Here is a 57,671-nt window from a genome sequence, read left to right as displayed (position 1 = left end):
CGGTGGGGGGCCGGGGCGGGCGGAATCGTCGGGGTCGGTCAGGGCGCCGGGCACGGGCTGCGGTTCGGGAGACAAGGGCGCTCCCCCAGAGGTGTGCGGCATGGTGGGTGCGGCGCGGGCATCACGGCGTTCATGTCCTGGGCCCGGCGCCTGCCTCCTTCGGTGGTGCGATGGCGGTGCGGTCGTACGGTGCGGGGCGCGTCACCGGTGGTCTCCGGCGAGCGGCGGGACGAATGGGGCAGCGGTGGGAGGGAGTTCGCGGGAGCGGGTTCCGGTGGTGCGGACCGCCGCGTCCAGGGCGTCGGTGAGCCGGTCGAGGACGGCCTCTGTCTGCTCATCGGTGATGGTGAGCGGAGGAAGAAGGCGGATCACCGCGCTGTGGCGCCCACCGAGTTCGACGATGAGCCCGCGCCGCAGGCACTCCTGCTGAACGGCCGCCGCGAGCGCGGGATCGGCGGGTGGAGCCCCCGTACGCGTGGCACCGGCGTACCAGGCTCCCCCGCCCAACTCCGCGCCCAAACCGTCGCCTTGAGCGCCCGCACTCTCGCCGTGAGGGCCTACCCGGCGGGCTCCCTCACCCGGGTTCACCCCGCTGGCACCAGACCCCGCATCCGGGGCCACCAGCTCCAAGCCGATCATGAGTCCGCGGCCGCGTACGTCTCCGATCCACGCGCGCCCGGTGGCGAATTGGCGCAGCCGGTCCAGCATCCGGGCGCCGACGGTTGCCGCGCGTTCGGCGAGGTTGTTCTCGCGGACGTAGGCGAGGGTCGCGGCGCCCGCGGCCATCGCCAGCTGGTTGCCGCGGAAGGTGCCCGCGTGGGCTCCGGGGGGCCAGACGTCGAGGTCCTCGCGGTAGACCACGGCGGCCAGCGGCAGGCCACCGCCGATTGCCTTCGACAGCACCATCACATCGGGCACCACCCCGCTGTGGTCGACCGCCCAGAGGGCCCCGGTGCGCCCGACGCCGGTCTGGACCTCGTCCGCGATGAGTGGGATGGAGCGGGCCGCGGTGATGTCGCGCATCCGGCGCAGCCAGCCGTCCGGGGCCGGGATCACCCCGCCCTCGCCCTGTACGGGTTCGAGGATCATCCCGGCCGGATCGGTCACCCCGCCCTTCGGGTCGTCGAGGAGCTTCTCCGTCCAGCGCGCGGAGAGTTCGGCGCCGTGCTCCCCGCCGACCCCGAATGGGCAGCGGTAGTCATATGGATAGGGCAGCCGGGTCACTCCGGACGACGGGGCGCCGCCGGAGGCGGCAAGGGCTCCGGCGGTCATGCCGTGGTAGGCCCCGGAGAAGGCGAGCAGGCCGTCGCGCCCGGTGGCGGTCCGTACCAGCTTGAGCGCGGCCTCGACCGCGTCCGTGCCCGCCGGCCCGCAGAACCGCACCCGCGCGCGGGCGGCGAGTCCGGACGGCAGAGTGGCGAACAGCTCGTCCGTGAAGGCGTCCTTGACCGGTGTGGCCAGGTCCAGGACCTGCAGCGGCGCCTCCGCGTCCAGGACGGCCCGGATCGCGTCCAGCACCACCGGGTGGTTGTGCCCCAGGGCCAGCGCCCCGGCCCCGGAGAGGCAGTCGAGATAGCGGCGGCCGTCGGCCCCTTCGACCGTCATCCCCCGGGCGCGCACCGGAACGATGGGCAGCGCCCGGGCGTAGGTGCGGGCGGCGGACTCACGCAGCGCCTGGCGTCGCAGAATGCCCTGGGCGGCGCCGTCGTCGTCGGAGACGGCGGCCAGGGCCATCGGCGGGAGCTGGGTCACGGCCACGCGTCTCGGTCCTCCTGCTGCTGAACACCCTCCGGCTGTCCCCCGTACGTACCAACGACGCGTGACGCTCTGGATCACGGGCTGGGCGAAGATCCTTGCGGCCGGGAACCAAGGACCCGCTCGCAGCCGTCGTAGGCGGCACCGGCATAGTGGGATACCACCCCATTGCCGGGGCGGTGCATGACAATTCCACACAGGCCGTAGAGCAGCTCAGAACCTCAGGGGGAGTCCCGCCCATGCCATCCAAACGCCGACCCGCACTGGCCGTGGCCGCCATAGCCTCGGTTCTGGCGCTCACCGCCACCGCGTGCGGCTCCTCGGACGACAACACCGACGCCAAGCCGACCGCGTCGTCGGAGCAGCAGGGCGTGGACGACATCAAGCTGCCCGACAACCTCAACGACAAGTTGAAGAACCTCGGCATCGATCTGGACCAGTGGAAGAACGGCGCCTGGAACAAGTGGGACAAGGACGACTGGCTGCGTGAGGCCGGTGACTTCATCAACCCGATCATCAAGGGCCTGTGGAAGCCGGACCGGATGCGCGACGCGCAGGAGCCCGACAAGCCGGTGGACGACAGCGACATCGCGGACGACCAGGGTGTGACCGACCCCGATCCGCAGCCCGTCCCGGCCAAGGAGGTCACCAGCCCGTACAGCTCCAACGTCCCCTACGCGGGCAAGGTCTTCTTCGACGGCCCCGAGGGCTCGATGGTCTGCTCCGCGACGGTGGTCGAGGACCCGGCGCATCCCGGCAAGTCCAACCTGGTGTGGACGGCGGGCCACTGCGTCCACGCGGGCAAGGGTGGCGGCTGGTACAAGAACCTGATGTTCGTGCCCTCCTACAACGACGCGGGCAAGTCGCAGGCCGAGCTGGAGAACGCCACCAAGGAGGAGCTGGCTCCCAAGGGTGTCTGGTGGGCCGACTGGGCGCAGACCTCCTCGCAGTGGATCGACAACGGCGCGGCCGTGGGCGGTAAGGGCGCTCCGTACGACTTCGCGGTGATGCATGTGAAGCCGGAGGTCAGCGGCGGCAAGTCGCTCGAGGAGACGGTGGGCGGCGCGCTGCCGGTCGACTTCAACGCCCCGGCGGTGAAGTCCATCGACGAGATCACGGCCACCGGCTACCCGGCCGCCCCGCCGTTCGACGGCCAGAAGATGAACCAGTGCGCGGACAAGCCGGGCCGGCTCTCCCTGGACGCCAAGCAGCCGACGATGTACCGCATCGGCTGCACCATGACCGCGGGCTCCTCCGGCGGTGGCTGGGTCGCCAACGGCGCGGACGGCAAGCCGGCGCTGGTGTCCAACACCTCGATCGGCCCGTCCAACGCGGCCTGGCTGGCGGGCCCGCATCTGGGCCCCGAGGCGAAGGGCGTCTACAACTCGGTCAGCAAGAAGTTCGCGAACCAGTGACCTGCTGAGCCGGTAGCCGTCAGGCAGCGATCCATCCCATGGCGAGGGCCCGCCCCGGAAATCCGGGGCGGGCCCTCGTCGTGCAGATGTCGTAGCCGACGCGGTGCGGCCGGTGTGACGAGCTGACTAGCGCTGTCCGGCGGCCGTGGCCGGGATGAAGCGCCGCAGCTCCGCCGCGAGCTCCTCGTGCACGCGCGCCTTGAGCAGCGTGCCCTCGGGGGTGTGCTCCTCGGAGAGCACCTCGCCCTCGGCGTGGGTGCGCGCGACGAGCTTGCCGTGGGTGTACGGCAGCAGCACCTCGATCTCGACCTGGGGCCGGGGCAGCTCCTCGTCGATCACCGCGATCAGCTCGTCGATGCCCAGCCCGCTGCGGGCCGACACCGCCATGGCGCGCCGCTCCATGCGCAGCAGCCGCTGCACAACGAGCGGATCGGCCATGTCCGCCTTGTTGATCACGACGATCTCGGGCACGTCGACCGCGCCCACATCGCGGATCACCTCGCGCACGGCGGCCAGCTGCTCCTCCGGCGTCGGATGCGAGCCGTCCACCACATGGAGGATCAGATCGGCGTCGCCGACCTCCTCCATCGTGGAGCGGAACGCCTCCACCAGGTGGTGCGGCAGATGCCGGACGAATCCGACGGTGTCCGCCAGCGTGTAGAGCCGCCCGCTGGGGGTCTCGGCCCGCCGCACGGTCGGGTCCAGGGTGGCGAACAGCGCGTTCTCCACCAGGACACCGGCGCCGGTGAGCCGGTTGAGCAGCGAGGACTTGCCCGCGTTGGTGTATCCGGCGATGGCGACCGAGGGGACCTTGTGGCGCCGGCGCTCCTGCCGCTTGATGTCGCGGCCGGTCTTCATCTCGGCGATCTCGCGGCGCATCTTCGCCATCTTCTCGCGGATGCGGCGCCGGTCAGTCTCGATCTTGGTCTCACCGGGACCACGGGTGGCCATACCGCCGCCCGAGGATCCGGAGCCACCGCCACCCATCTGGCGGGACAGCGACTGACCCCAGCCTCGCAGCCGCGGCAGCATGTACTGCATCTGGGCGAGCGAGACCTGCGCCTTGCCCTCTCGGGACTTGGCGTGCTGAGCGAAGATGTCGAGGATCAGTGCGGTCCGGTCGACCACCTTGACCTTGACGACGTCCTCGAGGTGGATCAGCTGTCCGGGGCTCAGCTCACCGTCGCAGACCACGGTGTCGGCACCGGACTCGACCACTACGTCACGCAGTTCCTCGGCCTTGCCGGAGCCGATGTAGGTGGCGGGATCCGGCTTGTTGCGCCGCTGGATCACGCCGTCGAGCACCAGGGCGCCGGCGGTCTCGGCGAGCGCGGCGAGCTCCGCCAGGGAGTTCTCCGCGTCCCGCACCGTGCCGGAGGTCCATACGCCGACCAGCACCACGCGCTCCAGGCGCAGCTGCCGGTACTCGACCTCGGTGACGTCCTCGAGCTCGGTGGACAGCCCCACCACACGCCGCAGAGCGGCACGCTCGGAGCGGTCGTACTGGTCGCCGTCACGCTCCTCGTCGATCTCGTGACTCCAGGCGACGTCCTCTTCCATCAGGGCGTCGGCCCGAAGGCTCTCGGCGAGGCGCTGCCGGTCCTGCGGAAGGGAAGAGGAGTGGGTCAAAGGAATCCTTACGTCGTGGAATACCGTCACTGTCGACAACGCGTGGCGGGCCCGCGGGATTCCCCCGCCGGTGCCGGCCACGGACGCCGACCTCTTGATGGTCGCACGCGGCGGGCGGACCGTCACCCGGGTTTCACGGCCCATGGCACCGCGTAACGTACCGCGTGCCGCCCCGCCCGCGCGCCGGGCAGCGCGGCGCCCTTCGTGGTCTCCTTCGCCGTCTGCTTCCAGTCGGGGTGTCCCGGCATCGGCGGCGTCTTCCTGCCGTACAGCCACGGATGGAGGAATCCGCTCAGATCGCGTCCCGCCACCGTGGAGGCCAGCCGGACGAAGTCGGCGGTCGAGGCCACGCCGTCGCGGTGGCGGAGCACCCATTGCCGCTCCAGCCGCTCGAAGGCGGCCCGGCCGATCCGCTGCCGCAGCGCGTACAGCACCAGCGCGCTGCCGTCGTAGACCACCGGGCGGAAGATGCCGATCGGCTGGCCCGGGTCGGCGGCCTCGGGGGCCGCGGGCGGCCCTCCCTCGGCCCGCCAGGCGTCGGACTGACCGTACGCCTTGCGCATCCGCCGCTCCAGGCTCGCCTTACCGCGCTCATCGGCGTAGAGCGCCTCGTACCAGGTGGCGTGGCCCTCGTTGAGCCACAGATCGGACCAGCGGCGCGGGCTGACGCTGTCGCCGAACCACTGGTGCGCCAGCTCATGCACCATGATCGACTCGATGTACCACCGGGGCAGCTGATCGCTGGTGAACAGATCGCGCTCGAAGAGGGAGAGCGTCTGGGTCTCCAGCTCGAAGCCGGTGGTGGCGTGGGCGATCAGGACGCCATAGGTCTCGAAGGGGTAGCGCCCGGCCCTCCTCTCCAGCCAGGCCAGCTGCCCGGGGGTGCGCGCGAGCCACTTCTCCAGCCGTGCGCGGTCCGCCGCGGGGACGACGTCGCGCACCGGCAGCCCATGGGGCCCGGTGCGGCGCGGCACGGCGGAGCGGCCGATGGAGATCTGCGCCAGTTCGGTGGCCATGGGGTGGGCGAGGCGGTACGTCCAGGTGGTGCGCGATCCCTTGCGGACGCGCTGTCCGGGCAGACCGCCCGCGACGACCGTAAGGCTCTTCGGAGCGGTGATCCGGAAGGTGAAGCGGGCCTTGTCGGCGGGGTGGTCGTTGCACGGGAAGACCCGGTGGGCGGCGTTGGCCTGGTTGGCCATGGCCAGCCCGTCGCTGGTGCGGACCCAGCCGCCGTTCGTGCCGCTCCGCGGATCGCTGGTGTGGCGGACGGTGACCCGGAAGGCGGCGCCCTTACGGAGGGGAGCGGACGGGGTGATCACCAGGTCCTCACCGGCCGTGGCGAACCGGGCCCGCGCTCCGTCGACCCGCACCGAGTCCACGTCGCCCTGGGTGAAGTCGAGGTTGACGGAGCGCAGCGGGGCGGTCGCGCGGGCGTCGATGGTGGTGACGGCGTCGAGCGGCCGGTCCTGGCGGTGGTAGGCGAACGCGATGTCGTACGCCGTGACGTCGTACCCGGGGTTCCCGAGCTGCGGGAAGAGCGGATCGCCGATGCCCAGGGGACTCGGGTGCACAGGGGACACCGGCCCCGCGGCGGAGGAGGGGCCGACCGCGAGGAAGACGGCGGCCATGGCGGCGGCCACCGACGCGGTCCTGCGGCGCCCGGTGCGCGGCGGCCAGGGGCGGCGCCCCGAAGAAAGCGTCATGCCCTACGGCTACCAGCGCCCCGGCGCCGGCGCAGTCGCTCCCGGCCTTGATCCACCCGAAGGAGTTCAGACGCCCGAAGAGTTCGGGCGGCCCGACGGTGGTCAGGGGCGCGCCGCTCAGGAGCGCGCCCGCCCGTCAGCGCACCGCGGCCATGCTGCGGCCCTCGCGCGTCACGTCGTAGACCCCGGGGACGTTCCGCATGGCCCGCATCAGCGTCGGCAGCCTGCCCGCGTCGGGCAGCTGGAGCGTGTAGGTGTGCCGGACCCGCTGCTCACGCGGTGGTTCGACGGCGGCCGCCACCACCTCCGCGCCCTCGGCCGCGATGGCCTCGGTGAGATCCGCGAGCAGATGCGGTCTGCTGAACGCCTCCGCGAAGAGGGTCACGCGATAGTCGCCGCCCCCGTCCCCGTCGTCCTCGTCCGCCCAGCGCACCCCGACGGCCTGGCGCCCGGCCGAGGTCATCCGCCCCACTCCGGGGCACCGCTCACGGTGCACGGTGACGGCGCCGCCGCGAACCGCGAAGCCGGTGATCGCGTCGGGCGGCACGGGGGTGCAACAGCGGGCGAGCCGTACGGTCACGCCGGGCAGATCGACGACGATGCCCGCCTCGGGGCGGCCCGCACCGGGCGACGCGGGGGCGACGGTCTGACCGCCCTGCGAAGTCTGCGAGCCCCGCGTGGCCTGCGCTTCCTGGCCGTCCTGTCCGTCCTGCGGGCCCTGGCCGTCCTGGCCGTCCGGTCCGCCCTGTCCGTCCTGGCCGGTGGGCTCGGAGGCGGACTCCGGCTCCTCGGCGGCCTCCCGGGGCTCGTGCTGCGACACCGGATGGGCGGCCAGCCAGCGGTTGATGGCGATGCGGGCGGCCGGGGTGCGGGCGTGGTCGAGCCACTCCGGCGAGGGGCCGTGGGAGGCGGTGTCCCGGGTGTCGCTCGCCATCAGCAGCTGCAGGGTGTCGCCGTCGCGCAGCACCGTGCTCAGGGTCGCGATCCGGCCGTTGACCCGGGCGCCGATACAGGAGTGCGCGTCGTCGCCGTACAGGGCGTACGCGGCGTCCACACAGCTCGCGCCGGCGGGCAGGCCGAGCGTCCCGCCGTCGGAACGGAAGACGGTGATCTCCCGGTCCTGGGCCAGCTCGTCACGGAGCGAGGTCCAGAAGATGTCGGGGTCGGGCGTGGCGCTCTGCCAGTCGAGCAGCCGGGACAGCCAGCCGGGGCGGGTGGGGTCGGCCCGCTCGCCCTCGGGGGCGTCGGCGCCCTCCGTCGGGGCGTACGGATTACCGAGGGCGATCACTCCGGCCTCGGCGACCCGGTGCATCTGGTGGGTGCGGATGAGGACTTCGGTGACCTCGCCGTCGCGCCCGGCCACGGCCGTGTGCAGCGACTGGTAGAGGTTGAACTTGGGGACCGCGATGAAGTCCTTGAACTCCGAGATCACCGGGGTGAAGCAGGTGTGCAGTTCGCCGAGGACCGCGTAACAGTCCGCGTCCTCGGAGACGAGGACGAGAAGGCGGCCGAGGTCGGCGCCGGTCAGCTCGCCGCGCTTGAGCCCGACCCGGTGGACGGAGACGAAGTGCCGCGGCCGGACCAGGACTTCGGCGGTGATGCCCGCCTCGTGCAGCACGCCCCGTACGTCCTCGGCGGCCTGGGCCAGCGGGTCGGGGCGGGCGGCGTGGGCCTGGAGGAGTTCGCGGGTCCGCGCGTACTCCTCGGGGTGGAGGATGGCGAAGACCAGGTCCTCCAGCTCGGTCTTGAGCGCCTGCACCCCGAGCCGCTCGGCGAGCGGGATCAGCACATCGCGGGTGACCTTGGCGATGCGCGCCTGTTTCTCGGGGCGCATCACGCCGAGGGTGCGCATGTTGTGCAGCCGGTCGGCGAGTTTGATCGACATCACCCGGACGTCGTTGCCGGTGGCGACGAGCATCTTACGGAAGGTCTCGGGCTCGGCCGCCGCGCCGTAGTCGACCTTCTCCAACTTGGTGACGCCGTCGACGAGAAAGCGGACCTCCTCGCCGAACTGCTCCCCCACCTGATCGAGGGTCACATCGGTGTCCTCGACCGTGTCGTGGAGCAGCGAGGCCGTCAACGTCGTGGTCTCGGCGCCCAGTTCGGCGAGGATCAGCGTGACGGCCAGCGGATGGGTGATGTACGGCTCACCGCTCTTGCGCATCTGGCCGCGGTGGGAAGACTCGGCCAGGACATACGCCTTGCGGAGCACATCCAGATCGGCTCCGGGGTGGTACGCGCGATGGACCTTGGCCACATGCTCGATCGCGTCAGGCAGCCGGCCGCGGGAGGCGGACCCCAGCAGGGCGGCCCGACTGAACCTGCGGAGATTGCGCAGGTCGATGCGGGGGAGGCCGCGCCTGCGACCGAACGGGGCCTGGTCGGTGGCCTCTGCGCTCATGGGCACCTCCGGCGGCGTCGAGCGTCAACCGGCGTGGGTACTCCCCCGGGGCCGGTGCTTGATGCTATCGAGCCCATCACGCACGGCCGACCGGCTCTCGCCCAGAGTGAAACGGATCACCCATTCGAGGGAAGTGTCAGCCGAGGTCCGTGCCCAGCCAAGAGGGATCGATCTCCCCCTCGGCCACGATCACGGCAGGGCCGGTCATCTCCACCGTACCGTCCGGCCGTTCGCTGATGACAAGCCGCCCTCCGGGAACGTCCACGGTGTACGTGACGGGGTGTCCTGTGACGGCCGGATCGGTCCCGTCACGGCGTGCGGCGGCGACCATCACGGCGCAGGCGCCGGTGCCGCAGGAGCGGGTCTCTCCGGAGCCGCGCTCATGCACGCGCATCGCGACATGACGCGGGCCGCGGTCGACGACGAACTCGACATTGGTGCCATTCGGGTACGCGGCGGCGGGGCGCACGGCGGGGGCCGTGAACAGATCACCGGCCTGGGCGAGGTCGTCGACGAAGGCGACCGCGTGCGGATTGCCCATGTTCACGTTGCGCGCGGGCCAGCTGTGGTCACCGACCGTGATCGTGATCTCCCCTTCGGGGCCGGGCCCGGGCAGTGCGGCCTCGCCCATCACCACGGTGATCGGGCCGTCGGGCCCGGCCGCGGCCTCGCCCGGCCGGGCGGCGTCACCGGCGTCCTTGGCGATGTGGGCCCGGCGCACCCCGGCCCGGGTGGCGATCGCGAGATCGCCCGCCTCGGCCAGCCCGGCGCGCTGAAGGTACCGGGCGAAGACGCGGACTCCGTTGCCGCACATCTCGGCGATGCTGCCGTCGCCGTTGCGGTAGTCCATGAACCATTCGGCCTGGTCGGCCATGGCCCGCGCCTCGGGGTGTGCCGAGGACCGCACGACGCGGATCAGACCGTCACCGCCGATACCGGCGCGGCGGTCGCAGATCCGGGCGACGGTGGCCGCGGACAGCTCCAGACGGCCGTCCAGGTCGGGGACGATGACGAAGTCGTTCTCGGTGCCGTGCCCCTTCAGGAAGGCCAGCCGTGGTGCGGTGCTCATTCCTCGATCCTACGGGGCGCCGCGCGCACCGTCCCCCGGCGCCCGGTCCGCCCGGGGGACCCGCTGGACGGAGGGCCTGGCGCAGGCGGGTGGGCGGAGGACCTAGCGGAGGCGGGCCACCCGCCAGAAGGTGAGGCCGACCAGCAGGGCCACGATCGCCACGTAGAGCACGACGAAGCGCCAGTCCGGGCGGCGTCCGGAGCCTCTGGGGGGCAGGCCCGGCCAGGTGTAGCCCACCCGGCGGGCGGCCATCAGGCCCCAGCCCGCCGCGCAGCTGCTCAGCAACAGGCCGAGCATGGCCACGACCGCCCCTCCGTCGCCGAACTCGAAGGCGAGCGGGAAGGCGAACATCAGCGAGCCGAGGATGGCCAGGCCGACGATCGGCGCGATCTGCCAGATCCGCAGTCGGCGCGGCGGGCGCAGCTCCCGGAAGGACTCCCCGGAGACCGAGCCCGCGCCGGCCTCGCCCTCGGAGCCGTCCTCGAGGACCGGCGCGCCGGGTTCGTGGAGCCCTCCGGCCTCATCGGGGCCGTCCGGGGTCAGCGGCCGCGCGTCTCCGTGCGGCGATTGCTGCGATGCGTCGCGAGGGCCGGCCTCCATCGCCACACGCCCTCCCAACTCCAGACACCACGGCACGATCGGAGCTTGATGATGGCATGCCCGCCGGGGCCCGAATGACGAGCTGAGCTTCCCGATGCCATGACGTGATCAGGCTGTGACCGCCCGTTCAACCAACGCGAGCGCGCTCGCCAGGAGTTCCCCTCTGTGGTCGGCCGCTCCGCTGAGCCAGTGGACCCTGGGATCGCGGCGGAACCAGGAGTCCTGACGGCGTGCGAACCGCTTGGTGGCGCGCACGGTTTCGGCCCTCGCCTCCTCCTCGGCGCACTCTCCCGCGAGCGCGGAGAGGACTTGCTGATAGCCCAGCGCGCGGGAGGCGGTACGGCCGGAGCGCAGCCCGGCGTCCTCCAGCCGGCGGACCTCCTCGACCAGTCCGGCGTCCCACATCCGGTCCACCCGCAGGGCGATCCGCTCATCCAGCTCGGGCCGCTCGACGTCGACGCCGATCTGGAGCGTGTCGTAGACCGCCTCGTGCCCGGGCAGATTGGCGGTGAACGGACGGCCGGTGATCTCGATGACCTCCAGCGCCCGGACCACCCTGCGGCCGTTGCTGGGCAGGATCGCGCGCGCCGCCTCGGGGTCGGCGTCGGCGAGCCGGGCGTGCAGCACCCCGGAGCCCCGCGCCTCCAGCTCGGCCTCGAGCCGGGCCCGGACGGCGGGGTCGGTGCCCGGGAACTCGAGGGCGTCGATGGCCCCGCGGATGTACAGGCCGGAACCGCCGACCAGGACGGGGGTACGCCCCTCGGCGAGCAGACGGTCCATCTCGGCGCGAGCCAGCCGCTGGTACTCGGCGACGCTCGCGGTCTGGGTGACATCCCAGATGTCCAGCAGCCGGTGCGGCACCCCCTGCCGCTCGTCCTCCGTCAGCTTGGCGGTGCCGATGTCCATGCCCCGGTACAGCTGCATGGAGTCGGCGTTGACGACCTCGCCGTCGAGGTGTCTGGCGAGTGCGACGCCCAGATCGGACTTTCCGGCCGCTGTGGGGCCGACGACGGCGATGACTCGCGGCGGATGTCCTGCAGTATTCACCGGGCCAGTCTCGCAAATGCCCCGGGGGCTCCTCGAACGAGCGACGTGACGGGGCACCGCCGGGTTCGTTGCCTGTTGCGAGGTTCCGAGGGCCGGTTCGGGGAATCGGCCGCCGCGCGCCGCACAGTCGCCGCGCACCGCACAAGGGGGCACTCCGGGCGGCACGGGATTTCGCCCACGCGAGTTTCGCCCACACGAGTAAGGTATGGAGTAGATATGGGCGTGTTTTCCAGGTTTCGTCGTGTGCCGAAGGAGGCGAGCCGTTCGTCCGAGGAGGCACCGTCCGTGCGGGACGCCCGGGCCACGGCCGACGCCATGACGGCGGAGACCGAGTCCGGGACCGCCGATGGGGCTGAGACCGCTCGGAGCGGGAAGGAGAATCCGGCGGGTGAAGGCGCCGGGATCCCCAAACAGCAGTCCGCGGCCGAGGCGGCCGACAGCGAGACCGGTGAGAGCGCCCGCGCATAGGCAACCGACGAGGGTAGGTGGCACATGGGCCTGATGGACAATCTCAAGGCCAAGGCCGGTCAGATGAAGGGCAAGGCCGGCAGCTTCGCGCAGCAGCACGAGGCCAGGATCGGGCGGGGCCTGGAGAAGGCGGCCAAGTCGGTCGATACCAGGACCAAGGGCAAGTACAGCGCCAAGATCGAGACTGGCACGGGCAAGGCGAAGGGCGCTCTCAACCGCCTCTCGCAGATGGACGAGCGCAAGCCCAAGCCCAAGGGCGACGCATAAGACCGGCCAAGCGGACAAGGCACAGAAGACGGGGGCGGGTGATGCCGGGCCCGGACCGGCCGGCCCCGCCGGTACGCGGCCGTGGAGCGCAGGCTCCACGGCCGCGAGCGGGCTAGGACGACCAGCTCGCCACGAAGTACCCCACGCCGTACGGCGCTTCGTCATACCGCAACTCCCCCTTCAGGCGCGCCCCCTCGCCCGCCCCCGCGAGCACCTGCAGCGGCGCGCGACCTGCCGCTTTGAGCTCGTACGCCAACTCCTCGTCGAGCGCGGCCAGCGCCCCGGTGTCGGCGGCCGCCAGCGCCCGCGCCACCTCGGCGTCGAACGCGGCCGCCCGCTCGTCGAGATAGCCCGGCGCCTTCAGCGTGCGGCATGCGGTGCCGTCGCCCATCACCAGCAGCGCGACCCGCTCCGCCCGCCCGGCGAGCTCCCTTCCGACTTGAATACACCGCTCGGCCGCGAGAGGTTCCCCCACACCCAGCCCCTCGACGGGCACCGCCGGGTCCCACCCCGCGTGCTCCAGCAGCCAGGCGCCGACCGCCAGCGACGTCGGCAGCGAGCGCGAGGACCCGCCGTCCGCGGCGCCCTCGCGGCCGGACTCCCCCGCCACCGGCGCGGCGAGCCGCACCTCCACCTCCACGCCGAAGCCGCGGAACGTCCCGGCCGTGCCCTGCGCATGCGGCCCGCGCCCGGCGCGATCGGCGGGCCCCACCACGATCAGGCGCTCCGGACGCGCCGCCGCGAGGGCGTGGATGACCTCGCTGCACTCCGCGCGCAACCCGTCCAGCTCGGAGGCGGCTCCGGCGGCGACCTCGGGCACCAGCAACGGCGGACACGGGCAGACGGCGGCGGCGATCAGCATGATCGTGAGCCTAGCCGTGCGCTCAGTCGCAGCCGCAGCCCGCGGTGGGCGCGGCCGGCTGCGGCGGCGGGGCGCCCACCGTCGGCAGGCCCAGCATCACACCCGCGGGCTTCTTCTCCCCGGGCGCGTTCCGCCGCTCCCAGGCGTCTCCGGCGCGGGTGCGCCGCACGCCCCGGGCCGGGCCCTCGGCCAGCAGATGGTGGGGGGCGGCGTAGGTGATGTCGACGGTGACGACGTCGCCGGGGCGCACCGGCTCCCCGGGCCGCGCGAAGTGCACCAGACGGTTGTCGGGGGCACGGCCGGACAGCCGCCGCGTGGCGTCGTCCTTACGGCCCTCGCCCTCGGCGACCAGCACCTCCAGCGTGCGGCCGACCTGCTTCTTGTTCTCCTCCCAGGAGATCTCCTCCTGGAGGGCGACCAGCCGCTCGTAGCGCTCCTGGACGACCGCCTTGGGCACCTGGCCGTCCATCTCGGCGGCGGGCGTCCCGGGCCGCTTGGAGTACTGGAAGGTGAACGCCTGGGCGAACCGCGCCTCCCGCACCACGTGCAGCGTCTGCTCGAAGTCCTCCTCGGTCTCACCGGGGAAGCCGACGATGATGTCGGTCGAGATGGCGGCGTCCGGCATCGCGGCGCGCACCTTCTCGATGATGCCCAGGTAGCGCTCCTGCCGGTACGAGCGGCGCATCGCCTTGAGCACGGTGTCCGAGCCGGACTGCAGCGGCATGTGCAGCTGCGGCATCACGTTCTCCGTCGCCGCCATGGCGGCGATGACGTCGTCGGTGAAGTCGCGCGGATGCGGCGAGGTGAACCGGACCCGCTCCAGGCCCTCGACCTTCCCGCAGGCGCGCAGCAGCTTGCTGAACGCCTCGCGGTCGCCGATGTCGGAGCCGTACGCGTTCACGTTCTGGCCGAGCAGGGTGATCTCGGTGACGCCCTCGGCGACCAGGGTCTCCACCTCGGCGAGGATGTCGCCGGGGCGGCGGTCCTTCTCCTTGCCGCGCAGCGCCGGGACGATACAGAAGGTGCAGGTGTTGTTGCAGCCCACGGAGATGGAGACCCACGCGGCGTACGCGGACTCGCGCCGCGTCGGCAGGGTGGAGGGGAAGGCTTCCAGGGACTCGGCGATCTCGACCTGGGCCTCCTCCTGGACGCGGGCGCGCTCCAGCAGCACCGGCAGGCTGCCGATGTTGTGGGTGCCGAAGACCACGTCGACCCAGGGGGCCTTGTTGACGATGGTGTCGCGGTCCTTCTGGGCCAGACAGCCGCCGACGGCGATCTGCATGCCCGGCCGCCGGGCCTTGATCGGCGCGAGCCGGCCGAGGTTGCCGTACAGCCGGTTGTCGGCGTTCTCCCGCACCGCGCAGGTGTTGAAGACGACGATGTCGGCCTCGCCCTCGCCGGTGCCCTCGGGCGCGCGGACATAGCCCGCCTCTTCCAGGAGGCCCGAGAGCCGCTCGGAGTCATGGACATTCATCTGGCACCCGTAGGTGCGGATCTCGTAGCTCTTGGGTGCTTGAACGTCCACTGCCGGGCTCCGGTCGCTGCTGATGGTCACCCAACAAGGGTAGGCGGTCACAGAAGCCCCGCTGCCGGGCGGTGGACCGGGCCGCCGGCCCGCCCCCCGAGGGTGGACCGAGGGCCGAGCACCGGCACACTGTGTTCCATGACACGGAACAGCGCACAGGGCAACATGCTCGACAAGGCCATGACCGTCCTCGACTGCTTCCGGCCCGATGGCGGCGCGTTCCGTCTCACAGAACTGTCCGCGCGTACCGGGCTGGCCAAGACCACCGTGTTCCGGCTCTGCGCCGATCTGGTCCGTCTCGGCCTGCTCGAACGCGACGCCGAGACCTACCGGCTCGGAGGCGCCCTCTTCGAACTGGGCTCACTCGTCCCGCGCCGGCGCGATCTGCGGGAGGCCGCGCTGCCGTTCCTACAGGACCTCTTCGAGGCCACGCACGAAACCGTGCACCTCGGGGTGCGCGAGGGCCACGAGGTGGTCTACGTCGAGCGCATCCACGGCCACGACGCCCTTCGGCTGCCGTCCCGCATCGGCGGCCGACTGCCCCTGACCTGCACCGGCGTCGGCAAGGCGCTTCTGGCGTTCTCGGGCTCCGAACTGGTCGAGGAGATCCTGGCCGCGCCTCTGCCCGCCCTCACCCCTCACTCGATCACCGATCCGGACCGGCTGCGCACGGCCGTCGAGCAGGCCCAGGTCGCGGGTCTGGCCTACGAGGAGGAAGAGGCGGCTGCGGGGGTCAGCTGCATCGCGGCTCCCGTCTTCGACGGACCGACCTCGGTGGCGGCGCTGTCGGTGGCCGTACCCCGCGGCCGCTTCCGGCCGGCGCAGCTGGCACCGGCGGTCCGGACGGCGGCCCTGGGCCTGTCGAGGGCCCTGCGCTCCGGCAGATGAGCGGGGGCCGCCCGCACAACGGGATGCCCGCACAACGGGATGCCCGCCGCACAGCGGGATGCCCGCACAACGGGATCCTCAGGCGGCCGCCCCTCCCCTCCCGTCGGCGGGCCTGGCAGGATCCTCGCCATGGCCCTCACCCTTCCGCGCCCGGACCGGCGCCGTGCCCTGCAGTCCGCCGCCGCGGGCCTCGTCGCCCTCGGGCTGCTGCTGTGGTGGCTGCTGGCGTCGGGCGGGGGCCCCTCGCCCAGCGGCCGGGTGACGTTCGCGACGGGGGTCTCCACCGGGGTCTACGACACCTACGGCCGGATGCTCGAGCAGGACCTCGCCCGGGACCTCCCCGATGTCGATGTGCGGCTGGAGCAGTCCAGGGGGTCCCCGGAAAACGTCGAGCGGCTGGCCCGGGGCAGGGCCACCTTCGCCATCGCCGCCACCGACGCCGTGGCCGCCTACCAGGGCGAGGGAGCGGGGCGGCTGCGGGCCTGCGCCCGGCTGTACGACGACTACATGCAGCTGGTCGTCCCGAGGGGCTCGTCCGTACGGTCGGCGCGCAATCTGAAGCACCTGCGGGTGGGGGTGGGCGGCGACGGCTCGGGCGTGCAGCTGATCACCCGGGCGCTGATCAAGGCCGCCGGGCTCGACTTCGACCGGGACATCCGGGCGGAGCGGGTCGGCATCGACGCCATGCCGAGGCTGCTGCGGCAGGGCAAGCTCGACGCGTTCTTCTGGTCGGGCGGGCTGCCGACCACCGCGGTGCGCACCCTGGCGCACGCCTACCCGATACGGCTCGTCCAGCTCGGCGACCTCACCGGCCCGCTGCACCGGCAGGGCGGGGTGACGCGCTACTACCGGGCGGCCACCGTGCCCGCCGACGCGTACGAGGAGATACGCAGGCCGGAGCCGGTCAAGACGATCGCCGTACCGAACCTCCTGGTCACCACGGACCGGGTGGCCCCCGATCTGGCGGAGGGCGTCACCCGCACGGTGATAGACAACCGGGACCGCATCGGGGCGAAGGTGCACGCCGCCCAGAAAGTGGACCTGCGGACCGCCGTCTTCACCGATCCCCTCGCCCTCCACAAGGGCGCGGCGCGCTATTACCGCTCGGTCAAGCCGTAGCCCGCCACCGCTGCCGCCTCGATAGCTATCCCTTCGAGCCCGCCTCGTTCGACGTCATCGCGTCGGTGGCCACCCTGCACCACATGGACGCCGCCACCGGACTGGCCCGCATGCGCGACCTGCTGCGGCCCGGCGGGGTCCTGGCCGTCGTCGGCCTCGCCCGGAACACCATGCCCAGGGATCTGCCGCGCGTCCTCGCCGCCATCGCTGTCGGCACCGTCCACCGCGCCAGGGAAGGGCACTGGGACCACCCGTCCCCCGTCGTATGGCCGCCGCCGGTGACCTACCCGGAGATGCGGGCGCTGGCCGCCGAGCTCCTGCCCGGCTCGCGGTACCGCCGTCACGTCCTGTGGCGCTACAGCATCGTCTGGCGCAAGCCGCGGGACTGAGCGGCGAACGGCCTCAGGGCCCGCCTCACGTCCTTACGGCTCGCGTCACGGTCCTCACACCCCGCCTCACGTCCTTACGGCTCGCGTCACGGCCCTCACAGCCCGCCTCACGTCCTTACGGCTCGCGTCACGGCCCTCACAGCCCGCGTCACGTCCTTACGGTCGTCACGGTCTCACCGGGCCCCGTCCGCGGCACCGTAATGGTCACGCGCAGACCACAGGGCTCGTTGGGCGCGTAGTCGATCGTGCCCCTGCCGGCCGCGAGCAGCGCGCGGGTGATGGACAGGCCCAGGCCCGAGCCCGAGACGTTCTGGTGGCGGCTGCTGCGCCAGAAGCGGTCGCCGATGCGGGCGAGTTCGTCCTCGGTGAGGCCAGGGCCGCCGTCGGCGACGACGATCGCCACGGTGTCGCCCTCCGTGCGCGCCGAGACCTCCACATGCGCCCCCTCGGGCGTGAACTTCAGGGCGTTGTCGACGACGGCGTCCAGTGCGCTGGACAGGGCCACCGGGTCGGCCCAGCCAGTGATGGCCGCGGGGCCGGTGTAGGCGAACCCGACCTCCTCCCGCTCGGCCACCGGAAGCCAGGCGTCCACCCGGTCCCTCGCCAGCTCCGCGATATCGGTGAGCCGCAGATCCGCGGCGGAGTGCTCGGCCAGGGCGAGGTCGAGCAGATCGTCCAGGACGCTGGCCAGGCGCTTGCCCTCCGCCCGCACCGAGGCGATCTCCTCATGGCCGTCCGGCAGCTCCAGCGCCAGCAGCTCGATGCGCAGCAACAGCGCGGAGAGCGGATTGCGCAGCTGGTGGGAGGCGTCGGCGACGAACGCCCGCTGCTGCTCCAGGACTTGCTCGACATTGTCGGCCATCTCGTTGAACGAGCGGGCCAGCCGCCGCAGCTCCGGGGGCCCGGAGGCGGCCGCGACGCGTGACTGCATCCGCCCGGTCGCGATGTCATGGGTCGCGGTGTCCAGGACGCGCACGGGCCGCAGCACCCATCCGGTGAGCCGGAAGGCGGCGCCGACGGCCAGCAGCATCGCGGCGCATTCGCCCCCGCCGATCACCAGCCAGCCGTGCAGGATCCGCGACCGCATCTGGCCGGTGGGCGAGTCGGTGACGACGACGGCCACCACGTCCCCGTCGCGGACGACAGGGGACGCCACAGTGAGCCTGCCGCGCTGCCAGGGCCACACCTGGGGCGGATCGTGGCTGCGGCGCCCGGCGAGGGCCTCGTCGAACGCCTGGGCGCTCTCGCCCGTGTCCGGCAGCCGCCAGCCGCCGGGCGCCTCGGCCATGGGCGGTGCGTCCCGGTCCCGGTAGAAGACCCCGGCCCGGATGCCGTACAGGTCGTGGTAGCGCTTGAGCTCGGCACGCAGGGTGCCCAGCCGCTCGTTCCCCTCGGCGCCGACCGCCCCGGTGGGCCCGGCGGTGACGAACTGGGCGAGCGCGGCGAAGCGCGCGGTGTCGTCGATCCGGTCGACGACGACACGCTGCTGCTCCCGGGCGGCCAGGCTCCCCGCGAGCGGGAAGCCGAGCGCGAGGAGCACGCCCGCCATGAGGACGATGAGGAGCGGGAGGAGCCGAGTGCGCACCGAGGGAGTCCCGGCCGCTCAGCCGACCGGCGCGACGAGGCGATAGCCCACCCCGCGCACCGTCTCGATCAGGGCGGGCATCCGCAGCTTGGAGCGCAGGGAGGCGATGTGGACCTCCAGGGTGCGTCCCGTCCCTTCCCAACTGGTGCGCCAGACCTCGCTGATGATCTGCTCCCGGCGGAAGACGACACCGGGGCGCTGGGCGAGCAGGGCGAGCAGATCGAACTCCTTACGGGTGAGCGAAACGGTCGTCCCGTTGACGGAGACCTGGCGGGTGGGCAGCTCGATGGTCACCGGGCCGAGCCGCAGCGGCGGATGGGAGCCGTCCGGGCTCTCCTCGGTGCCATGGCCCGAGTCGTGGGCGGCGGTGCGGCGGCTGACGGCGTGGATCCGGGCGAGCAACTCCATGGTGTCGTACGGCTTGACCACGTAGTCGTCGGCGCCGAGGTTGAGCCCGTGTATGCGGGAGCGCACATCGGCGCGCGCCGTCACCATGATCACGGGGGTGGCGGTGCGCTTGCGGATCTTGCCGCACACCTCGAAACCGTCCTGGTCGGGCAGGCCGAGGTCGAGGAGGACGACGCCGAAGGGGGCGCCCGAGTCCGGCAGCAGCGCCTGCAGCGCCTCCTCGCCGCTGCGGGCGTGGGTGACCTCGAAACCGTGCTTGGAGAGCATGGCGGACAGGGCCGCGGCGACATGGTTGTCGTCCTCGACGAGCAGCAGCCTCACCGGCCCCTCCGCCACCTTTCCGTATCTGGGGAGACGGGCTCCGTACGCGTCCCCGTCACCATGTCTTCGAATGCGGCCACGAACATGACCACAGGGCATCCACCCCGATCGACGGGCAGCCGTCAAGAGAATTCGGTCACACACTGGCTTCCGTTACGCAGCCGGTACGCCGCGCATCGCTCCGGTCACGCAGAGTGTCGCGTCGCAGCCATATCGTTATCCTCAATTTCAGCTCAGATGTAATGACGCTGGTCGCGGGCGCTCATTAGTGTCCTCCCAACCGAGGAGGACGGAGCGAGACGCCGATGAGCGAAGTATCGGTGACCAAGGACGCCGCACCGGTGGCGAACGCGTTGGTTGCGTTGTCAGGAGTCAACAAGCACTTCGGCGCGCTGCATGTGCTCCAGGACATCGACCTGACCATCAGCCGCGGCGAAGTGGTCGTCGTCATCGGGCCGTCCGGGTCCGGGAAGTCGACGCTGTGCCGCACGGTCAACCGGCTGGAGACGATCGACTCCGGCTCCATCACGATCGACGGCAAGCCGCTGCCCCAGGAGGGCAAGGAGCTCGCCCGGCTGCGTGCCGACGTCGGCATGGTCTTCCAGTCCTTCAACCTCTTCGCGCACAAGACGGTGCTCGAGAACGTGATGCTGGGCCAGACCAAGGTCCGTAAGACGGACAAGAAGGCCGCCGAGGAGAAGGCCCGTACGCTGCTCGACCGGGTCGGCGTCGGCGCCCAGGCGGACAAGTACCCCGCCCAGTTGTCCGGTGGCCAGCAGCAGCGCGTGGCGATCGCGCGCGCCCTGGCCATGGACCCGAAGGTGATGCTCTTCGACGAGCCGACCTCGGCGCTGGACCCGGAGATGATCAACGAGGTGCTGGAGGTCATGCAGCAGCTCGCGCGGGACGGCATGACGATGGTCGTCGTCACCCATGAGATGGGCTTCGCCCGCTCCGCGGCGAACCGGGTGGTCTTCATGGCCGACGGCCGGATCGTCGAAGAGGCCGAGCCGGAGCAGTTCTTCAACAACCCCCGCAGCGACCGGGCCAAGGACTTCCTGTCGAAGATCCTTCACCACTGACCCACTGACCCGCTGACCCACTGAGCCCGCCGGGCCCGCGCTTGGTCCGGCAGACCGCTCCACGTTCGCCACTGCGTATGTGAACCACGTACTGAACACAGAGGGATGGGCACCATGAGAATTCGTAAGACGGCCGCGGCGGCCACGGTGGTTCTCGCGCTGGCCGCGACGGCGACCGCCTGTGGCGGCGAGAAGGGCACCGCGGGGGACAAGCCGAAGGGCGGCGAGGTCTTCAGCGGCGACTACACGGTCGCGAAGGATGTCAAGATCGACTCGCCGACCCTGAAGGCGGCGCAGAAGCGCGGCAAGATCGTCATCGGCGCCAAGGCCGACCAGCCCTTCCTCGGGTTCCAGGACACCGAGGGCAAGCGCTCCGGCTTCGACATCGAGATCGCCAAGATGGTCGCCGCGGACCTCGGCTTCTCCGCGGACAAGATCAGCTTCAAGACGGTGGACTCCAACGTCCGCGAGACCTCGATCTCCAAGGGCCAGGTCGACTACTACGTCGGCACCTACACCATCAACGACGAGCGCAAGAAGCAGGTCGGCTTCGCGGGCCCGTACCTCACAGCCGGCGCCGACCTGCTGGTCCGCAAGGAGGACAAGGGCAAGATCACCGGCCCGGACAGCATCAAGGGCAAGAAGGTCTGCTCGATCGTCGGCTCCACTCCGCTCCAGGAGATCAAGAAGCCGAAGTACGGCGCCAAGACCACCGAGCTGAGCAAGTACTCGCTCTGCGTCAAGCAGCTGCTCGACGGCCAGGTCGACGCGGTCACCACCGACGACGCCATCCTCAAGGGCTACGCCGCCCAGCGCCCGAGCAAGCTGTACGTGGTCGGCAAGCCGTTCACCGAGGAGCCCTACGGCGTCGGCATGAACAAGAACGACAAGGCGCTCCGCGACGCGATCACCGACTCGCTCGAGAAGCACATCAAGAACGGCGACTACAAGAAGGCGTACGAGGGCACGCTCGGCAAGTCCGGCTCCTCCTACGTCGCGCCGAAGACGCCCCTGCCGCGCTACTGAGCAGGGCCCTTCGTCCGCTCGTTCGAGCAGGGCTCTCAGTCCGCCCGTTCGCCCGTTCACCTCGAAGCCGGTGCGCTCCGCACGCCGCTGACCTGACCGCTACCGCGGAGAATCGATGAACGTACTTCTCGATCATTTGCCCCAGTTCCGGGAGGGGTTCCTGGGAACCCTCTCCATCACGGCGGCCAGTGCGGCGCTGGCCCTCGTGCTGGGCGTCGTCATAGCCGGCTTCAGGGTGTCGCCCATACCGCCGCTGCGGGTGTTCGGGACGGCCTGGGTCACCCTGCTGCGCAACACCCCGCTGACCCTGCTGTTCCTGATCTCGTTCTTCGTGATCCCGCAGATCTTCTTCCCGGGGACGAGCCCCTTCGTCCTCGCCATGATGGCGCTGGGCTGCTACACGTCGTCCTTCGTCTGCGAGGCCGTGCGGTCCGGTATCAACACCGTGCCGCTCGGCCAGGCGGAGGCCGCCCGCAGCCTGGGGATGACCTTCTTCCAGACCCTCCGGCTGATCGTCCTCCCCCAGGCCACCCGGTCCGTGATTCCCCCGATGAGCAGCATCTTCATCGCGCTCACCAAGAACTCGGCCATCGCCGGGGCATTCAGCAACACCGAACTGTTCAATGTCTCGAAGCTGCTGAGTGACAAGGGCTTCGCGATCGGCTGGATCTTCCTGTGGATCGCGCTGTGCTACCTGGTCATCACGTTCGCCATCAGCGGTCTCTTCCGGCTGCTGGAGAACCGCCTGGAGGTGGCCCGATGAGCTCGAGCGTCCTGTACGACGCCCCCGGCCCCAAGGCTCGCGTCCGGAACCGCGTCTTCTCCGTCGTCGGCGGCCTGGCCGTCCTCGGGCTGATCGCCTTCGCGGTGGTGCGGCTGAACGCCAAGGGTCAGTTCGCGCCCGAGATGTGGGACATCTTCAACTACGCGGGGGTGCGGAACAGCATCCGCGACGGTGTGATCACCACCCTCAAGGTGTTCGCGGTCGCGGCGGTCCTCTCCCTCGCCCTCGGTGTGCTGCTGGCCACCGGCCGGCTCTCGGACCACAAGCCCGTCCGCTGGTTCGCGACCGGCTTCATCGAACTGTTCCGGGCCGTCCCGCTGCTGATCACCATCTACGTGCTGTGGGTGCTCTTCCTGACCTACCGCGCGGACCTGGGCCTCAGCGGTGACAACACCGGCTTCTGGGCCCTGGTCATCGGCCTGACCGTCTACAACGGCTCGGTCCAGGCCGAGGTCTTGCGGGCGGGCATCAACTCGGTGCCCAGGGGCCAGCGTGAGGCCGCGTACGCCCTGGGCATGCGCAAGACCCAGGTCATGATGACGGTCCTGGTGCCGCAGGCCGTAAGGGCGATGCTGCCGACCATCATCAGCCAGCTGGTGGTGACGCTGAAGGACACCTCCCTCGGCTACGTCATCACCTACCAGGAGCTGCTGTTCCAGCTCCAGCAGCTGGCCGGCAACACCGTCGTGAACGACGAGAACCCCTACGTCCCGGTGATCATCGTCGGTGGTGTCATCTACATCGCGATGTGTCTGGCCCTCTCCGCCCTCGCCACCTGGATCGAGCGGCGCGGCCGGCGCGCCAAGACCGGCATCCGGATCGCGGACGCCGGGGAGCCGCTCGCGGCCGCCGACGCGCTCGACGTCGTCGACCAGTCCACGGCCTCCGCTCCGGACGCGTCCGCGGGCAAGACGAACTGAGCGGGCAAGACGAACTGAGGGGACGTCCGGGCGACCGGGCGGACGCCGTCCGGGAGGGCCGGGCGGATGAGCGAGACCCTTACCAGGGCGGTGGCGCACGCGCCACCGCCCTTCGTCGCTTGACGCGGGCAGCGGCAGTGGGTTGCATGCTTTCTGTGATCGCTCACCGGGTTTCAACTGCCAATTTCCGTACGTCACGTACGACCCGCAGGGCCACAGGAACCGCACCGTGGACCCGGTGATCGTCGCCGGGGCGGGCCCGGTCGGCCTGACCCTGGCCCTCGCCCTCGCGCGCCTCGAGGTGCCCGTCATCCTGCTGGACGAGTCCACGGAAGCCGAGGAGAGCCGTCTGGCCCGCACCGTCGTGCTGCGCCCGGACGCCGCCGCCCTGCTGGAGCGGCTAGGCTGCCGGGTCACCGCCCGCGCCCGGCCGTGGACCGGATGGCGCACGATGCGGCGGCGGCAGCTGGTGCGGCAGGTGCCCCTCACGCCCGGTGGCCTCTTCGGCGGTTCGCCGTCGCCCGAGCGCGGCACCGGCGGCTGGGACGGCGGCCTTACGGAGGCCATGGACGCTCCCGAGGGTGATGCGCCCTCCTCCGAGGACGAGTCGGCACCGGTGTCGGCGCCCTCACCGCTGCATCTGCCCCAGCACGAGCTCACCCGGGCGCTGCGGGGCTCGCTGGCCGCCATGGGCGACGAGGACCTCGTCCGGATCGTCTCCGGAACCCGGATCGACGACCTGGAGCAGGACGACCACGGGGTCGGGGTGCGCACCCGGGGCGCCCAGGCCACCTGGTGGCGGGGCAGCTATCTGGTGGGCTGCGACGGGCCGCGGTCCACCGTCCGCAAGCTCCTGGGCGTGCGCTTCCCGGGCCGTACGGCGGTGGAGCGGCACGCCGTCGCGGCGCTGCGCGCCGAACTCCCCTGGCCCGGCGAGGCCCTGCTGCACCGCTCCCCGCCCTGGCGCAGCATCGACGCCGAGGTCACCGCCCGGCCGCTGCCGCACGGCCTGTGGCGGATCGACTGGCTGCTGCCGCCCGGCCGCGATCTGGTCACCCCCGACGCCCTGATGGTGCGGGTGCGCGACACCCTCGCGGGGTGGTGCGGCGAATCCGAGCCCCCCTATGAACTCCTGGACACCGGCGTGCACACCGTGCACCACCGGCTCGCGCTGCGCTGGCGTGTCGGGCGCGCCTTCCTGGCCGGGGACGCCGCCCATCTGCTGGGCGCGCTCGGCACCCAGGGGCTGGAGGAAGGGCTGCGGGACGTCGACAACCTCGCCTGGAAGCTCTCCCTCGCCTGGCACCACGGGGCCTCGGACGCCCTGCTCGACAGTTATCAGGCGGAGCGGCGCGGAGCCGTCGGGGCCCGGCTGCGCGCGGCGGACCAGTCGCTGCCGCTGGTACGCGCGGCCGGCGGCTGGCACGCGGTACGGCGCACCGTGCGGCCCGGCGGGGCGCGCGGGCACGACGCGCTGCTCACCGACGGTCACCTCGGGCGGGGTCCGCTGGGCGCGCCGCCGGTCTACGACCGTTCGCCGCTGGCCCCGGCCGCGCCGCTGGACGGCTCGATCACGGTGGGCACGGTGCTCGGGGCGCCGGTCGCCGATGTGCCGGTGACCGCTCCGGACGGCTCGGTCGTACGGCTGCGGGAGCGGCTCGGGCGGGAGCTGCTGGTGGTGCTGGTCGCCCCCGGCACCGGGGTGTGGGACCGCCGCCACTGGATGCGGGCCGGGCTGATGCCGCGGCTGGCGGCGGCCGTCGCGGCGCTGCCCCTGCGCACCGAGCTGCTGGTCACCGAGGCGTACCCGGGAGCCCCGGCGCACACCGTGCTGCTGGTGCGGCCGGACGGACATCTCGCCGCGGCACTGTCCGGGGTGCGGCCGGGCGCGCTGTACGCGTGCGCGGACGCGGCCCGGGGCGGAAACGCGGCCAGGGGCGCACCGGCGGAGGCGAGCGCACGGCGGTAGTGCGGGCACGGCGGGGCGCGCCCGCGCTCGCGCTGTGCGCCTGGTCCATCTCCGGGGCGCGCGGTGCGTGTCCGGGCGCGGGTAGTCGTCCGCGGGCGTGCGGGGCCAGGGTGCGCATCCAGGCGTGGTCAAGGCGCGCGTCCAACTCCGGGCCGATGCGGTTGACCTTCCTTTCCAGCACATGATTCACTTCGCAGCGTGACTGACACCTGCTTGCCTCGCTTCTGGCGGAGGGTCCATCTGGACCTGGTCCGCTACGCGGGCTGTGTCTGTCGTCCGTCCTGTTGATCCGCCCTCTTTCCCGCGCGGCTCGGCCGCGCCCCTTTCGCGATCATTCAGGACGGTCCTCTGTGCCCGACGTACGCACTTCCCCCTCCAGCCCCGTGCGCCCCTCCGCGGACCTCAGCACGGACCCCGCATCCGGTCCCGTCGCCCCGCCCAGCGCCGCGGAACTGCTCGACTTCGCCCACCGGACCGCCGCCGACGCCGAGCTCGTCGCCTCGCTTCCGCTCGATCCGGAGGGGCGCACCTGGCTGCGCCTCGACGGGCCGGGCGGCAGCGAAGCCTGGCTGATCGGCTGGCCTCCGGGCACCGGCACCGGCTGGCACGACCACGGCGGCTCCCATGGCGCCTTCGTCTCGGCGGCGGGTGAGCTCAACGAGCAGTCACTCGCCGCGCGGCTGCCCACCGAGGGCTGGAAGACCCTGGAGCTGGCCGACGGTGTGGACCGCGAGCGGCGGCTGCCCGCCGGGCGGGGCCGGGCCTTCGGACCGCATCATGTGCATGAGGTGATCAACCCGTCCGACACCGAGCATGCGGTGTCGGTGCACGCCTACTATCCGCCGCTGCCCCTCATGCGGCGCTACAGCCGCACCGGTCAGACGCTGCGGCTGGAGCAGGTCGAGCGGCCCGAGGAGTGGGGATAAACGCGATGGGCACGACCAACACGAGCAAGCGGAGCGTGGACGAGCTGCTGGCCGAGGCCCGCGAAGAACTCGACCGGCTGGAGCCCCTCGACGCCGCCGCGGCGCAGGTCGAGGGCGCGCTGCTGGTGGACATCCGGTACGCGGCGCTGCGCGAGCGCGACGGCACCATCCCGGGGGCGCTGATCGTCGAGCGGAACGAGCTGGAGTGGCGGCTCGACCCGCAGTGCGACCACCGGCTGCCCGAGGCCACCCACCACGATCTGCGGGTCGTGGTGGTGTGCAACGAGGGCTACGCGTCCAGCTTCGCCGCGGTCTCGCTGCGTCAACTGGGACTGGACCGGGCGACCGATCTGATCGGCGGCTTCCAGGCATGGCGCGCGGCGGGCCTCCCGGTCGACTAGCGCCCCGCATCTCGGGTGCCGGGACGGGCCCGGGAGCACTCGGAGGTCGGGCGCCAAAGCTCAGAGATCCGGAAGCTCAGAGATCCGGAAGGTGATGCTCCAACAGCTCCGTGTCCTCCCCCTCCTCCTCCAGCGCACGCCGCACCACCCGCAGCGCCAGCCCCTCGGCGTAGCCCTTGCGGGCCAGCATCCCGGCGAGACGGCGTATCCGCTTCTCCCGCTCCAGGCCACGGGTGGCCCTCAGCTTGCGCTCGACCAGCTCTTGCGCGGTCCGCTCCTCCTGATCGGCGTCGAGCTGTCCCACGGCGTCGTCGATCAGGGTGGAGTCGACGCCCTTGGTTCGCAGCTCCCGGGCGAGCGCCCGCCGGGCGAGCCCTCGGCTGTGGTGCCGGGACTCCACCCATGCCTCCGCGAACGCCGCGTCGTCGATCAGACCGACGTCCTCGAACCGGGACAGCACCTCCTGCGCCGCGTCATCGGGGATGCCCCGGGTGCGCAGCGCGTCCGCGAGCTGCTTACGCGTGCGCGGGGTCCCGGTGAGCAGGCGCAGGCAGATTGCCCGCGCCTGCTCCTCCGGGCCCGGCGGCGCCCCCTGCTCGGCCCTCGACGAGGAGGGGGCGCCGCTGTCCGGACGGTCCGGGCGCTCCGGACGGCCTGGGCCGTCCGGCCATTCGGTCCGCCGTGTCATGGATCAGCTCTTGGCCGCGGCGGTCTTGGCCGCCTTCGCCCCGGACTTGGCCGCCGGGGCGGCCACGGCCTTCGCCGGTGCGGCGGCGGCCACGCCCGCGGCACCCGCCGCGTCCGCGGTGGGCTCCGCGGCGGCCGGGTCCTGGGGCTTCACCCCGATGCCGAGCTTTTCCTTGATCTTCCTCTCGATCTCATTGGCGAGATCGGGGTTGTCCTTCAGGAAGTTGCGGGCGTTCTCCTTGCCCTGGCCGAGCTGGTCGCCCTCGTAGGTGTACCAGGCACCGGACTTGCGGACGAAGCCGTGCTCAACGCCCATGTCGATCAGACCGCCCTCGCGGCTGATGCCCTGGCCGTAGAGGATGTCGAACTCGGCCTGCTTGAAGGGCGGCGCGACCTTGTTCTTGACGACCTTGCAGCGGGTACGGTTACCGACCGCGTCGGTGCCGTCCTTGAGGGTCTCGATGCGACGGATGTCGATGCGGACCGAGGCGTAGAACTTCAGCGCCCGGCCACCGGTCGTCGTCTCCGGGGAGCCGAACATGACGCCGATCTTCTCGCGCAGCTGGTTGATGAAGATCGCGGTGGTCTTGGACTGGTTCAGCGCGCTGGTGATCTTGCGGAGCGCCTGGCTCATCAGCCGGGCCTGGAGACCGACGTGGGAGTCGCCCATCTCGCCCTCGATCTCCGCGCGCGGCACCAGGGCGGCGACGGAGTCGATGACGATGAGGTCGAGAGCGCCGGAGCGGACCAGCATGTCCACGATCTCGAGCGCCTGCTCGCCGTTGTCCGGCTGGGACAGGATCAGCGAGTCGGTGTCCACGCCGAGCTTCTGCGCGTAGTCCGGGTCGAGGGCGTGCTCCGCGTCCACGAAGGCGACCGTGCCACCCGCCCGCTGGGCGTTGGCCACCGCGTGCAGGGTCAGGGTCGTCTTACCCGAGGACTCCGGGCCGTAGACCTCCACCACGCGGCCGCGTGGCAGGCCGCCCACGCCGAGGGCGACGTCGAGAGCGGTCGACCCGGTGGGGATCACCTCAATGGGGTCGTTCGGCCGGTCGCCCATGCGCATCACGGCGCCCTTGCCGAATTGCCGTTCAATCTGTGCGAGCGCGGCGTCGAGGGCCTTCTCGCGGTCGGTTCCTGCCATGGGTCCCACCCGGTTTGCTTGAGTCGATCGCTTCACGTCCAAGACGCTAGCGCCTGCCACTGACAAGCGGCCCTGTCGTCCTCGGCCTGTGGATAACTGCCGGGGGCCTCCATAAGAATGGATGTTCGATTTTTGTGTCAACCACGCCGCGCCAGCGCGGCGCGGATCCGCGCGAGGGCCGAGAGTCCGCGCCGCCGCGTGCGCCCGTGCACCCGCAGATCGTCGGTCACGTCATAGCGCTTGATGTACGCGCCGAGGAACGCCTGGAGCGTCGCGGTCGCCGGAATCGCGATCAGCGCGCCCACCGCGCCCAGCAGCGCGGTGCCCGCTATCACCGATCCGAAGGAGACGGCCGGGTGGATGTCCACCGTCCTGGCGGTGATCCTCGGCTGGAGCAGATAGTTCTCGAACTGCTGGTAGATCACGACGAAGATCAGGACCCACAGCGCGTACCAGGGCTCGATGGTGAACGCGATCAGCATCGGCAGGGCCCCGGCCAGGTAGGTGCCGATGGTCGGGATGAACTGCGAGATCAGCCCCACCCAGACGGCGAGCGCCGGGGCGTAGGGCACGCCCAGGGCCTCCAGCAGGATGTAGTGGGCGACACCGGAGATCAGGGCCATCAGCCCGCGGGAGTAGATGTAGCCGCCGGTCTTGGCGACCGCGATCTCCCAGGCGCGCAACACCTCGACCTGCCGGGTCGGCGGCAGCACCGAGCACAGGGCACGGCGCAGCCGGGGGCCGTCGGCGGCGAAGTAGAAGGCGAACAGGGTCACCGTCAGCGTCTTGAACAACCCGCCGAGCACCTGTGTGGAGACGTCCAGCACATTGTCGGCACTGTTCTTGACGTAGCTCTGCAGCCAGTCGGAGTGCAGCAGGCTGTCCTGGATCTCCAGACGCGACAGATGCGTGTGGAACGTGTCGTTGATCCAGCGGACCACGTCGTCGAGGTACTTCGGGAAGTCCTGGACCATGGTCATGATCTGGTCGGCGAGCATCGAACCGAGCAGGGTGAAGAAGCCCGCGGTGCCGATGAGGATGGCGAGAAAGACCAGTCCGGTGGCCAGCCCCCGGCGCATTCCGCGGGCGGCCATCCGGTCCACGGCCGGTTCGATCGCGAGCGCCAGGAAGAACGCGATCAGGATGTTCAGCAACAGCCCGGTCAGCTGGTCGAAGGCCCAGGTCGCAAGGCGGAAACAGGCCACCAGCGCGAGTGCGAGCACCATGGCGCGCGGCAGCCAGCGCGGCATGCGCGCGGCGGGTTGCGGGGATTCCGAGGAGGCCCGAGCGGCGCTCGGGTTGTCGTCGGCGTCGGAGGAGAGGGTCTCTTCGGTCGGGGCCACGGAGCAAGTGTGGCGTACACCGGTCGAAGAAATCCGGCCACCCCGGGAAGCTGATGCGCCCGGAGCGCCCGGGGACCGCTCAGCGCCTGCTGTCGGGGATCTCCATCGCGGCGCAGACCCCGCGCCAGACGTCCTTGGCCTCCCAGCCTTCCCTCAGCGCCTCGTGCACCGTCCGGCCGCCGAGTTGCGACATCACATGATCGCGCGCGAAGGAGTCGGCGTACGCCTCGCCGAAGTGGTTCGCCATTCGCTGCCAGAAGTCCGTCAACCGCATGTGACCAGTATCGCGCTCCCGGGGTGCACCGGTGCGTGAGCCCCCTACCGACGGTGTCTTCCGGCCTACGGTCTGTCCATGGATCGATCCGCAAGCCTCCCCCCTTCGCCGTCGTCGCCCTCCTTGCCCACGCCCGGGACCGCCGAGCCGGCCCGGCCGGACGGGTCCTCCGCGCTCTCCCGCGCCGAGCGGTTCGTCTGGCTGTCCGCCCGCGTGCTGGAACAGCGCAGATTCGCGTATCACTTCCTGGGCGGCGGCGCCGAGGCGGTCGAGACCGCGCTGACCGCGTACCTGGGGACCGACGGGGGCTTCGGCCATGCGCTGGATCCGGATCTGCGCGGCCCGGTGAGCCAGCCGCCGCATGCCGTGCACGCCTTACGGGTGCTCGACGGGATCGGGCGGTGCGGCGGGCAGCGGGTGGAGCGCCTGTGCCGCTATCTGACGTCCGTGTCCACCCCGGACGGCGCGCTGCCCGTCTGCCACCCCTCGCCGCACGGCTATCCGGCGGCCCCCTGGGTCCCGTCGGCGGACGATCCGCGCGGTGATCTGCTGACCACCGGGCCGGTGGTGGGGCTGCTGCACCGCAACGAGGTGTGGCATGCGTGGCTCTTCCGGGCCACGGACTTCTGCTGGGCGGCGGTCGCCGCCCTGGCGGAGGGCGGTGCGGCGGCGCGTCCGTACGAGGTCGCCGCGGCCGTCGCCTTCCTCGACGGGGCACCGGACCGGGCCCGGGCCGAGGCGGCGGCCGAGCGGCTCGGCCGCCGGGTGCGGGAGGAGCGGCTGATCGTGCCGCCCCCGGCCGCCGGGCCCGCCGAGGACCGCCCCTCGGCGCCGGGGCCCTGTGAGCCCCTCCAGGTGCACGACATGCCCCTCCAGGTGCACGACATCGCCCGTACGCCCGGCTCGCCGGCGCGCCGGTGGTTCACCGACGCCGAGGTGGAGCGGTCCCTGGACGCTCTCGTGGCCGCGCAGCAGGAGGACGGCGGCTGGCCGCCGCCCCGGCGTGCCTGGACGCCGGGGGCCACGCTGGAGTGGCGGTCGGTGGCGACCATCGAGGCGCTGCTGACGCTGCGGGCTTACGGGCGGCGGATCTGAGCGCGGGCGTCCGGGGCGGTCACAGGGCCCGGACGCCGGCCGTGACGGCTACGGCCACGGCGACCACCACCAGGAAGGGGGCGCGGAGCACCAGCGCGAGCGCCGCCGCACCCAGCCCGGCCGCCCTCGCGTCCAGGAGGAGCTGCCGGCCGTCGCTGAAGGTCTGCTGGGCGGTGAGCGCGGCCAGCAGCGCCACGGGCAGCAGCGCGGCCAGACGCCTGACGAGCGGGCGCTCCAGGACTCCGGCGGGTACCGAGAGGCCCAGCAGCTTGACCAGGTAGCAGCCCGCCGCGGTGACGCCGATGGCGATCCAGGTCGTCATCGGCGCTCACCCTCCGTGCCGCGCGCCATGCGCCCGTGCACCGTAAGGACGACGGGCGCGGCGAGCGCCGCCACCAGGACCGGGACCCCGGCGGGCAGCACCGGCTGGCAAAGGAGCACCAGCAGGACGCCGACACCGGCCACGGCCCGTTCGACGGTGCCGCTGAGCATGGGTGCCAGCAGGGCGAGGAAGACGGCGGGCCCGGCGGCGTCCAGGCCCCAGGCGTCGGTGTCGCCGAGGGCGGACGCCCCCAGGGCGCCGATCAGCGTGGTGAGGTTCCACAGGACGTACAGCGTCAGCCCGGTGACGGTGAAGCCCAGGCGCGCGGTGCGCCGGTCGGGCTGGGCGAGGGCGACGGCCGAGGTCTCGTCGATGACCCATTGGGCCGCCAGGGGGCGCACCGCGCGCGGCAGCCCGAGGAGTCCGGACAGCCGCAGCCCGTAGAAGGCGTTGCGCACCCCGAGGAAGAACGCCCCGGCGGCGGCGGTGAACGGATTGCCGCCCGCCGCCAGCGCGCCCACGAGGGCGAACTGCGACGCCCCGGTGAAGACCAGCAGGCTGAGCGCGCAGGTCTGCAGCAGGCCGAGCCCGGCGCCCGCCGACGTCACCCCGAAGGCGAAGCCGGAGAGCCCCACCGCGACACCGACGCCCAGGGCGTCGCGGACGACGGCCGAGTCCGCCGGGGGCGCGGCGGGATCGGTTTGTATCTCTATCTGTTCTGACACAGCGCGCACGTTAGGAGAGCGCTTCGGCTCCGGTCTTGTACGTTCTTGCGCGCTCGCGCCGGTAGGCGCCCGGTGGCACCCCCACGATCCGGGTGAAGTGACGGTTCAGGTGGGACTGGTCGGTGAAGCCGATGGCGACGGCCACCTCGGCGGGCGCGCTCCCGGCGTCCAGCAGCCGCCGCGCCCGGCGGACCCGCGCGTCGGTGAGCCAGGTGTGCGGCGGCATCCCGTAGACCGCGCGGAAGGCGCGCAGGAGGGCGAAGGGACCGGTGCCCAGCTCGGCCGCCAGCCGCTCCAGGGACGGCGGGTCCGCCATCCGCTCCTGGAGGATCGCGCGGGCGCGCGCCGCCGTCCGCGCACCCGCGCCGCGCGCCGTGCGCTCGGGGAGCGGGCCGCCGTGGTCGCGCAGCAGCCGGGCGAGCGCGATACGCAGCAGGCTGTCGGCGGCGAGCGCGTTGCCCTCCTCCGCGGCCCGGTGCACCGCGGTGACCAGCCGCGCTCCCTGGGGATCGTCGACGGTGGGGATCCGGAACCCGGCCGTGCCCCGGAGCGTGGTCGTCTCGGCGGCGATATCGGCGACCAGGTCCACGGCCGGGTACAGCACGCTGTACGCCCACCCCTCGGGCGCCCCCGCCCGTCCGGTGTGCGGCACCTCCGGGTTGATGAGCGCGAGCCCGCCGGGCCCGGTGCGCTCGATGGCGCCGCGGTGGTGGAACTCCTCGACGCCCTCGGTGATCGCGGCGATCACGAAGGTCTCGTGGGTGTGCCAGACGAAGGTCTTGTGGATGTAGCGGGCGCGCAGCAGATCGACGCCCGGAAGCTGGGGGTACCGCCAGTGCCGCGCGCTCTCCCGGTTGGCCATGGCACCATTGTGCGCCCCCGCCCGGGCCCCCTCTGACCTGCGACTCCGTCCATTGTCAGTGGTGCGGTGCACGATGGAGGGCATGGCAGGCTCGGCGCTCGACGGATTCTCCCCGGCCACCCGCGGATGGTTCACGGGTGCCTTCACCGCGCCCACGCCCGCGCAGGAAGGCGCGTGGCGGGCGATCGGCGCGGGCTCGGACGTCCTGGTCGTCGCCCCCACCGGTTCGGGCAAGACCCTGGCCGCCTTCCTGGCGGCCCTGGACAAGCTGGCCGGTGAGCCGGTGCCCGCCGAGGCGAAGAAGCGCTGCCGGGTGCTCTATGTCTCCCCGCTGAAGGCCCTGGCGGTGGACGTCGAGCGCAATCTGCGCAGCCCGCTGACCGGTATCCGCCACGAGGCGGTGCGGCTGGGCATGCCCGAGCCGGAGATCCGGGTGGGCGCCCGCTCGGGCGACACCCCGGCCGCCGAGCGCCGCGCTCTGGCCACCCGCCCGCCGGACATCCTCATCACCACCCCCGAGTCGCTGTTCCTGATGCTCACCTCCGCCACCCGGGAGGCGCTGCGCGGGGTGGAGACCGTGATCCTGGACGAGGTCCACGCCGTCGCGGGCACGAAGCGGGGCGCCCATCTCGCGCTGTCGCTGGAGCGCCTCGACGAGCTGCTCGAGCGCCCCGCCCGGCGCATCGGCCTGTCCGCGACGGTGCGGCCGGTGGACGAGGTGGCGCGGTTCCTGTCGCCGCGGCGCAGGGTGGAGATCGTCCAGCCGCCCTCGGGCAAGGAGTTCGACCTGTCGGTGGTCGTGCCCGTGGAGGACCTGGGCGAGCTGGGCGGTGCCCCCGCCCAGGAGGGCGAGGCGGGCGAGCGGCCGTCGATCTGGCCCCATGTGGAGGAGCGGATCGCCGATCTGGTCCAGGCCCATCGCTCCACCATCGTCTTCGCCAACTCCCGCCGGCTGGCCGAGCGGCTGTGCAACCGGCTGAACGAGATCGCCTACGAGCGGGCCACCGGTGAGGCCCTGCCCGAGGACCACTCCCCCGCCGAGGTGATGGCCGAGGCCGGTGCGGCCCGGGGCGCGCCCGCGCTGCTGGCCCGCGCGCACCACGGCTCGGTGTCCAAGGAGCAGCGGGCGCTGGTCGAGGAGGACCTCAAGGCGGGCCGGCTGCCCGCCGTCGTCGCCACCTCCAGCCTCGAGCTCGGCATCGACATGGGCGCGGTCGACCTGGTCGTCCAGGTCGAGTCGCCGCCCTCGGTGGCCTCCGGGCTGCAGCGGGTGGGCCGGGCCGGCCACCAGGTGGGCGCGGTCTCCACCGGCGTCGTCTTCCCCAAGTACCGCGGCGATCTGGTGCAGGCCGCGGTGGTCACCGAGCGGATGCGCGAGGGGGCCATCGAGTCGCTGCGGGTGCCCGCCAACCCGCTGGACGTGCTCGCCCAGCAGCTGATCGCCATGACCGCCATGGACACCTGGGACGTGGACGAGCTGCTGGCCCTGGTCCGCCGCGCCGCGCCGTTCGCCTCGCTCCCGGAGTCGGCGTACACCTCGGTCCTCGACATGCTCGCGGGCCGCTACCCCTCCGACGCCTTCGCGGAGCTGCGGCCGCGCCTGGTGTGGGACCGCGTCGCCCATACGGTCACCGGCCGCCCGGGGGCGCAGCGGCTCGCGGTGACCTCCGGCGGCACCATCCCCGACCGCGGGCTCTTCGGTGTCTTCCTGGCGGGCGCCGAGCCCGAGAAGGACGGCGGCCAATCGGAAGCAGCGCGAAGCGCTTCCCCTCGGGGCGGTGGCGGGCGACGGGTGGGCGAGCTCGACGAGGAGATGGTCTACGAGTCGCGGGTGGGCGATGTGTTCACCCTGGGCACCACCTCATGGCGGATCGAGGACATCACCCGCGACCGGGTCCTGGTCTCCCCCGCCCCCGGCGTCCCCGGCCGGCTGCCCTTCTGGAAGGGCGACCAGCTCGGCCGCCCCCTGGAGCTGGGCCGCGCGCTGGGCGCGTTCCTGCGCGAGGTGGGCGCGCTGCGGCCGGAGGACGCCCGCCTGCGACTGCTGGCCGCCGGTCTGGACGCCTGGGCCGCCGAGAACGTCATCGGGTATCTGGACGAGCAGCGCCGCGCCTGCGGGCATGTCCCGGACGACCGCACGATCGTCGTGGAGCGGTTCCGCGACGAGCTGGGCGACTGGCGCGTGGTGGTCCACTCCCCCTTCGGCGCGCAGGTCCACGCCCCCTGGGCGCTCGCCCTGGGCTCCCGCCTCTCCGAGCGCTACGGCATCGACGCCCAGGTCATGCACGCCGACGACGGCATCGTGCTGCGGCTGCCCGACGCCGATCTCATGGGCCTCGACCTCCTCGACGCGGACCCGATGCGCCAGGGCGTGGAGTACGACACCGAGCAGTCCCCGGTGGGCGCGGCCGATGTCGCGTTCGACAAGGGCGAGATCAACCAGATCGTCACCGACCAGGTCGGGGGCTCGGCCCTGTTCGCCTCCCGGTTCCGCGAATGCGCCGCCCGCGCGTTGCTGCTGCCCCGCCGCGACCCCGGTAAGCGCACCCCGCTGTGGCAGCAGCGCCAGCGCGCCGCGCACCTCCTCCAGGTGGCGAGCGAGTTCGGTTCCTTCCCGATCGTCCTCGAAGCGGTCCGCGAATGCCTCCAGGACGTCTTCGACGTCCCCGGCCTCACCGAGCTGATGGGCGACATCGAGGCCCGCCGGGTCCGGCTGGTGGAGGTGACCACCCCCGAGCCGTCCCCGTTCGCCCGCTCGCTCCTCTTCGGCTATGTGGCGCAGTTCCTCTACGAGGGCGATTCCCCGCTCGCCGAGCGCCGCGCCGCCGCGCTCTCCCTGGACTCGCGGCTGCTGGCCGAGCTCCTGGGCCAGGCCGAGCTGCGCGAGCTGCTCGACGCCGATGTCCTGGCCGAGCTGGAGCAGGAGCTCCAGTGGCTCACCGAGGACCGCCGGATCAAGGACGCCGAGGGCGTGGCCGACGCCCTGCGGGTGCTCGGCCCGCTCACCACCGCCGAGCTGGCCGAGCGCGGTGCCGAGCCCGGATGGGCCGAGGACCTGGCCGGGGCCCGGCGCGCCATCGGGGTCCGGATCGCGGGCGAGGACCACTGGGCAGCGGTGGAGGACGCGGGGCGGCTGCGGGACGCGCTCGGCACGGCTCTGCCGGTGGGCGTCCCCGAGGCGTTCACCGAGCCGGTCAAGGACCCCCTCGGTGATCTCCTGGCCCGCTACGCCCGCACCCACGGCCCGTTCACCTCCGCCCAGGCCGCCGCCCGCTTCGGCCTCGGCGCGGCCGTCACCGAGGGCGCCCTGCACCGGCTCGCCGCGAGCGGCCGCGTCGTCCAGGGCGAATTCCGCCCACCCGTCACCCACCACCACCCTTCCGACGATGCGCTTCGCGCGACCTCTTCCTTGGGCACCGGCCAGGAGTGGTGCGACGCGGCGGTGCTGCGCCGGCTGCGGCGCCGTTCCCTGGCCGCGCTGCGCCATGAGCTGGAGCCCGTACCGCCCTCCGCCCTCGCCGCCTTCCTCCCGCAGTGGCAGCATCTGGGCACCCACAGCCTGCGCGGTATCGACGGGCTGGTGCGCGCGGTCGAGCAGCTCCAGGGCGCGCCGGTCCCCGCCTCCGCCCTGGAAAAGCTGGTCCTGCCGTCCCGGGTGAGCGACTACAACCCCACGATGCTCGACGAGCTCAGCGCCTCCGGGGAGGTCGTCTGGGCCGGTGCGGGCGCGCTGCCGGGCAAGGACGGCTGGGTCACCCTGCATCTGGCCGACACCGCCCCGCTGCTGCTGCACACCCCGCACCCCCTCGAGGCGGGCCCGCTCCACCAGGCCGTCCTCGCCTCCCTGGCCGGCGGGTACGGACTGTTCTTCCGCCAGATCGCCGAGCAGGCCCGCGCCGCCGGGCACGAGTTCCTGGATCCCGAGCTCGCCGAGGCCCTGTGGGACCTGGTCTGGGCGGGCCGGGTCACCGGTGACACCCTCGCCCCGCTGCGCTCCCTGCTGGGCTCGGGCCGTACGGCGGGCTCCACCGCCCACCGCGCCAAGCGCGCGGTCCCCCGGGGGCGCTATGGCGGCCTTACGGGTCGCACCGGCCGACCGACGGCGTCGCGCAACGGCCCGCCCACCGTCGCCGGGCGCTGGTCCCTGCTGCCGGAGCGCGAGCCCGAGCCCACCCACCGCGCCCACGCCCTGGCGCGCACCCTGCTCGACCGGCACGGCGTGGTCACCCGCGGGGCGGTCGCCGCCGAGGGGGTCGAGGGCGGCTTCTCCGCCGCCTACCGGGTGCTGTCCGTGTTCGAGGAGTCCGGCCAGGCCCGCCGCGGCTATGTGATCGAGGGACTCGGCGCCGCCCAGTTCGCGATGGACGGCGCGGTGGACCGGCTGCGCGCGGTCAGCACGGCCCGCGACCGCGCGGCCGCCCCCGCCTTCGACGGACAGCGGGGGCAGTCCCGGCGCGCCTTCGTGCTCGCCTCGGCCGACCCCGCCAACGCCTATGGCGCCGCTCTCCCCTGGCCCGATCCCCCCGCGGACGCGGGCCACCGGCCGGGCCGTAAGGCGGGAGCGATGGTGGTGCTCGTCGACGGGGAGCTGACGCTGTACATGGAGCGGGGTGGCAAATCCCTGCTCGCCTGGCCCTCGGGTGAGGCCGAGGCCGCCTCCCCGGAGGACGACACCCGGCTGTGGACGGCGGTCGAGGCGCTGGCCGAGTCCGCCCGCGCGGGGGCGCTCGGCTCGGTCACCGTCGAGCGCGTCAACGGCGCCCAGGCGCTCTCGTCCCCGATCGGCAAGCTCCTGGAATCGGCGGGCTTCCACCCGACCCCACGGGGCCTCCGCCTGCGCCCTTGATCAACAACCGCCGTCCGCGCGCCTGAGCGGCACCCTCCGCCCGCGCCTCTGTTCACCGGGCGCTCCCGCCTGCCCGCGCCCACCGGCATCATGGATGGCATGCCCGAAGGAGACACCGTCTGGCAGACCGCGCAGCGTCTGCACCAGGCCCTCGCGGGTTCCCCGCTCACCCGCAGCGATCTGCGCGTCCCCCGTCTGGCGACCGCCGACCTCACCGGCCGCCACGTGCTCGAGGTGGTCCCGCGCGGCAAGCATCTGCTGACCCGTGTCGAGGGCGGACTGACCCTCCACTCGCATCTGCGGATGGACGGCTCCTGGCAGGTGTACGGGCCGGACGAGCGCTGGCGCGGCGGCCCGCTCCACCAGATCCGGGCCATCCTCGCCAACACCGCCCACACCGCCGTCGGCTACCGCCTGCCCGTCCTGGAACTGCTCCGCACCGGCGACGAGGACCGGGTCGTCGGCCATCTCGGCCCCGATCTCCTCGGCCCCGACTGGGATCCGGACGAGGCGCTGCGCCGACTGCTCGCCGACCCCTCCCGGCCCCTGGGCGAGGCGCTGCTCGACCAGCGGAATCTGGCCGGGATCGGCAATGTCTACAAGTCCGAGCTGTGCTTCCTGCTGCGCGTGTCTCCCTGGCTGCCGATCGGTGAGGTGCCCTCCCCCGAGCGTCTGGTGGCCCACGCCAAGAAGCTCCTGGAGGCCAACAGGAACCAGCGTGCCCGGGCCACCACGGCCGAGTCGCGCCGCGACCGCAGGCTATGGGTGTACGGGCGCCCGGGGCGGCCCTGTCTGCGCTGCGGTACGCCGGTGCGCGCCGCCGACCAGGGGCGCGCGGGTCAGGAGCGCTCGACCTTCTGGTGCCCGAGCTGCCAGGCGGGGCCGCAGGGGCCCGTCCCGTCCTGACGCGGAGGGCCTCCCCGGCGGCGGGTGCCGCCCCTTCTGGGCGAGGGACCGCAGTGCACCGGCAGCAGGCTCAGCCCCCAGCCGCCGACCGCTAACGCCCCCTCCACCGGCCCGGCGTCCCCCGGCTGCACCGCCAGCCGCAGCACGGACCACCACCAGACGCCGCCCAGAGCGAGCGCGAGCACCCATCGGACCGGCCTGAGGCCCTGGGGGTCGGCCCCTCCGACGGCTGCCATGACTGCCTCCTTCGGCGACGCTGAGCGCTCCGCGGGAAGTGGCGCGAGGTGCGGTCGTTCATCCGCGGCTGCGTCGTGGCTGGTCGCGCCGACGCGGCGGAGCCGCACATCGACACAGCCCCGCGCCCCTTCGGGGCGCCGAACCGCACCGGACTTCAGTGAGGCCGCTTGGACGCCTGTTCGCACACGGCGGGAGGGCGCACAGGAGGCACGTCGGCGCGTGTCGGACACTCGTACTCCCCCCAGTTTGCCCAGCCGGTCGATACGGCGCACCCAGAGCGGGCCAAGGGGCCGGAGCGAGGCAGCCTCAGCCCATCCGGCCTGGCCCGACGTCCGCCTCTCGGCCGCACCGGCCGCGTTCTAGCCCCGCTGGCCGCCGTTCTCGGCCTGGAACATCCAGTGGTGCTTCTCCAGGTCACGAGTGAGCTCGATGAGAATGTCCTGGGTCACCGGGTCCGGCTCGTCGGTCGCCCTGATGCGCTCCCGCATCCGCCCGATCACCGCTCCGAGGGCGTCCACGAGCGTCCGGACGGCCCGCGCGTCATCGGTCCAGCCGTCCTTGACCGTGTCGACACCGCTGGTCGCGGCGACCGTCTGGGCCCGTCCGTCCGGCGGCACCCCGAGCGCAGAGGCCCGCTCCGCCACCGTGTCGGCATACTCCCTGGTCGACGCCACGACCTCGTCGAGCTGCAGATGAACCGTGCGGAACCGCGGGCCCACGACGGTCCAGTGGATCTGCTTGCCCACCAGGTGGAGGTCGACGAGGTCGACGAGGGCGCCTTGCAGCGCGTCGGCGACGATCTTGAGGTGCTCCTCCGGCAGCGGGCTCTTCACCACAGACATCCACTTCCTCCTGTTCGACCGTTTGGCCCCTCTTGATTGCCTCTCTTCCTCTGGGGTCACCCGAATCCGGCCGGACAAACATCGAGGCCCCGACCGGTATGGCTACCGGTCGGGGCCTCGGAGAGCTGGCTTCTCAGGGCGTTCTCAGGCCGCCACCACGTCCACGGCTTCCTTGGGCGTCTTGATGGTCACCCGCTCCTCCGGAACGCCCGTCACGGACGTCACAGAGACGGGGTTGAGCACGGGCCGCATGGGCGCCGGCACCTTCTCGGTGGTGGACGCGGCCGACTCGGCCAGTTCGGCGAGCGACAGCTCGTCGCTGACCTCGCGCATGACCTGCGACATCCGTACCTCCAGGGCGTCGCAGATGGCCGACAGCAGCTCGGATGAGGCTTCCTTCTGGCCGCGCTCGACCTCTGACAGATAGCCGAGCGACACCCGGGCGGAGGAGGAAACCTCGCGCAGAGTACGGCCCTGGCGCTGGCGCTGCCGGCGCAGCACGTCACCCAGCAGGCGACGGAGCAGAATCATCGCTGGCTCCCTCCTCGGACCTCGGATCCGGATCCTTCACGCCCCACCGTACCGCCTCGGGCTGCGCCCGTGCGGGGAGCGATGTCGTGTTCACTCAGGGCTGCAAACATCAAATCTCGTCGGGTTGTTCCGTATCCTTTGCCCCCGCCGTCGCGATCAATTCGCTGAACAGCAGCTTGACGGCGGCATGGACGGTCTGGCCGCGGATTCCGGCGCGGTCTCCTTCGAGCCGCAGCGCCGTCGCGGCCACCGCGTCCGAGGGCCCCGCGACAGCCACGTGAACGGTGCCCACGGGTTGGCCGTCCTGTGGTGTGGGACCCGCCACACCGGTGGTGGCCACGCCCCAGTCCGCGCCCAGCGCACGCCGTACACCCCGGGCCATCTGCCGGGCCACCTCGGCGTCGACCGCGCCGCGCTCGGCCAGCAGGTCCCCGTCCACGCCCAGCACCTCGTGCTTGAGGTCGGTGGCGTACGCCGTCACCGATCCCCGGAAGGAGCGCGAGGCGCCGTCCACCGAGGTCAGCTCGGCGGCCACCAGACCGCCGGTGAGCGATTCGGCGGCGGCCAGGGTCTGCCCGCGCCGCTCCAGCAGCGCCAGCACATCGGCCGCCGTCCCGCCGTCGCTCACCGCGTGGCCTCCTCCGTCGTCCGTCCCGCCCGGCGCAGCACGACCGCCTGCCGGACGTAGTCGAGGCCGGTGACCACGGTCAGGACGACGGCCACGGCCATCACCCAGAACCGCAGCGAGGCCAGCGGTCCGGTCAGCGCCAGGATGTACATCCCGACGGCGGTGCCCTGCGCGAGCGTCTTCATCTTTCCGCCCCGGCTGGCCGGGATGACCCCGATCCGGATCACCCAGAACCGCATCAGTGTGATTCCGATCTCACGGAAGAGGATCACTCCCGTGACCCACCAGGGGAGGTCGGACAGGGCCGACAGACAGATCAGCGCCGCGCCCATGATCGCCTTGTCCGCGATCGGGTCGGCGATCTTCCCGAAGTCGGTGACCAGGTTGTACCGGCGGGCCAGATGACCGTCGAAGAGATCGGTGATCATGGCGATGGCGAACGCCGCCCACGCGAAGGAGCGCCACGCCGGGTCGTACCCGCCATTGTGCAGCATCAACAACACAAACCCGGGCACGAGGAGCAGCCGCACCATGGTGAGGATGTTGGCGATGTTCCACAAACCGGCGGGGCTGACCGTGGCGGCGGCCGGTCGGCGGTGGCCTCCCGCGGCGGAGGCCGGGACACCCGTCATCTGTCCGCCTCTCCGGTGGACGCGCCGCCGCCCTGCCGCTCCAGCGGTTCAAGCGGCTCCGCGACGAGGTCCACTCCCTCCGTCGCGATCACCTTCGCTTCGACCATACGGCCCACCTCCGGCTCCCCGTCGGTGCGCAGCAGCGTCTGGCCATCGGTCTCCGGCGCCTGGTGGGCGCCACGGCCCAGGACCGCCCCGGTGTCGTCGATCTCCTCCACCAGGACCTCCACGACCTCGCCGAGCCGCTCCTCCGCCCGCTGGGCGGTCAGCTCCTCCGCGAGCCGCGAGACCCGCTCCAGGCGCTCCGCGACCACCTCCGGGTCGACCTTGTTCTCGTAACCGGCGGCCTCGGTGCCGTCCTCGTCCGAGTACCCGAAGACGCCGATCGCGTCCAGCCGCGCCGCGCTGAGGAAACGCTCGAGCTCGGCCAGGTCCTCCTCGGTCTCGCCGGGGAAGCCGACGATGAAGTTGGACCGGGCGCCGGCCTGCGGCGCCTTGCCTCTGATCGTCTCCAGCAGCTCCAGGAACCGGTCGGTGTCGCCGAACCGGCGCATGGCGCGCAGCACCCCGGGCGCCGAGTGCTGGAAGGACAGATCGAAGTACGGCGCGACCTTCTCGGTCGAGGTGAGCACGTCGATCAGCCCGGGACGCATCTCGGCGGGCTGCAGATAGCTGACCCGGATCCGCTCGATGCCGTCCACCGCGGCCAGCTCCGGCAGCAGCGTCTCCAGCAGCCGGATGTCCCCGAGGTCCTTGCCGTACGAGGTGTTGTTCTCCGAGACCAGCATGATCTCCTTCACCCCCTGCTCGGCCAGCCAGCGGGTCTCGCCCAGCACATCGGAGGGGCGGCGGGAGATGAAGGAGCCGCGGAAGGACGGGATGGCGCAGAACGAGCACCGTCGGTCGCAGCCGGAGGCCAGCTTCACCGAGGCGACCGGACTGCTGTCCAGTCTGCGCCGCAGCGGGGCCCGCGGCCCGGAGGCCGGGGCCACCCCCTCGGGCAGATCCTCGGGCGCGGTGTCCTGGGCGTGGCCGGGGAGCGCCACCGAGGTGGCGTCCTGCCGCTCGGCGGGGCTGATGGGCAGCAGCTTGCGGCGGTCGCGCGGGGTGTGGGAGGCGTGGATGCCGCCGGAGAGGATGGTCTGGAGGCGGTCGGAGATATCGCCGTAGTCGTCGAAGCCGAGCACCCCGTCGGCCTCGGGCAGCGCCTCGGCGAGCTCCTTGCCGTACCGCTCGGCCATGCAGCCGACGGCCACCACGGCCTGGGTGCGGCCGTGGTCCTTCAGATCGTTCGCCTCCAGCAGGGCGTCGACCGAGTCCTTCTTGGCGGCTTCGACGAAGCCACAGGTGTTGACGACGGCGACGTCCGCGTCGGCGGCTTCCTCGACGAGCTCCCAGCCGTCCGCCGCCAAGCGGCCTGCGAGCTCCTCCGAGTCCACCTCGTTACGGGCGCAGCCAAGAGTGACAAGGGCGACGGTGCGGCGTTCGGGCATGCGCTCAGACTACTTTGTCCCCACGACAGCCCCCGCTGCCAGGGCTGCCGATCTTCTCGCGGGTCAGCCCGCCTCGGGGTCTCCCTTGGTGTAGCTCAGCCGCTGGACGGCCCCGCTGGTGCCCACGTTCTTGACTTCCTTGCCGTTCACGAACAGCTTGATCGCCCCGGCGTTGCCCAGCACCAGGTCGATGCGCCTGCTGTCGCTGAAGGTCTTGGAGTCGCCCTCGCGCAGCACGCCCTCCTGGATCAGCCGGCCGTTGTGGTCCTGGGCGGAGATCCAGCTCTGGCCGCCCTCGGCGGTCAGCTTGACGGTGACCTTGTCCGCCGGGACGCCCGCGATGGCGCTGTCGGACGGGTCGGGCTTGTGCGGGGTGGCGGGCTTGGAGGGGGCGGCGGTGTTGGTGGGCGCGGAGGCGCTGGGCTTGGGCGAGGCGGGGTCCTCGGCGACGCTCGAACCGTCGCCGTCGCCGCCCCGGAACAGGGTGAAGCCCACGAATCCGACGACGGCGACGATCGCCGCGACCATCGCGGCCGTCCAGTTGGGGCGCCGGGGCTCGGGGCGGATCCGCTCGGCCTCGAACAGCGGCGCCGGCGCGGTCGGCGCGGGCCGGCCGCCGTGCTCGGCGTCGAACTGCGCGATCAGGGACTCCGGATCGAGGCCCACGGCGCGCGCGAGCACCCGGATGTGCCCCCGGGCGTAGACATCGCCGCCGCAGCGCGAGAAATCGTCCTGCTCGATGCCCCGCACGATGGGGGTGCGCACCCTGGTCGAGGAACTGACCTCGTCGACGGTCAGCCCCGCGGAGATACGGGCCTGCTGGAGGGCGCGACCGATGGAAGGCCGGTCGTCTTCGGGGGAGTTGCCGTCTTCGGGAAGGTTGCCGATGGACACGGGGGCGCCTTTCGAGCGTGAGCCACCTGCTGGGGGTTCAGTCTAGGGGTGGGGCGAAAGGGTCGGGCAAGCGGGAGGACGGAGTTTGTCCGCCATCGGGATTGCCGTTCGATCACGATTCTGGGGTCTCACTCCGCCACCTCCCTCAACTTGACGTTTCGGTAGGGGAAACGGTTGCCCGCCAAACCCTTATGAGTGAGCCTTACCGCGGATCACGTCGAGCACGCCATCCAATTCATCCGGCTTGACGAGCACATCGCGCGCCTTGGACCCCTCGCTCGGGCCGACGATGTTCCGGGACTCCATGAGATCCATCAGCCGCCCCGCCTTGGCGAAACCCACCCGCAGCTTGCGCTGAAGCATCGACGTCGAGCCGAACTGAGTGGAAACCACCAGCTCAGCGGCCTGACAGAGCAGATCGAGATCATCGCCGATCTCCTCGTCGACCTCCTTCTTCTTCGACGTCCCGACCGTCACGTCGTCGCGGAAGACCGGTGCCATCTGCTCCTTGCAGTGGGCGACGACCGCCTCGACCTCGGACTCGGTGACATAGGCGCCCTGCATCCGGGTGGGCTTGTTCGCGCCCATCGGCAGGAAGAGGCCGTCGCCCTTGCCGATCAGCTTCTCGGCGCCGGGCTGGTCCAGGATGACGCGGCTGTCGGCCAGCGAGGAGGTGGCGAAGGCGAGTCGTGAGGGCACATTGGCCTTGATCAGACCGGTGACGACGTCCACGGAGGGCCGCTGGGTGGCCAGCACCAGGTGGATTCCGGCCGCGCGCGCCAGCTGGGTGATCCGCACGATCGAGTCCTCGACGTCCCGCGGTGCGACCATCATCAAATCGGCCAGCTCGTCGACGATCACCAGCAGATACGGATAGGGCTTGAGCTCCCGCTCGCTCCCCTCCGGCTCTTTCACCTTCCCCTTGCGGACGGCCGCGTTGAAGTCGTCGATATGGCGGAAGCCGAAGGCCGCGAGGTCGTCATAGCGAAGATCCATCTCCCGCACCACCCACTGGAGCGCCTCGGCGGCGCGCTTGGGGTTGGTGATGATCGGTGTGACCAGATGCGGAATGCCCTCGTAGGCGGTCAGCTCCACCCGCTTGGGGTCGACCAGCACCATCCGCACATCGTCCGGCGTGGCCCGGACCATGATCGATGTGATCAGGCAGTTGATACAGGACGACTTGCCGGAACCGGTCGCGCCCGCCACCAGCACATGCGGCATGGTGGCCAGGTTGGCCGCCACATAGCCGCCCTCGACGTCCTTGCCCAGCCCCACGAGCATCGGATGGTCGTCGCCGACGGAGTCCGCCGCGCGCAGCACATCGCCCAGGTTGACCATCTCGCGGTCGCTGTTGGGGATTTCGATGCCGACGGCCGACTTGCCGGGGATCGGGCTGATGATACGAACATCGGGGCTGGCGACCGCGTAGGCGATGTTCTTGGTCAGCGCGGTGATCCGCTCGACCTTGACGGCCGGGCCCAGTTCCACCTCGTAGCGGGTGACGGTCGGGCCGCGGGTGAAGCCGGTGACGGCGGCGTCCACCTTGAACTCCGTGAACACCTTCGTCAGCGAGTCCACGACCGCGTCGTTGGCCGCGCTGCGGGTCTTGCCTGGGCCGCCGCGCTCCAGCAGGTCGAGCGCGGGCAGCGAATAGGTGATGTCGCCGGAGAGCTGCAGCTGCTCGGCGCGCGGCGGCAGCGGCTCGCCGGACTCGACCGCGGACCGGGTGAGATCGGGGACCCGCTGCGGATCCGCCTCGTCGGCTCCGTCCGGACGGCCCTTCCCGGCCGCCGCCCTGTCCTTGGCGCCGCCCTTCCCGGCGGCCTTTCCGGACTCCTTGTCGGCATCGCGCGCGCCCGGCACCCCGCCGCTCGCGGCCCCGTCCTCGCGCTCGCCCGAAAGCCCGTTGCTGAGCCCGGCGACGAGCGGCGAGGGCTGCACACCGTGCAGCACGGCCCCGTCCAGCGAGGCGGCGGCAGCGGCCGCCACGTCCACCGCGTCCAGGGGCCGGTCGAGCGGCGGTTGGGTGGACGACGAGCGGCGCGAGCGCCGGCGCTTGCGCAGCGCCTCCTCCTCGGCCCGCTCCGGGCCTCCGGCACCGTCCGGGTCCTCTTTGGCGAGCGAGGTTCCGCGAGACCGTCTGGCGGGCGCCTCGCGCCATTCGTCGGCGTACTCCGCCGCGTCGTACGCGTCGTACCCGGCCTCCGACGCGTACGCGTCCTCGTGGTCCCGCACCAGGCCCAGCCGGACGCCCAGCTGCCGCAGCCGCTGCGGAATCGCGGCGACCGGCGTCGCGGTGACCACCAGCAGCCCGAAGACGGTGAGCAGCACCAGCAGCGGTACCGCCAGCACGTCGCCCATCAGGTAGATCAGCGGCCGGGAGACGGCCCAGCCGATCAGACCGCCCGCGTCCTGCATCGCCGCGGTGCCCTCGCCGCGCCCCGGGGCGCCACAGGCGATGTGCACCTGCCCCAGGACGCCGATGACGAGCGCCGAGAGCCCGATGACGATCCGCCCGTTGGCCTCCGGCCGCTCCGGGTGGAGGATCAGCCGGACGGCGATGGTGCCCAGCAGTATCGGCACCACCAGGTCGAGCCGGCCGAAGGCACCGGTGATCAGCATCTCGACCAGCCTGCCGACCGGCCCGTCCAGATTGGACCAGGTGCCCGCCGCGACGATCAGGGCGAGGGCGAACAGCAGCAGGGCGCTGCCGTCCTTGCGGTGGGCCGGGTCGAGTCCCTTGGCGCCGCGTCCTATGCCGCGGAACATCGCCGCGAGGCCGCGCGCCATGCCCATCCACACGGCGCGCGCGATGCGGAACACGCCGCTGGTCGGATTCGGGGCGGGTGCGGGCGCCGCCTTGGCCGCCGCCTTCTTCGACGCCGCTTTCTTCGCGGGCGCGGCGGACTTCTTGGCGGGTGCCTTCTTCGCGGGCGCCTTCTTGGCGGCCGCCTTCTTCGCCGCGCCTCCGGGCTGTCCGGCGCGCTTCTTCGAGGTGCCCGCCGTGCTCTGGGAACCCTTGCCGGACGTACGAGAGGCCATGGAGGCGAGGTTACCCGCGTCCGCCGTACGGAGCACGCATGGCGGGGGCATCAGGCACCACTGACATCACACCGGTGCCGCTGCGCCGACGAGGCGGTGAGACGGCCGTGACGGCACGTCAAAGTGCGGGTGACCGGTCGGCGATGACCGACCGACGGTGACGGTGGGGCGGGCGGATCAGTTCTGCGAGGGGACCTGGCCGGCGCCGCTGCCCGCACCCGGCTCCAGCGCGTCCAGCGCCCGCCGCAGACCGGTCAGCTTGCGCTCCAGATGCGCCGCGGTGGCCACGGCGGCGGCGTCGGCCGACTCGTCCAGCTGCTTGGACAGCGCCTCGGCCTGCTCCTCGACGGCGGCGAGCCGCGCGGACAGCTCGGCGAGCAGCCCCGCCGACTCCTTGGCCTCCCCGGCGGCGGGCTGGCCGCCCTCCAACTGGAGCCGCAGCAGCGACGCCTGCTCCCGCAGCTGGCAGTTCTTCATGTACAGATCCACGAAGACCGAGACCTTGGCTCTGAGCACCCACGGGTCGAAGGGTTTGGAGATGTAGTCCACCGCGCCGGCCGCATAGCCCCGGAAGGTGTGGTGCGGGCCGTGGTTGATGGCCGTGAGGAAAATGATCGGGATGTCGCGGGTCCGCTCCCGGCGCTTGATGTGCGCCGCGGTCTCGAATCCGTCCATGCCCGGCATCTGGACGTCCAGCAGAATCACCGCGAAGTCGTCCGTCAGCAGCGCCTTGAGCGCTTCCTCCCCTGACGATGCCCGCACCAGGGTCTGATCGAGCGCGGAGAGAATGGCCTCCAGCGCCAGCAGATTCTCCGGCCGGTCATCGACCAGGAGGATCTTGGCCTTCTGCACCATGCCCCGTCCTCCTCGTCCCGGCTTGGGGTCTCCCCAGCTCGCAGAGCTGGGGGAAGCACCGGGCGCCGCCCCAGGGGACGGCTCCCTTACGCCGCCCGTCCTTGTGCCGGTCATGGTAGCCGCACCCCGCTGTTCGCCACACCCTGTCACCGCGATGTCACTGTGCACGTAGCAGAAACGCGGTGGGAGACCAGAAGGTTCCCCGAATACCGCGTTCCCACACGTGTTCGGCGACACTCAGTCAACACCACGGTTGTCCCGCGCGTTCCCCGGGTCACTCCACCGACATCCACTGCTCCATCACGGTAAGGAGATGATCGGTGTCGACCGGCTTGGTGACGTAGTCCGACGCGCCCGCTTCGATGCTCTTCTCCCGGTCGCCCTTCATCGCCTTCGCGGTGAGGGCGATGATCGGCAGCCCGGCGAACTGCGGCATCCTGCGGATCGCGGCCGTCGTGGCGTAGCCGTCCATCTCCGGCATCATGATGTCCATCAGGACCAGTACGACGTCGTCGTGCTGCTCCAGGACCTCGATGCCCTCCCGGCCGTTCTCCGCGTACAGCACCTGCAGCCCGTGCTGTTCCAGCACGCTGGTCAGCGCGAAGACATTACGGATGTCGTCGTCGACGATCAACACCTTTTCGCCGTGGAAGCCGCCCACCGGCTCCGGGGCCACCAGGTCCTGGCCGCCCAGCAGCCACGGCTCGGGGGCCTGCGCCTGCCGTCCCGGTCGGCGGCCCGCCGACCGGGCGCCCAACTCCGTCTCCGGCTGCGGCGGGGCCTGCTCCGCGTCGGCGCGCAACGCCTCCTGCTCGGCCCGCTGACGCCGCCGGAACAGCCCGGAGCCGCCACGGCCGCGCGCCGCCGGAGAGCCGTCGGAGGCGTCCTGTGCGGCCTCCTCCCGCTCCGCCGCTGCACCGTTCTCCGTGGTCTCCTCCACGGCGCTGGGGAACGCCTCGAGCGCCAGCGGGGCCGAACTGCTCGGGGCGAGCTGCGGGTAGCCCTGGGGCGGCAGCTCGCTGGGGTGCAGCGGCAGGTAGAGCGTGAACGTCGAGCCACGGCCCGGCTCGCTGGCCGCGTGGATCTCGCCGCCCAGCAGCCGGGCGATCTCCCGGCTGATGGACAGGCCCAGCCCGGTGCCGCCGTACTTACGGCTGGTGGTGCCGTCGGCCTGCTTGAACGCCTCGAAGATCACTCGCATCTTGCTCGCCGCGATGCCGATACCGGTGTCGGTCACCGAGAAGGCGATCATCTCGGCGTCCGCGTCGCGCAGCGCGCCGTGCTCCAGCAACTGCTCCCGGATGGCGTGCGGCACATCCGCGCCCGCCGGCCGGATGACCAGCTCCACGGCGCCGCTGTCGGTGAACTTCACCGCGTTGGACAGCAGATTGCGCAGCACCTGCAGCAGCCGCTGCTCGTCGGTGTGCAGCGTCGCCGGGAGCTCCGGCGACACCCTTACGGAGAAGTCCAGGCCCTTCTCCGCGGTCAGCGGCCGGAAGGTGGCCTCCACATAGTCGACGAGCTGGACCAGGGCGATACGGGTCGGGCTGACGTCCATCTTGCCCGCCTCGACCTTCGACAGGTCCAGGATGTCGTTGATCAGCTGCAGCAGGTCCGAGCCCGCGCCGTGGATGGTCTCGGCGAACTCCACCTGCTTCGGCGAGAGGTTGCCGTCGGCGTTGTCGGCGAGCAGCTTGGCCAGGATCAGCAGCGAGTTGAGCGGTGTGCGCAGCTCGTGCGACATGTTCGCCAGGAACTCGCTCTTGTAGCGCATCGAGACGGCGAGCTGCTCGGCGCGCTCCTCCAGCACCTGCCGGGCTTCCTCGATCTCGGTGTTCTTGACCTCGATGTCGCGGTTCTGGCGGGCCAGCCGCTCGGACTTCTCCTCCAGCTCCGCGTTGGACGACTGGAGGGCCTTCTGCCGGTTCTCCAGCTCGGCCGACCGCTCCCGAAGCTGCTCGGTCAGCTCCTGCGACTGCTTCAGCAGCACCTCGGTCTTGGTGTTGACGCTGATGGTGTTGACGCTGGTGCCGATCATCTCGGCGATCTGGTTGAGGAAGTCCTTCTGGATCTGGGCGAACGGCTGGAACGACGCCAGCTCGATCACGCCCAGCAGCTGCCCCTCGAAGAGCACCGGCAACACGATCACATGGGCCGGAGCCGCCTCGCCGAGCCCCGAGGCGATCTTGAGATAGCCCGGTGGCACGTTCTCCACCAGGATCGGGCGCTTCTCCTCGGCGACCGTGCCGATCAGCGTCTCACCGGGCTTGAAGCGGTTGGGCATCGAACCCTGGGTGTAGCCGTAGGAACCGACCAGCAGCAGCTCGTAGCCGTCGCCGGAGGTGCTGTCCGCGACCACCTCGGTGCCCTCGCCGGGCGGTACGGCCAGGAAGAACGCACCGTGCTGGGCGGAGACCACCGGGGTCAGCTCGCTCATGATCAGCCGGGCGACGTCCTCCAGGTCGCGACGGCCCTGCATCAGACCGGAGATCCGGGCCAGGTTGCCCTTGAGCCAGTCCTGCTCCTTGTTGGCGAGCGTGGTCTCGCGCAGGTTGGCGATCATGGTGTTGATGTGGTCCTGGAGGACCTGGATCTCGCCGGAGGCGTCCACGTCGATCTTGAGGTTGAGATCACCGCGGGTCACCGCGGTGGCCACCTCGGCGATGGCGCGCACCTGACGGGTCAGGTTCCCGGCCATCTCGTTCACCGACTCGGTCAGGTCCTTCCAGGTGCCGGCCACGTCCCGCACCCGCGCCTGGCCGCCCAACTGGCCCTCGGTGCCCACCTCGCGGGCCACCCGGGTCACCTGGTCGGCGAACGACGACAGCTGGTCCACCATCGTGTTGATGGTCGTCTTCAGCTCGAGGATCTCGCCGCGTGCCTCGATGTCGATCTTCTTGGTCAGATCACCCTGGGCGATGGCCGTGGTGACCATCGCGATGTTGCGGACCTGGCCGGTCAGGTTGGACGCCATGCCGTTCACCGAGTCGGTGAGGTCCTTCCACGTCCCCGAGACGCCGGGCACCCGGGCCTGTCCGCCCAGGATGCCGTCCGTGCCCACCTCGCGGGCCACTCGGGTGACCTCGTCGGCGAACGAGGACAGCGTCGTCACCATCGTGTTGACGGTGTCGGCCAGCGCCGCGACCTCGCCGCGCGCCTCGACCGTCACCTTCTTCGTCAGATCGCCGTTGGCGACCGCGGCCGAGACCTGCGAGATGTTCCGCACCTGGATGGTCAGGTTATTGGCCATCAGGTTGACGTTGTTGCTCAGGTCCTTCCAGATACCGGTCACGCCCGGAACCCGCGCCTGACCGCCCAACTGCCCCTCGGTACCCACCTCACGGGCCACCCGGGTGACCTGCTCGGCGAACGACGACAGCTGATCCACCATCGTGTTCACCGTGGTGACCAGCTCGAGGATCTCGCCCTTGGCATCGACGGTGATCTTCTTCGACAGATCGCCCTTGGCGACCGCCGTCGTCACCTCCGCGATCGAACGCACCTGGGACGTCAGGTTGTTGGCCATGCTGTTGACGGACTGGGTGAGGTCCTTCCACGTCCCGGAGACGCCCTGCACCTCGGCCTGGCCGCCCAACTGCCCCTCGGTGCCCACCTCGCGGGCGACCCTGGTGACCTCCTCCGCGAAGGACGACAGCTGGTCGACCATCGTGTTCAGAGTGTTCTTCAGCTCCAGGATCTCGCCGCGCGCATCGACGTCGATCTTCTGGGAGAGGTCACCGCGCGCGACCGCCGTGGCCACCTGCGCGATATTGCGCACCTGGGCGGTCAGGTTGCCCGCCATGCCGTTCACCGAGTCGGTCAGATCGCGCCAGACGCCCGCCACACCGGGCACCTGCGCCTGACCGCCCAGCCTGCCGTCCGTACCCACCTCGCGGGCGACCCGGGTCACCTGCTCGGCGAAGTCGGAGAGCTGGTCGACCATCGTGTTGATGGTGTTCTTCAGCTCCAGGATCTCGCCGCGCGCGTCCACCTCGATCTTCTGCGACAGATCGCCACGCGCGACCGCCGTCGTCACCTGGGCGATACCGCGCACCTGCGCCGTCAGGTTCCCGGCCATGGAGTTCACGGAGTCGGTCAGGTCCGCCCAGACGCCGCTGACCCCGTCCACCCGGGCCTGGCCGCCCAGCCGGCCCTCGGTGCCCACGTCCCGCGCCATCCTGGTGACCTGGTCGGCGAACGAGGACAGCTGGTCCACCATGGTGTTCACGGTGTTCTTCAGCTTGAGCATCTCCCCGGAGACGTCGACGGTGACCTTCTGCGACAGGTCGCCGTTCGCCACCGCCGTGGTCACCTGGGCGATGTTGCGCACCTGTCCGGTGAGGTTCCGGAAGGCGGTGTTCACCGAGTCGGTGAGGTCCTTCCACGTCCCCGCCGCGCCCGGCACCTGCGCCTGGCCACCCAGCTCACCCTCGACGCCGATCTCCCGGGCGACCCGCGTCACCTCGGCGCCGAACGACTGCAGCTGGTCCACCATCGTGTTGACGGTGTTCTTCAGCTCCAGCATCTCCCCGGCCACATCGACCGTGACCTTCTGGGACAGATCGCCGTTCGCCACCGCCGTCGTCACCTGGGCGATGTCCCGCACCTGCGCGGTGAGGTTCCGGAACGCGGTGTTCACCGAATCGGTGAGATCCTTCCACGTCCCCGCCGCACCCGGCACCTGCGCCTGACCGCCCAGCAGCCCCTCGGCGCCGACCTCACTGGCCACCCGCGTGACCTCGTCCGCGAAGGTGCGCAGCGTCTCGGTCATGGTGTTGATCGTGTCGGCCAGCTGCGCGACCTCGCCGCGCGCGCTCACCGTGACCTTCTGCGACAGATCACCGTTGGCGACCGCCGTGGTGACCTGGGCGATCCCGCGCACCTGCGCGGTCAGGTTCCCGGCCATGAGGTTGACGGAGTCGGTGAGGTCCTTCCAGACGCCCGCGACGCCCGGCACCTTCGCCTGGCCGCCGAGCTCGCCCTCGGTGCCCACCTCACGGGCGACCCTGGTCACCTCGGAGGCGAAGGAGGAGAGCTGGTCCACCATCGTGTTGACGGTTTCCTTCAGCTCGAGCATCTCCCCGGACACATGAACCGTGACCTTCCGGGACAGATCACCCTTGGCCACCGCCGTGGTGACGAGAGCGATGTCACGCACCTGAGCGGTGAGCCGGGAGGCCATCGTGTTGACGGACTCCGTGAGGTCCTTCCACGAACCCGACATTCCGCGCACCCGGGCCTGACCGCCCAGCTTGCCCTCGGTGCCGACCTCACTCGCGACCCGCGTCACCTCGTCGGTGAACGCCGAGAGCTGATCCACCAGGCCGTTGACCGTGCGGCCCACCTTCAGGAACTCACCCCGCAAGGGATGCGCCGACCCGTCGGAGCCCTGGGCCCGCAGGTCCATGCGCTGCTCCAGGTCGCCCTCGGCGACCGCCGACAGCACCCGGCCCACCTCGGACACCGGCCGTACGAGATCGTCCACCAGGGCGTTGGACGCGTCAATGGCCGCGGCCCACTGCCCCTCACAGGCGCCGGTCTCCAGCCGCTCGGTGAGCTTGCCCTCGCGGCCGACCACCCGCCGCACCCGGGTCAGCTCGCCCGTGAGCTGCAGATTGCGGTCCGCGACCTCGTTGAAGACCGCGGCGATCTCGGACATCACGCCCTCGCCCGAGACCGTGAGCCGCTTGCGGAAGTTCCCGTCCCGCATGGCCGTCATCGCGGTCAGCAGCCGGTTCAGGGCCGCCGTATCCACTTCGGTCGTCCCATTGCTCCGGGACCGTCCGCCTTTCGCGCGCGTATTCGTGGCCCGCGCCGCTGCGCCAGACTCCACCGTGTCCCTCCCGCAGGGTTGACCGTCCTCGTCGGGTTCTTCTTCCAGCTTCCCCAGTGTTTCACCATGCCCCAACCAGGCCATAACAGTTCGGCAGCATCCCACACCGCCGAGGGCACCTCTGGGTGGAGAAGGCACCTCTGGGTGGAATCGGAGCCGACCGGCATTCGCGAAGGCATCGGTGGTAAGTAACCTGGCAACCGGCCAGGGCATCGGAGGGGCGCTGCGACATGGGTGAGCAGATCGCCGAGACACTTATGAGGAGACCTGTGATCACCGCGCGGGCAGCCGCCACCTTCGAGCCGGTGGGACGCTCGGTCGCCGCCGCCCGCACCTTTGTCCGGGACACCCTCCAGGGGTGGGGCCTCACCGACATCGTGGACGACGCCGTCGTTCTGACCAGCGAACTTGTCACCAACGCGGTGGTGCACGCCGGTACCACCGCCGATGTGGTCTGCATCCGCGCCGACACCGGCGTGCGCGTCGAGGTCGCCGACCGCTACCCCGAGCGCGAGGTCCCGCTGCAGAGCAACGGCGGCCACCACTTCGGGCACCCCGACCGCGAGGGTGGCCGCGGTCTGCTGCTGTGCGCCGCGCTCGCCGGCCGCTGGGGCGTCGAGTACACCGCGACCCACAAGCAGGTATGGTTCCAGCTCGACTTCCCCGACCGCCCGGCCGGCACCCGGGCCGCCGGACCCGCCCTGCCCTCCAGCGCCCTTCCCATCGCCGACGCCCGGGTCCGGGTCGGCGTCGTCCAGGTCGACAGCGGCGGACTGATCAGCGCCTGGAACGACGACGCTCAGGAACTGTTCGGTTACCAACCGGAGCAGATCATCGGCAAGCCGCTGACCGACCTCGCGGCCTGGCCGCACACCCCAGGCACCAGCACCGGCGTCGCCGAGGCGCTCCTGCTCTCCCGCTGGGAGGGCTCCTACGGCATCCGCGGCGCCGACGGCCGGGTCTCCCCCGTCTACGCCTCCCATCTGCGCGTCCGCGACGCCGAGGGCGAGCCGTCCACCGTCTGTCTGCTGGTGCGCGACCGCGAGCGCGCCGTGCTCCAGAGCCCGATGCGCGGTGCGAACGTGGACACCGCCGAAACCGCCGAGCGGGGCCCGGCCACCGACGCCTTCGAAGTCTTCATCGGCTCCCCGGCCCCCGACGACCTCGACGGACTGCTCCAGCGCACCGTCGAGCGGGCCCGCGACATGCTCGACGGCGACGCCGCCTATCTGCTGCTCGCCACCGACGACGAGACCGAGCTGGAGGTCCGCGCCTCCACCGGGCTGCCCTCCGCCCGCCAGCGCTTCGCCCGCGTCCCCGTCGAAGCGGGCACCGGGCGCTACGGCTCGGCCCGGATGCCCGCCGTCCACGAGGACCTGTCCGCGGTGCCCGGCGCCGTACCCCTGCTGGTGAACACGGGGATGCGTTCCGTGGTCACCGTCCCGCTGAAGGTCGAGGGCCGGCTCACCGGCTCGCTCGGTGTCGCCGCCGAGTCCCCCGCCCGCTACAGCAACGAAGAGGCCCTGCGGCTGCAGTTCGCCGCCGACCGCATCGCCCTCGCCGTCGAGCGCGCCCGCCTCACCGAGCTGGAGCGGCTGCGCCGCGGCTCCCTGTCCTTCCTCGTCGAGGCGTCCGACCTCCTCGCGGGCACCCTGGACCGCGATCAGACGCTGGCGCTCATGGCCCAGATGACGGTGCCCACGCTGGCCAGTTGGTGCGCCGTCTATACGGTCGCCGACCAGGCGTCCGAGCCCGAGCTGTCGTACGTTCTGCATGAGGACGAGGACCGCATCGACGGGCTCAAGGCCCTGCTGATGAAGATCGACCCACCGGAGCAGGTCCCAACCGGCGGCGCCCGCGGCTGGTCCGGCCCCTATGACGCCGCCCACGCCGCCGCCCTGCGCACCTCGCTGCGCAGCCTCAGCCTCGGCGACTCCGCCCGCCCCTCCTCCGGCCCCGGCGCCTCGCTCGCGACCGCCTCGGCGGTCGGCGGAGAGACGGTCGTGCTGCCCCTGGTGGCCCGTAACCGCGTCATCGGCATGCTCATCCTCGGCAAGCCCACCGACGAACACTTCCGCCAGGAGAACCTGGAGCTGGCCGAGGACCTCTCCCGCCGGGCCGCGCTCGCGCTGGACAACGCGCGGCTCTACTCGGAGCGCACCGCCATCAGCCAGTCCCTGCAGCGCAGTCTGCTGCCGCCCGAGCAGCCCGAGGTCCCCGGAGTCGAGGTCGAGGTCATCTACCGCGCGGCGGGCGAGGGCAACGAGGTCGGCGGCGACTTCTACGACCTCTTCCCGATCCGCGACGGGGCGTACGGCTTCGCCATCGGCGACGTCTGCGGCACCGGACCGGAGGCGGCCGCGGTCACCGGACTCGCCCGGCACGCCCTGCGGCTGCTCGCCCGCGAGGGCTTCGGCGGTCCGGCGGTCCTGGAACGGCTCAACGCGGCGATCCTCGACGAGGGCGCCCGCAGCCGCTTCCTGACCCTCCTCTACGGCGAGTTGTGGCCGCAGCACGACGGCAGCGCGGTGCTCAAGGTCGTCTGCGCCGGACACCCGCTGCCGCTCCGGCTGCGCCAGGACGGCAGCATCGAGGCGGCTGCCGAGCCCCAGCCGCTGCTCGGCGTCATGGAGGACCTCGAGCTGTACGAGCAGACGATCACGCTCGACCCGGGCGATGTGCTGCTGTGCGTCACCGACGGGGTGACGGAGCGGCGCGAGGGCACCAGGATGCTCGGCGACGACGGCCTTATCGACGTCCTCACGACCTGCACCGGCCTTACGGCGGGCGCGGTGGCCTCCCGGGTGCTGCGGGCGGTCGAGCGGTTCGCGGCGGAGCCGCCGTCCGACGACATGGCGATCCTGGCGATGCGCGTCCCGGAGCCCGAGCCCGCCGACGCCTGAGGCGCCCGGGCATCGCCGGGCTCCGGCGATGCCCGAACATGACGAAGGCCCCCGCCACCTGGCGGGGGCCTTCGCAGGAGAGCCCCAATACGGAATCGAACCGTAGACCTTCTCCTTACCATGGAGACGCTCTGCCGACTGAGCTATTGGGGCGCGTCGACGAGATCGATCATACCCGAACCCGGGTGCGCTCCCGACCACGCGCCCCGTGGCTCAGGCGGCTGACTGCAGTAGCCCGCCCAGCGCGTTGCAGGCCGAGACCACGCGCTGCAACTCCCGCCGCGACATGGTCGGATCGACGGGCAGCGCAAGGCACTCATCGGCCGCGCGCTCGGTCTCCGCGAGCCATAGATCGCGCCGGAAGCGCGCGGTGCGGTGCGCGGGCGTCTGTACGGGTACATGGCATACGACACCGCGAGAACGCAGCGTACGGGCGAAGGCGTCCCGGTCCGGCCGGCCGTTGCCGGGAACCCGGACGACGTATTGCTGGTAGGTGTGTTGCACACCGGGCGCGACAGGCGGCGTGAGGACGCCGCGCAGCTTTCCGTCCAGATAAGCCGCGTTGGCCTGCCGCCGCAGTATCTCCCCGGCGGGCTCGCCGGCAGCCCCGTGTCCGATCACCAGCACGCCGTGCCGCTGGCCGAGCTCGGTGAGGGCCGCCATGTCGGCGGGATGTCCGAAGGTGTGAATGGCCACGATGGCCGCGGTCCTGGGCGTCAGCGCCTGGGCCACCGCGGCCGGGTCTATGCAGTAGGTATGGGCGTCGATGTCCACGAACACCGGCCTGGCGCCGGCCAGCAGCACCGCTTCCGCGGCTTCGGGAGTGCCGTAGGACGGCACGATGACCTCGTCGCCCGGTCGCACACGCGCCCGGGTCAACTCATGCAGCAGCTCATCCGTAGGAGTCCCCATGAGCGGCATCGTGCCCAGACAACATGAACACCGAGTGGCTCGCAACACAACAAGAGAAGAGCCCTGCCGGTAACCGAAGTCCCGGCAGGGCTCTCTGCAAAAT

General features: G+C 71.7%; 47 protein-coding genes and 1 tRNA gene. 18 read left to right on the top strand and 30 right to left on the bottom strand.

The genetic code is table 11. The annotated features are described in order from the left end of the window. Nucleotides 1–201 precede the first annotated feature (201 nt). Complete coding sequence (locus JK364_RS20835; RefSeq protein ID WP_201852909.1) at nt 202–1,734, bottom strand: diaminobutyrate--2-oxoglutarate transaminase family protein; 1,533 nt, start codon at nt 1,732–1,734, stop codon at nt 202–204. A gap of 260 nt (nt 1,735–1,994) precedes the next feature. Between JK364_RS20835 and JK364_RS20830 the strand changes: the two genes are divergently transcribed. Beyond that, entirely contained in the window at nt 1,995–3,170 is a 1,176-nt protein-coding gene (locus tag JK364_RS20830) for a trypsin-like serine peptidase (RefSeq protein WP_201852649.1), read from the top strand. 126 nt (nt 3,171–3,296) lie between these two features. Here the strand turns inward: JK364_RS20830 and hflX are convergent, their stop codons facing one another. The 6 genes from hflX to miaA form a co-directional block, all read right to left on the bottom strand. Beyond that, the gene (hflX, locus tag JK364_RS20825; RefSeq protein ID WP_201852648.1) at nt 3,297–4,799 is read right to left on the bottom strand and encodes a GTPase HflX; all 1,503 of its coding nucleotides are present in this window, start codon (nt 4,797–4,799) and stop codon (nt 3,297–3,299) included. A 122-nt stretch (nt 4,800–4,921) separates the two neighbouring features. After that, on the bottom strand, nt 4,922–6,502 hold the full coding sequence (locus JK364_RS20820; protein WP_230992281.1) for a M1 family metallopeptidase: 1,581 nt from the start codon (nt 6,500–6,502) through the stop codon (nt 4,922–4,924). A gap of 136 nt (nt 6,503–6,638) precedes the next feature. After that, nucleotides 6,639–8,903 (bottom strand): RelA/SpoT family protein, encoded by a 2,265-nt coding sequence (locus tag JK364_RS20815; protein WP_201852647.1) that lies wholly within the window; start codon nt 8,901–8,903, stop codon nt 6,639–6,641. A gap of 136 nt (nt 8,904–9,039) precedes the next feature. Continuing rightward, nucleotides 9,040–9,972, bottom strand: coding sequence for a diaminopimelate epimerase (gene dapF / locus JK364_RS20810; RefSeq protein ID WP_201852646.1), 933 nt, complete (start codon nt 9,970–9,972; stop codon nt 9,040–9,042). A gap of 102 nt (nt 9,973–10,074) precedes the next feature. Next, on the bottom strand, nt 10,075–10,572 hold the full coding sequence (locus JK364_RS20805) for a hypothetical protein (protein WP_201852907.1): 498 nt from the start codon (nt 10,570–10,572) through the stop codon (nt 10,075–10,077). Between the two features lie 108 nt (nt 10,573–10,680). Next, nucleotides 10,681–11,619 (bottom strand): tRNA (adenosine(37)-N6)-dimethylallyltransferase MiaA, encoded by a 939-nt coding sequence (miaA, locus tag JK364_RS20800; protein ID WP_201852645.1) that lies wholly within the window; start codon nt 11,617–11,619, stop codon nt 10,681–10,683. A 243-nt stretch (nt 11,620–11,862) separates the two neighbouring features. On the opposite strand from miaA, the gene JK364_RS20795 reads away from it, so the two are divergent. After that, entirely contained in the window at nt 11,863–12,087 is a 225-nt protein-coding gene (locus tag JK364_RS20795) for a gliding motility protein (RefSeq protein ID WP_307841338.1), read from the top strand. Nucleotides 12,088–12,111: 24 nt separating this feature from the next. Beyond that, the gene (locus JK364_RS20790) at nt 12,112–12,354 is read left to right on the top strand and encodes an antitoxin (RefSeq protein ID WP_201852643.1); all 243 of its coding nucleotides are present in this window, start codon (nt 12,112–12,114) and stop codon (nt 12,352–12,354) included. A 112-nt stretch (nt 12,355–12,466) separates the two neighbouring features. On the opposite strand, the gene JK364_RS20785 is transcribed toward JK364_RS20790, so the two are convergent. After that, nucleotides 12,467–13,216, bottom strand: coding sequence for a class III extradiol dioxygenase subunit B-like domain-containing protein (locus JK364_RS20785; protein ID WP_201852642.1), 750 nt, complete (start codon nt 13,214–13,216; stop codon nt 12,467–12,469). Between the two features lie 22 nt (nt 13,217–13,238). Beyond that, nucleotides 13,239–14,771 (bottom strand): tRNA (N6-isopentenyl adenosine(37)-C2)-methylthiotransferase MiaB, encoded by a 1,533-nt coding sequence (gene miaB / locus JK364_RS20780; protein WP_201852641.1) that lies wholly within the window; start codon nt 14,769–14,771, stop codon nt 13,239–13,241. A gap of 135 nt (nt 14,772–14,906) precedes the next feature. On the opposite strand from miaB, the gene JK364_RS20775 reads away from it, so the two are divergent. From JK364_RS20775 to JK364_RS20765, 3 genes are all read left to right on the top strand, one after another. After that, entirely contained in the window at nt 14,907–15,629 is a 723-nt protein-coding gene (locus tag JK364_RS20775) for an IclR family transcriptional regulator (RefSeq protein ID WP_201852906.1), read from the top strand. 129 nt (nt 15,630–15,758) lie between these two features. Beyond that, complete coding sequence (locus JK364_RS20770) at nt 15,759–16,748, top strand: TAXI family TRAP transporter solute-binding subunit (RefSeq protein ID WP_201852640.1); 990 nt, start codon at nt 15,759–15,761, stop codon at nt 16,746–16,748. Nucleotides 16,749–16,813: 65 nt separating this feature from the next. Further along, a complete protein-coding gene (locus JK364_RS20765; protein ID WP_372461970.1) occupies nt 16,814–17,137 on the top strand; it encodes a class I SAM-dependent methyltransferase in 324 nt (107 codons plus the stop codon). 148 nt (nt 17,138–17,285) lie between these two features. Here JK364_RS20765 and JK364_RS20760 read toward each other — a convergent pair whose 3' ends face one another. After that, entirely contained in the window at nt 17,286–18,722 is a 1,437-nt protein-coding gene (locus JK364_RS20760) for an ATP-binding protein (RefSeq protein ID WP_201852639.1), read from the bottom strand. An 18-nt stretch (nt 18,723–18,740) separates the two neighbouring features. Continuing rightward, complete coding sequence (locus JK364_RS20755; protein WP_201852638.1) at nt 18,741–19,451, bottom strand: response regulator transcription factor; 711 nt, start codon at nt 19,449–19,451, stop codon at nt 18,741–18,743. A gap of 305 nt (nt 19,452–19,756) precedes the next feature. Here JK364_RS20755 and JK364_RS20750 point away from each other — a divergent pair, with 305 nt between their 5' ends. From JK364_RS20750 to JK364_RS20720, 8 genes are all read left to right on the top strand, one after another. Next, nucleotides 19,757–20,533, top strand: a complete 777-nt coding sequence (locus tag JK364_RS20750) for an amino acid ABC transporter ATP-binding protein (protein WP_201852637.1) — start codon at nt 19,757–19,759, stop codon at nt 20,531–20,533. A gap of 114 nt (nt 20,534–20,647) precedes the next feature. After that, the gene (locus tag JK364_RS20745; RefSeq protein WP_201852636.1) at nt 20,648–21,559 is read left to right on the top strand and encodes a glutamate ABC transporter substrate-binding protein; all 912 of its coding nucleotides are present in this window, start codon (nt 20,648–20,650) and stop codon (nt 21,557–21,559) included. A gap of 115 nt (nt 21,560–21,674) precedes the next feature. Further along, nucleotides 21,675–22,322, top strand: coding sequence for an amino acid ABC transporter permease (locus JK364_RS20740; RefSeq protein ID WP_201852635.1), 648 nt, complete (start codon nt 21,675–21,677; stop codon nt 22,320–22,322). Beyond that, a complete protein-coding gene (locus tag JK364_RS20735; protein ID WP_201852634.1) occupies nt 22,319–23,263 on the top strand; it encodes an amino acid ABC transporter permease in 945 nt (314 codons plus the stop codon). The genes JK364_RS20740 and JK364_RS20735 overlap by 4 nt, the downstream gene beginning before the upstream one ends. Nucleotides 23,264–23,492: 229 nt before the next feature. Further along, the gene (locus JK364_RS20730; protein ID WP_201852633.1) at nt 23,493–25,232 is read left to right on the top strand and encodes an FAD-dependent monooxygenase; all 1,740 of its coding nucleotides are present in this window, start codon (nt 23,493–23,495) and stop codon (nt 25,230–25,232) included. Nucleotides 25,233–25,430: 198 nt separating this feature from the next. Further along, nucleotides 25,431–25,520 (top strand): putative leader peptide, encoded by a 90-nt coding sequence (locus tag JK364_RS58060; protein ID WP_309471148.1) that lies wholly within the window; start codon nt 25,431–25,433, stop codon nt 25,518–25,520. Between the two features lie 62 nt (nt 25,521–25,582). Beyond that, nucleotides 25,583–26,158 (top strand): cupin domain-containing protein, encoded by a 576-nt coding sequence (locus tag JK364_RS20725; protein ID WP_372461969.1) that lies wholly within the window; start codon nt 25,583–25,585, stop codon nt 26,156–26,158. Nucleotides 26,159–26,163: 5 nt separating this feature from the next. Continuing rightward, complete coding sequence (locus JK364_RS20720; protein ID WP_201852632.1) at nt 26,164–26,559, top strand: rhodanese-like domain-containing protein; 396 nt, start codon at nt 26,164–26,166, stop codon at nt 26,557–26,559. A gap of 76 nt (nt 26,560–26,635) precedes the next feature. On the opposite strand, the gene recX is transcribed toward JK364_RS20720, so the two are convergent. The 4 genes from recX to JK364_RS20700 form a co-directional block, all read right to left on the bottom strand. Further along, nucleotides 26,636–27,247, bottom strand: a complete 612-nt coding sequence (gene recX, locus JK364_RS20715; RefSeq protein ID WP_201852630.1) for a recombination regulator RecX — start codon at nt 27,245–27,247, stop codon at nt 26,636–26,638. Between the two features lie 3 nt (nt 27,248–27,250). After that, the gene (recA, locus tag JK364_RS20710) at nt 27,251–28,390 is read right to left on the bottom strand and encodes a recombinase RecA (protein ID WP_201852629.1); all 1,140 of its coding nucleotides are present in this window, start codon (nt 28,388–28,390) and stop codon (nt 27,251–27,253) included. Between the two features lie 137 nt (nt 28,391–28,527). Next, on the bottom strand, nt 28,528–29,733 hold the full coding sequence (locus tag JK364_RS20705; RefSeq protein ID WP_201852628.1) for an AI-2E family transporter: 1,206 nt from the start codon (nt 29,731–29,733) through the stop codon (nt 28,528–28,530). Between the two features lie 79 nt (nt 29,734–29,812). Next, nucleotides 29,813–30,007 (bottom strand): DUF3046 domain-containing protein, encoded by a 195-nt coding sequence (locus JK364_RS20700; RefSeq protein ID WP_201852626.1) that lies wholly within the window; start codon nt 30,005–30,007, stop codon nt 29,813–29,815. A gap of 78 nt (nt 30,008–30,085) precedes the next feature. Here JK364_RS20700 and JK364_RS20695 point away from each other — a divergent pair, with 78 nt between their 5' ends. Then, nucleotides 30,086–31,102: a hypothetical protein gene (locus JK364_RS20695; protein ID WP_201852624.1), complete on the top strand. Its 1,017-nt coding sequence runs from the start codon at nt 30,086–30,088 to the stop codon at nt 31,100–31,102. Nucleotides 31,103–31,121: 19 nt separating this feature from the next. Here JK364_RS20695 and JK364_RS20690 read toward each other — a convergent pair whose 3' ends face one another. The 3 genes from JK364_RS20690 to JK364_RS20680 are packed head-to-tail and all read right to left on the bottom strand — an operon-like array spanning nt 31,122 to nt 33,011. After that, nucleotides 31,122–31,424 (bottom strand): AzlD domain-containing protein, encoded by a 303-nt coding sequence (locus JK364_RS20690; RefSeq protein ID WP_201852623.1) that lies wholly within the window; start codon nt 31,422–31,424, stop codon nt 31,122–31,124. Further along, nucleotides 31,421–32,158 (bottom strand): AzlC family ABC transporter permease, encoded by a 738-nt coding sequence (locus tag JK364_RS20685; protein ID WP_201852622.1) that lies wholly within the window; start codon nt 32,156–32,158, stop codon nt 31,421–31,423. Before JK364_RS20685 ends, JK364_RS20690 begins: the two co-directional genes overlap by 4 nt. 1 nt (nt 32,159) lies before the next feature. After that, the gene (locus JK364_RS20680) at nt 32,160–33,011 is read right to left on the bottom strand and encodes an AraC family transcriptional regulator (protein WP_201852621.1); all 852 of its coding nucleotides are present in this window, start codon (nt 33,009–33,011) and stop codon (nt 32,160–32,162) included. An 82-nt stretch (nt 33,012–33,093) separates the two neighbouring features. Here JK364_RS20680 and JK364_RS20675 point away from each other — a divergent pair, with 82 nt between their 5' ends. Continuing rightward, the gene (locus JK364_RS20675) at nt 33,094–37,857 is read left to right on the top strand and encodes an ATP-dependent helicase (RefSeq protein WP_201852620.1); all 4,764 of its coding nucleotides are present in this window, start codon (nt 33,094–33,096) and stop codon (nt 37,855–37,857) included. 99 nt (nt 37,858–37,956) lie between these two features. Beyond that, entirely contained in the window at nt 37,957–38,763 is an 807-nt protein-coding gene (locus JK364_RS20670) for an Fpg/Nei family DNA glycosylase (RefSeq protein ID WP_201852619.1), read from the top strand. Here the strand turns inward: JK364_RS20670 and JK364_RS20665 are convergent. From JK364_RS20665 to JK364_RS20620, 10 genes are all read right to left on the bottom strand, one after another. Beyond that, nucleotides 38,697–38,999, bottom strand: coding sequence for a hypothetical protein (locus tag JK364_RS20665; RefSeq protein WP_201852617.1), 303 nt, complete (start codon nt 38,997–38,999; stop codon nt 38,697–38,699). The genes JK364_RS20670 and JK364_RS20665 overlap by 67 nt on opposite strands. 360 nt (nt 39,000–39,359) lie before the next feature. Further along, the gene (locus JK364_RS20660; RefSeq protein WP_201852615.1) at nt 39,360–39,842 is read right to left on the bottom strand and encodes a Dps family protein; all 483 of its coding nucleotides are present in this window, start codon (nt 39,840–39,842) and stop codon (nt 39,360–39,362) included. 144 nt (nt 39,843–39,986) lie between these two features. Further along, a complete protein-coding gene (locus JK364_RS20655; RefSeq protein WP_020868033.1) occupies nt 39,987–40,373 on the bottom strand; it encodes a helix-turn-helix domain-containing protein in 387 nt (128 codons plus the stop codon). Nucleotides 40,374–40,482: 109 nt separating this feature from the next. After that, on the bottom strand, nt 40,483–41,001 hold the full coding sequence (locus tag JK364_RS20650; protein WP_201852613.1) for a CinA family protein: 519 nt from the start codon (nt 40,999–41,001) through the stop codon (nt 40,483–40,485). Further along, the gene (gene pgsA, locus JK364_RS20645) at nt 40,998–41,633 is read right to left on the bottom strand and encodes a CDP-diacylglycerol--glycerol-3-phosphate 3-phosphatidyltransferase (protein WP_201852611.1); all 636 of its coding nucleotides are present in this window, start codon (nt 41,631–41,633) and stop codon (nt 40,998–41,000) included. The genes JK364_RS20650 and pgsA overlap by 4 nt, the downstream gene beginning before the upstream one ends. Then, on the bottom strand, nt 41,630–43,126 hold the full coding sequence (gene rimO, locus JK364_RS20640) for a 30S ribosomal protein S12 methylthiotransferase RimO (RefSeq protein ID WP_201852610.1): 1,497 nt from the start codon (nt 43,124–43,126) through the stop codon (nt 41,630–41,632). The genes pgsA and rimO overlap by 4 nt, the downstream gene beginning before the upstream one ends. A gap of 63 nt (nt 43,127–43,189) precedes the next feature. Next, complete coding sequence (locus JK364_RS20635) at nt 43,190–44,020, bottom strand: helix-turn-helix domain-containing protein (protein WP_201852609.1); 831 nt, start codon at nt 44,018–44,020, stop codon at nt 43,190–43,192. Between the two features lie 189 nt (nt 44,021–44,209). After that, nucleotides 44,210–47,065, bottom strand: coding sequence for a DNA translocase FtsK (locus JK364_RS20630; protein WP_201852608.1), 2,856 nt, complete (start codon nt 47,063–47,065; stop codon nt 44,210–44,212). A gap of 177 nt (nt 47,066–47,242) precedes the next feature. Continuing rightward, nucleotides 47,243–47,920: a response regulator gene (locus JK364_RS20625; protein ID WP_020868040.1), complete on the bottom strand. Its 678-nt coding sequence runs from the start codon at nt 47,918–47,920 to the stop codon at nt 47,243–47,245. A gap of 274 nt (nt 47,921–48,194) precedes the next feature. Next, nucleotides 48,195–53,753: a HAMP domain-containing protein gene (locus JK364_RS20620; RefSeq protein ID WP_201852607.1), complete on the bottom strand. Its 5,559-nt coding sequence runs from the start codon at nt 53,751–53,753 to the stop codon at nt 48,195–48,197. Between the two features lie 269 nt (nt 53,754–54,022). Between JK364_RS20620 and JK364_RS20615 the strand changes: the two genes are divergently transcribed. Further along, complete coding sequence (locus JK364_RS20615) at nt 54,023–56,656, top strand: SpoIIE family protein phosphatase (protein ID WP_201852606.1); 2,634 nt, start codon at nt 54,023–54,025, stop codon at nt 56,654–56,656. 80 nt (nt 56,657–56,736) lie between these two features. Here the strand turns inward: JK364_RS20615 and JK364_RS20610 are convergent. Both JK364_RS20610 and JK364_RS20605 read right to left on the bottom strand, forming a co-directional pair. Continuing rightward, nucleotides 56,737–56,809 (bottom strand) — tRNA-Thr (locus JK364_RS20610). Nucleotides 56,810–56,869: 60 nt separating this feature from the next. After that, the gene (locus JK364_RS20605; RefSeq protein WP_201852605.1) at nt 56,870–57,568 is read right to left on the bottom strand and encodes a DegT/DnrJ/EryC1/StrS family aminotransferase; all 699 of its coding nucleotides are present in this window, start codon (nt 57,566–57,568) and stop codon (nt 56,870–56,872) included. Nucleotides 57,569–57,671 lie beyond the last annotated feature (103 nt).

Origin of the sequence: Streptomyces endocoffeicus (assembly GCF_016741935.1) — a bacterium.
GTDB classification, from domain to species: Bacteria; Actinomycetota; Actinomycetes; order Streptomycetales; family Streptomycetaceae; genus Streptomyces; species Streptomyces endocoffeicus.
This window is presented reverse-complemented; position numbering and strand designations above follow the sequence as displayed.

Bases quoted from the DNA above. Each gene is read 5' to 3' on its own strand.
- dapF (WP_201852646.1), bottom strand. From the start codon at position 9,972: ATGAGCACCGCACCACGGCTGGCCTTCCTGAAGGGGCACGGCACCGAG.
- JK364_RS20660 (WP_201852615.1), bottom strand. From the start codon at position 39,842: ATGTCTGTGGTGAAGAGCCCGCTGCCGGAGGAGCACCTCAAGATCGTC.
- JK364_RS20625 (WP_020868040.1), bottom strand. From the start codon at position 47,920: ATGGTGCAGAAGGCCAAGATCCTCCTGGTCGATGACCGGCCGGAGAAT.
- JK364_RS20835 (WP_201852909.1), bottom strand. From the start codon at position 1,734: ATGGCCCTGGCCGCCGTCTCCGACGACGACGGCGCCGCCCAGGGCATT.
- JK364_RS20790 (WP_201852643.1), top strand. From the start codon at position 12,112: ATGGGCCTGATGGACAATCTCAAGGCCAAGGCCGGTCAGATGAAGGGC.
- JK364_RS20720 (WP_201852632.1), top strand. From the start codon at position 26,164: ATGGGCACGACCAACACGAGCAAGCGGAGCGTGGACGAGCTGCTGGCC.
- JK364_RS20785 (WP_201852642.1), bottom strand. From the start codon at position 13,216: ATGCTGATCGCCGCCGCCGTCTGCCCGTGTCCGCCGTTGCTGGTGCCC.
- recA (WP_201852629.1), bottom strand. From the start codon at position 28,390: ATGGCAGGAACCGACCGCGAGAAGGCCCTCGACGCCGCGCTCGCACAG.
- JK364_RS20630 (WP_201852608.1), bottom strand. From the start codon at position 47,065: ATGGCCTCTCGTACGTCCGGCAAGGGTTCCCAGAGCACGGCGGGCACC.
- JK364_RS20680 (WP_201852621.1), bottom strand. From the start codon at position 33,011: ATGGCCAACCGGGAGAGCGCGCGGCACTGGCGGTACCCCCAGCTTCCG.
- JK364_RS20750 (WP_201852637.1), top strand. From the start codon at position 19,757: ATGAGCGAAGTATCGGTGACCAAGGACGCCGCACCGGTGGCGAACGCG.
- JK364_RS20830 (WP_201852649.1), top strand. From the start codon at position 1,995: ATGCCATCCAAACGCCGACCCGCACTGGCCGTGGCCGCCATAGCCTCG.
- JK364_RS20770 (WP_201852640.1), top strand. From the start codon at position 15,759: ATGGCCCTCACCCTTCCGCGCCCGGACCGGCGCCGTGCCCTGCAGTCC.
- JK364_RS20745 (WP_201852636.1), top strand. From the start codon at position 20,648: ATGAGAATTCGTAAGACGGCCGCGGCGGCCACGGTGGTTCTCGCGCTG.
- JK364_RS20700 (WP_201852626.1), bottom strand. From the start codon at position 30,007: ATGCGGTTGACGGACTTCTGGCAGCGAATGGCGAACCACTTCGGCGAG.
- rimO (WP_201852610.1), bottom strand. From the start codon at position 43,126: ATGCCCGAACGCCGCACCGTCGCCCTTGTCACTCTTGGCTGCGCCCGT.
- JK364_RS20655 (WP_020868033.1), bottom strand. From the start codon at position 40,373: ATGATTCTGCTCCGTCGCCTGCTGGGTGACGTGCTGCGCCGGCAGCGC.
- JK364_RS20675 (WP_201852620.1), top strand. From the start codon at position 33,094: ATGGCAGGCTCGGCGCTCGACGGATTCTCCCCGGCCACCCGCGGATGG.
- JK364_RS20605 (WP_201852605.1), bottom strand. From the start codon at position 57,568: ATGGGGACTCCTACGGATGAGCTGCTGCATGAGTTGACCCGGGCGCGT.
- pgsA (WP_201852611.1), bottom strand. From the start codon at position 41,633: ATGACGGGTGTCCCGGCCTCCGCCGCGGGAGGCCACCGCCGACCGGCC.
- JK364_RS20665 (WP_201852617.1), bottom strand. From the start codon at position 38,999: ATGGCAGCCGTCGGAGGGGCCGACCCCCAGGGCCTCAGGCCGGTCCGA.
- JK364_RS20690 (WP_201852623.1), bottom strand. From the start codon at position 31,424: ATGACGACCTGGATCGCCATCGGCGTCACCGCGGCGGGCTGCTACCTG.
- JK364_RS20740 (WP_201852635.1), top strand. From the start codon at position 21,675: ATGAACGTACTTCTCGATCATTTGCCCCAGTTCCGGGAGGGGTTCCTG.
- JK364_RS20815 (WP_201852647.1), bottom strand. From the start codon at position 8,903: ATGAGCGCAGAGGCCACCGACCAGGCCCCGTTCGGTCGCAGGCGCGGC.
- JK364_RS20820 (WP_230992281.1), bottom strand. From the start codon at position 6,502: ATGACGCTTTCTTCGGGGCGCCGCCCCTGGCCGCCGCGCACCGGGCGC.
- JK364_RS20695 (WP_201852624.1), top strand. From the start codon at position 30,086: ATGGATCGATCCGCAAGCCTCCCCCCTTCGCCGTCGTCGCCCTCCTTG.
- JK364_RS20775 (WP_201852906.1), top strand. From the start codon at position 14,907: ATGCTCGACAAGGCCATGACCGTCCTCGACTGCTTCCGGCCCGATGGC.
- JK364_RS20805 (WP_201852907.1), bottom strand. From the start codon at position 10,572: ATGGAGGCCGGCCCTCGCGACGCATCGCAGCAATCGCCGCACGGAGAC.
- recX (WP_201852630.1), bottom strand. From the start codon at position 27,247: ATGACACGGCGGACCGAATGGCCGGACGGCCCAGGCCGTCCGGAGCGC.
- JK364_RS20735 (WP_201852634.1), top strand. From the start codon at position 22,319: ATGAGCTCGAGCGTCCTGTACGACGCCCCCGGCCCCAAGGCTCGCGTC.
- JK364_RS20670 (WP_201852619.1), top strand. From the start codon at position 37,957: ATGCCCGAAGGAGACACCGTCTGGCAGACCGCGCAGCGTCTGCACCAG.